This window comes from Pseudothauera nasutitermitis, assembly GCF_004801295.1.
Taxonomy (GTDB): domain Bacteria; phylum Pseudomonadota; class Gammaproteobacteria; order Burkholderiales; family Rhodocyclaceae; genus Pseudothauera; species Pseudothauera nasutitermitis.
Genome location: NZ_SSOC01000002.1, coordinates 402,039 through 458,703 on the forward strand (window position 1 = coordinate 402,039; position 56,665 = coordinate 458,703).

The following is a 56,665-nucleotide window of genomic DNA, read 5'->3' on the forward strand; positions in this document are numbered from 1 at the left end:
GAAATCGTCCGGCATGTCGCGCCACAGGGCTGACCAGAGGTGAAGTTCGGTCCTGGTTATCTCTTTCATGTCGTCCTTTCCCACCTCTGTCACCGTCTTGAGGGCGGATGATCCGGCAACGATCACGCTTCGGTAGTCACGGATGCGCTCGTTGTGCCACAGGAAGGAAAACACGACATCGACAATTTCAGAAACCGTATTATCGCCCACATTTTCAAAGTCCAGCACAAGATCAACGTCCTGTGCTCGAAGTCCCATCTGGGCGGTACGTTCAAGAATTGTTCCCCAGGTTTCATCAATGAGGTAATCCGCCAGATCGTCGCGTCGCAGGCGGAATGCGAATCCCTTCCCAAAGGTCGCGGCAAGTTTGCCGAATTCATCCCACAGATCATCATTCCGTTCCAAGCCATAGACCGGGGTAACGGTGCGCCCCAGAGACTTCAGAAGGCGATATCCGTAAATGGTTGCGTTAGTCCCATCCTCAAGGATTTCGTCGGGAAGCAGTCCGAAGAAGTCAACAAAAACTTCTCCAAGCGGTACATGCTTCATGACGTAATTGCAGAACTTGAAAACGTGCTCCTCAGTCCTGTTCTTCCGGGGATTAGCTGGCATTGCCTCTATGAGAGGCTTGACAATGTCCCGCACGCTTGAGCTGAGCGCCCCTACCGCGCGAAGATCATTGAGTTTTCCTTTGATGATAGGCACATACACGGGAACTGAGGTCATTCTTCCTTCCCCTCGTCTTGCAGAAGATCGTCGAACTGTTTGCGGACTTCGCCTTGTCCAAGAAACTCGCGGAATTGATTGTATTTCCCGCTTTCGAACTGAATACGACCGGCGACAATCGCCGGGTGAATATGGAGTTGGTCAGCGAGTTCCTGAATCGACTCGCGCGAAGGCGCAAGCCGTGCTGGGCTGCGTTCCCATACGGCCCTCTTGATGAGGGCGTCACGCGCTACTCGGTTTGCTTCGTTCTCTTTTGCGTCTGGAGTGCGTTCGGATGTCGCGATGCGTTCGATCCTGTCAACGAAGGCACTCCCCGATTCGTTCAAGTGTCTCCACACATGCGCCACTTCATGCAGTAGCGTAAACCAAAAATAGTCGATGCGGTCGATGCGGAGCGTGAGACCGATCACCGGTCGCCCGTTTGTGGAAAGGAGTGCCGCGCCATCAAAGATCGCATTGCGGAGTCGTTGTTCAATGACCACTACGATGCCAAGCTTTGCGAGAAACTCAACGGCGAGGCGAGGGCCATTGTCGAGCCAACTGAGCCGGGCAAGATCGCGGAGCGTCTCAGCGGTGATCTTGGCCGGATCGAACTTGGGCAGCGAGGCGCCAGCTTCACGCGCCCGCATGAGGATCCGGGCCGTCCAGGCCAACGTCGGGTAGTATGACTTCTCGTCGATCGCAATGCCTTGGAATCTGCGCCGGAATAGTACTGCTTCCGGCTCTTTGGGAAGGACCTGGGCTAGGAAAGACTGAAGCCGCTCCTGCACTGTTGCACCGGTGACGCGAACGCTCTGAAACCATCCTCTGCGCTCCATCTCCCTCACGGGAAATTGTTTCCAGTCGATTGTTTCCCGATCCGTAACGGCAATAGGCACTTGGTTTTTCGGAAGTTCCGATCCGATGAGCACATCCGCCGGGATACCAAGGCCGACGGAGAGGGCGCGGATCATCTGCACGGTGAGCGGGCGTTTACCGGCGAGTACTTCGGAAACGCGGCTTCGGCTGCCGATCATGGATACGAGGTCGCGCTGACGAAGCCCTTGTTCGGCCATCCTAAACTCAATTACCTCAAGCGGATCAAGCTCATCAAACGTGAACGCACGCTTCTCGTAGTCCTCAATGAGGACAGCAAGCAGTTCCAGGCGTTCAGCTTCAGCCGTACCCGAACACGGGTCCAGTGCGACGAGAGACTCAGCCTCCTGGAGTGCTCGGGTGTGTTCCGCTTTCGTCCGTAAGACCTTATATTCCATTCTAAAACTCTCGTTTGCTGTATTCGGCGTGTGTTCCGATCCACTTTACGGCCACCACCCCAACGTTGAATGCCATCTGGGCCACCAGTCGGTACTCATTTCCCCGCACATTGAAAATCACGACGTTCTCCGGGAGGAAACTAGCCGACACGTATCGCGCCTTGATGTCGTGCGTCGTCGCCCACTGGCTCTGCTTCGCATCGCTGAGCCAGTTAGCGATCCACTTCCGGCAGTCAGGATGTTCCCTGCAAAACTCGTTCAACAAACCAAGGCCCATCACTCTCATGAAGGAATTGCTCCATAGACATCCGCCCCTCAGATGTGTTCCAGATATGGAACGTCGATCATTGTTCCCAAATGTGTAACACCTGTCAACAAACACATTATCAACGTCGAACTCCTCTGCTGCCTCCCTGATAGTCCGCCCCAATGGCCCGCCTCTTGGCAAACGTCCAGCTCTGATCAACACATGGTTCCCGGTCTGAATCAAACGGCGGGGCGCTGGCGCCACGGGCGTCGGCAGTGTGGAGGCCGAAGTGTGAGCTCGCAGGAGAGGCGCGGCCACGCGCAGTCGAAGCACCAACGACGGCAAATCCCACTACACCGGGCGGCCAGTCAAATCCCGACCATCGGCCGCTTCGGCCGATCAGCAGACTCTCTTTCTTCTCAGTTCCGCCCCCCATCAACTCCTGACCCCATTACACTCCGGAAACGGTAAGTTGGGGAGCGCACTTGCACGCAGCAAGCTATGCCGCCTTCTTCAGTTCTGCATCCAGCGTCGCGAGCGGCGAGCCCCAGCGACGGGATCGGCGCCTACCGTTCCCGCAGGGCATCCAGCACGGCCTCGGCGTAAGCCACATCGTGGGCTTGCCGTAGGCCAGCAGGCCGGCACACTGCTACCGAGTTGTCGAGCACGAAGCTCATGCCCGGCCTTCGCTGATCAACGCCTTGATATCTACTCCCTTGACGGGCTGCGCAGCACACATGAACTGGCGCATCGCTTCGACGGCCGCCACAGCATCCGCTTGCTTGCCGCCTTCGGCCGGTACCAGATCGGCAACCGGCCGCCACGCAGGGTAATCGTGTAGCGCTTGCCTGCCTGCACGCCGCGGAGCAATTCCGGCAACTTGGTCTTGGCCTCATACGAGCCGATTTCAAGACTCATGGCGCTCTCCGGTTGGTATAGACCAGTCCGAAGAAACCAAGGACGGTTTTCCCGGAGGCAGGCCGCGCAGCACCGGCCAGTAGGGTTCAGTGGTAATCCTGCTCGCGTTGATGGCGAATGGCCAACACGATGGCAAGGTCGGCTTGTTCGTCGTAGCTGTAGAGCGCCAGATAGCCGGTATGGCCGCGCGAGATCACGAGTTCGCGCAGACCTTGGGGCAAGGGGCGGCCCATGCGCGGATGGCGGGCCAGGACGGAGAGTGCATCGAGAATCAGGTCGGTCGTCTCCACCGCATGCGGGGGGTCGGTTTCCAGCAGGAAATCGACGAGGCGTTCCAGATCGTCGGCCGCTTCCGGTGCGAGCAGCCAGCGGGTCATGTGCTGGATTCCCCATCTCCCAGCGTTTGTGCGGTAGGCCGGGGCGCTGCCGTGCCACGCACCCGGGCGCGCAGATAGTCCGCGAAGGCAGGGCCGTCAAAGACCTGGCCACTGCGGATCACTTCTTCGCGCGCGCGCAATGCACGGGCGACGAATTGATTCTGCGCCTCGGCCCTTTCCAGTTCCGCACCGATGGCCTTGACCATGAAGGCGTGCGGCGTCATGTCCTGACTTGCGGCGGCCTCTTGCAGACGCTGGCGGGTGGCTTCGTCGAGCTTGACTGACAGGTTGGGCATGGCGAACGCTCTCCGTTTAGGTATTGAAATCCTACTACCTCGACTACCCTGCAACAAGGCAGTACAGCGCTGTCCGGCTTCTCCCGGCTCATTCCTCTCGCGATACCGATTCGCCCCTCACCGCGCCCGCAACCACCTCGTTGGCAGCGTGGCGAGCAGCATGCCCAGCACGGCCACGCCCAAGGCGAGCAGTTGGGTGCCGTTGAGCGTTTCATCCAGCACCAGCACGCCGACCAAAGCGGCAGAAATCGGCAGCATCACGGTGAATACCCCGCCCTGCGCGGCGGGGATGGTTTTCAGGCCGGTCATCCATAGCCATACCGTCCACATGCAGGCGGCCAGCGCGTAGAACAGCAGCAGCACCCACACGCCGGGGGTGACCGCACCGAAATCGAAACGCAGCGCGAAGTAGAGGCCGAACGGGGTGGATAGCGCGAAGCCCCACAGGTTGATCAGCGCGGTGATGCGCTTGGCGCTCAGCTTGCCGGTGAGTTTCTTGCCGATCACCGAATAGGCGGCTTCGCAGACCACGGCCGCCAGCAGCAGGGCCTTGCCCAGCAGGGCGCGGCCGCCGCTTCCGTCATCGGCGCCGCCGGCTTCGCCGCCGTAGCCGGCCATCGCCAGCAAGGCGATACCGAGCACCGCGCAGCCGATGGCGATCCAGGTGCGCGGGCTGATGCGTTCGTGCAGGAAGCCCCAGCTCATCAGCGCGATCACGGCGGGGATGGAGGCCATCACCACCCCGGCGGTCAGGGCGTTGGTGAGGCTGACGCCGGTGATCATGCAGATGGTGAACAGGAAGTTGCCGAGAAAGGATTCCAGGAACAGCAGGCGGCGGGTCTGCCCGCTCATCGCCTCCTCTTCCGCCGGGCGCTTCAGCCAGCCCAGCATGGCGACCCCGCCGATGCCAAAGCGCAGCCAGGCCAGCAGCAGTACCGGAAAGGTGGCCGCCAGCGGCTTGCTCAGCGCGACGTAGCTACCGACGAGCGCCATGCTGGATGCCAGGCAGAGCATGGCGATGGGGCGGGAGGTGGTGATCGAGGACATGGGGAGGACACCAGCTGCACCGCCACGGCGTGCACCGGAATGGCGCACACCGGGCAGGCAAAGGCTGCATTCTGCCATCGCCGCCGGACTCCATGAGAGTCGCCGCAACAGCACCGCCCCCTGCCCCGCTCGCCTTTCGTCTGCCGGCCGTTGTGGCGCATCATGGCGGACGGCAAGTCTTGGCGGGAGCGTTTTTTCGATGGCAGGTAGACAGGATGTGGCGCGCTTCATCGCCAATTATCGCGACGAAACCGACAGCGCGGCCTTGTACCGGGCGATGGCGGAAGCGGAACCCCAGGGGGAGATCGCCGAGGTCTATCGGCGGCTGGCGCGGGTCGAGGAAACCCATGCGGAATTCTGGCGGCGGCGCATCGAGCAGGCTGGCGGCCGCGCACCGCAGGGCATCGGCTGGCGCACCCGGGTGCTGATCTGGGCCAGCCGGCGTTTCGGCGCGCAGAGCGTGCTGCCGCTGGTGGCCGACGACGAGGCGCGCAACCGTACGATGTACGACGGGCAGCAGGAAGCCGCCGGCACCGCGCTGCCGGAGCAGGAACGCTCCCACGCGCGCATGTTGTCGCTGCTGGCCAGCCGCTCCAGCCGGGGCTGGAACGGTGCGGCCTACTCGCGCCTGGAAGGCCGCCACGGCGCGGGCGCCGCCAACAACCTGCGCGCCATGGTGCTCGGTGCCAACGACGGGCTGGTGTCGACCTTCTGCCTGATCATGGGGGTGGCCGGTTCGGCCGCCAGCGCGCAGACCCTGCTCGCCGCCGCGCTGGCCGGCATGCTGGCGGGCGCCTGCTCGATGGCGATGGGCGAATGGATCTCGGTGCAGAGCGCGCGCGAACTGCAGGAAAGGCAGATCGCCAGCGAGGCCGAGGAACTGGCCGAAGTGCCCGCCGAGGAGCAGGAAGAGCTGACGCTGATCTATCAGGCCAAGGGCTTCAGCGCCGAAGAGGCGCGCCAGATCGCCGCGCGGGTGATCGGCGACAAGGATTCGGCGCTGGAAACCCTGGTGCGCGAGGAGCTGGGCATCAACCCGGACGACCTCGGCGGCTCGCCGATGGCCGCTGCGGCCTCGTCCTTTCTGGTGTTCATCGTCGGCGCCTTGATTCCGGCGCTGCCGATGTTCCTGGTGGCCGACGACCAGCTCGTGCTCGCCAGCCTGCTGGCCTCGGCCACCGGCCTGTTCGCGCTGGGCGCGGCCATCGCGGTGTTCACCGGCAAGCACCCGCTGTTCTCCGGCCTGCGCCAACTGGCGATCGGCCTGGGCGCGGCCGGCGTCACCTACGGCATCGGGCACCTGTTCGGCGTCGCGGTGGGCGGCTGAGCGCAGGACGGGCGGAGGCGCCACCGCGCCTCCCGCCATGAATGGCGGGGCTTGCGCTCGAACCGTGGTCAAGCATCGCGCCATGCGACGCGCAGCGGTCTGTCCATCCAGCAATAGTGGATCGGGCCGAGGCGCCAGGGCAGCCTGTCGAGCAGCACATCATACGCACGCGCTTCCACCCGCAGATGCCAGCACTCCTCTTGCTGCGACAACCCGCCCTGGCGCTGCAGGAAGGACTGACGCAGCCCCTCCAGGGAGGTGGCCCCCACTGCCGTCCAATTCTGGCGCATGCCGTGGAGCATCTGCTCGACGGTATTGCATTCATGCCCGCTCAGTTCGCCAGTGCTGCCCAATTGCCAGCCGGGGTCGATTCCGCAAAGCACCTTGCCGAGCACCAGGCCGGAATCGTCTGCCTGGTTTTCTCCATACACCATGAACTGCAGCAAGCGCACCGCGCGCGCCGCTGCCGTGGAATCCACGAATCCGCTCTCGGTGGACAGATTGAGCATGGAGAACAGGCACGGCAGAAAAGGCCCCGCCAGCACCTGGCCCGCATCGCCGATTGACCAGCCGTTTTCTTCGGACATGTTCCCGCCTTTTTCCGGCCGATTACCCGGAACGCTCGAATGGTTCGCCGGGGCGGCCCGCCGGTGCCTCCACACAAGCCGCCGTCATGAGCTCTCCATCTGCTGCTGGAGGGCGATCTCGATGAATTCGGCCGGCCACCTCAGGGCAACCAGCACGGAGACCCGCAGGGTGCCTTCCAGGATGTCTTCCGGCGTCATGGTCTCGCCAAGACCGACGCGCACCGAGAACGCATCGCTGGGCACGGCGCCGGCAAGCCCTCCCGCCTTCCAGATGCCGATCAGAAAATTCGACACCATGGACCTGACCGTCACCCAGGTACTCGCGGTGTTGGGCTCGAAGACGTAAGCCTTGCAGGCGAGCCGGATCGATTCTTCCAGCATGATCGCCGTGCGCCGGACGTTGACGTAGCGCCAGTCGAGGCTGTTGCCGTCCAGCGTGCGAGCGCCCCAGACCAGGGTGCCCACCCCATCGAAGAAGCGGATGGCATTGATCGATTTGCCATCCAGGCTCACGCTCATGCCGTCCTGCTCCTGGCTGGAAAGCATGACGGCAGGAATTCTTGCCATGGAAACCGGGACGTTGGCGGGCGCTTTCCAGACGCCCTCGGTGCAATCGACCTGCGCGTAGATGCCCGCCATGGCACCACTGGGCGGAAGCAGGTTGAGGCGTTCCACGATGTCCTCCACCACCGTCCGGAAGACCCGGCTCATTGCGCGCATCTGCCGCTCGTCAAGCTGCTCCCTCGGGATGCCAAGCTCTTCCTCGACCCTCGTCAGCAGCAGCTCCGCGTTTTCGATGTTATGCAGGCCGAAGTCCTTCGATTCCACGGCGGAGGTGTGCAGCCAGGGATAGTAGGCCGCGCCGTGGCCGAGGTGTTCGGTACCGATGGCATCGCGAAAATTCCGGATCGCATCCCGCTCCGGGTCGAAGCCGTTTTCATGTTCGGCGGGGACGTCGAGGATGGCGAAACGCTTGGGGGCGTGCCCCCCGCAGAACGCCAGAACCGCCCGCTGCAGGGCCGCGCACTCCTGGTCGTTCAACAGCACGGCGTCGGGCACGGCCACCAGCATCGGCTCCCCTTCCTGGCGCAACGGCGCAAGGCCGCCTTCGAGCGCCTGCAGCTCGACGCCTTCCCGATAATCGCCGACGGAGACCACGTAGCATGGCCCGCCGCCATTGGCGAAGAACAGGCACATGCTGTAGTACAACAGATGGCCCACGGAAACCCGGTGCAGGCAGTAGTCCTCGCCGAGATGGGAAAAGACCGTTCTGCCGGCGGAATCCGCCGCCTTCCGGCGGATTTCGAATCTGGGCAGCGGGGCCCCGCCAAAGCATTCCCGGTATTCGGCCAGGCTGGAAATCCGATACGGGCGGTTTCTCAGCGATTTCCCTTGGGAATCGGCTTTTTCGGTGTACCCGATGAAAGCCGGAACCGCCGTATCCACCGCGGCGGCGCTGGTTGGAAAGTCATCCTTTTCCAGGATGTATACACCGGGGGTTTTGCAAGCACCGGGCGGCGTCATGGGAGGCCCTCATTTCGACTGGAATCGAATTGTAGACAGCATAGCGCTGCCACACGCGCCGGGCGCCGCCGGCCGGGAGGGCCCGATGGAACGCCCGGCTCCGGCCGGATCAGCCACGCAGCGCCTTGCGCCGACGGCCCTCGGCATCGGCCACCTTGAGCGCGGCGAGCACGCGCTGCGGGGTGATTTCCGTGGGTTCGTTGTGGATGGTCTCGCCCGGCACGCAGGCCGCCGCGGCGGCGATCAGCAATTGCTCCCCGGTGACCTTGCCCAGGCCGATGTCGGCCAGCGTGGTGGGCAGGCCCACGGCTTCGCTGAAGTCGAACACGGTTTCGATGAGTTCGGGCTTCTGGTCGGCCAGGAACATCATGGCCTGGATGCCGATGGCGACTTTCTCGCCGTGCCAGGCGTGATGGCTTTCCGGCAGCGCGGTGAGGCCGTTGTGGATGGCGTGCGCTGCCGCCAGGCCGCCGCTTTCGAAGCCCAGGCCGGAGAGCAGCGTGTTGGCCTCGACGATGTGCTCCAGCGCCGGGGTGACCACGCCCTGCTCCGCGCTCAGTTTGGCGAGCGGGCCGTACTCCAGCAGGGTTTCATGGCACAGCCGGGCCAGCGCGTAGGCGGTGAGCGGGCCCTGCCGGCCGGTCATGTTGCTGCCGCGCGTGGCACGGCAGTGGTCGGCTTCGAACCAGGTGGCGAAGGCATCGCCCATGCCGGCGACCAGCAGGCGCACCGGCGCGCGCACGATGACGCCGGTGTCCACCAGCACCACGTCCGGGTTGTGCGGCAGCACCAGATAGCGCTTGAAGCTGCCGTCCGGCTGGTAGATGACCGACAGCGCGCTGCACGGCGCATCGGTGGACGCCAGCGTGGGCACGATGACGGTGCGTGCGCCCAGCGCGTAGGCCACCGCCTTGGCGGTATCCAGCGTCTTGCCACCGCCAATGCCGACGATGACGTCGGCGCCGTCCTTTTCCGCCTGCGTTTTCAGGCGGGCCACTTCCTCATCGGAGCATTCGCCGCCGAAGCGTACCGGCACCCAGGGCAGGTGCTGGCCCAGGCCGGTTTCGATTTCCGGCATCAGATGTTCGAGCACGAAGGGGTCGCAGATCAGCAGGGCCTTGCGGCCCTGGCGGGCGGTTTCCTCACCGAGCACGGCCAGCGCGCCCGCGCCTTGTACGTAGCGGCCAGGGAAGATCGCGGTGGTGATCATGATGGATTCTCCTGTTGCGGCTTAGGGAATAATTCCAGTTTGCGCCTCCCATACGGAGGCGTATTGACACGTATCAACCCACCCCCTCCCCTGCGCCTCAAAAACCTCCGCTTTGTGCCGTTAATACGGTTAGGCCGGCTTCTTGTCCGGCATAGCCAACCAAGCACCACGGGGCACACGCCATGACTTCTCCACTGATCCCCCAGGGTATCTGGGCCAAGGCGGCTTCCACCCGCGAGGCTGCCGCGGGCAACGCCTCAACAACGGGCCGGCGCGCGGCCGAAGCGAATCGCACAGAAAGCGTCGCCCTGCCTTCCGTGCGCGTCACGCTCAGCAATACCGCGCAAAAGCAGATGAAGGCCTACCAAAGCCTGTCGGCAGCGTTCAACAAGGCCTTCGACGACATCCGCGAGGCGCGCAAGGCCAGCGCGCGCCAGCGCATCGAACAGATCAAGCAGCGCATCGAAGTCCTGAAGAAGCTGGTCGCCGCGATGGGCGCGGCGGCCTCCAAGGCCGTGCTGCGCGAGATCAAGCAACTGGCCAGCGATCTGAAGCAGGCCGCCAGCACCCTGAAGGAAAGCAGCGGAAGCGCGGGCGGCTCGGCGGTGAGCGTCGGCAACGTGGCAGCCGCTGCCACGGAAGAAACCACCGGCTCCACCGCAGCCTCGGGCGCCGCCGGCGACACGGGCCAGGCGGAAGCCGCCGCAGCGACGGTGGCGGCGCAAGCAGCCGCCAGCGCGCCGCCGCCAGAGGCCGACCCCGACGCGGATCGAGGCGGCCAGGAAGCGGAAAAGCTCGCCGCTGCCGCCACGGAAGAAACGGAACAGCCCCCCGCAGACCAGGCCGTGGACGGCGAGGAAGCTGCGCAGGATGCCGAGCAGCAGGCGCGCAGCGCCGCCGAGGAAAGCCGTACCGAGCGCCAGCGCGAGGCCAAACAGCGCGCGGAAGACGCCAAGCTGATCCGCGATGCGATCCGCGAGTTGAAGGCCCTGCTGGCCATGGTCCGCCACGCGGCGCAGAACGACAAGGAAGCACGCAAGGACGTCGAAGCCATCGAAGCGATGATCCGCGACAGTGAGGAGGCCGCCCGCGACCTGGACGGGGGACTGCCTTCGATCGACGTCGCGGGCATCGACGCGGCGGCAGCCGACGCGGGTGCCGGCATCGATGCGGCGGTCAGCGTGCCGGCCGCGCTGTGAGCCGGCGGCGGCCCGCCCTCATTCGTAGGTCAGTGCGCGCGTCTTGCCCCAGAACACCCGGTAGACGAACACCGTGTACGCCAGGATGGCCGGCACCACCAGCAGCGCGCCGATCAGGATGACCCACAGCCCCTGCGGATGCCCGGCGGCCTGCCAGATGTCCATGCGACCGATGACCATCTCCGGGAAGATGCTGTAGGCCAGCCCCTGGAAGGCCAGCAGGAAGATGCCCACCGTGCCGACGAACGGCGCCCAGCACCACGCATCGTTGCCGGCCGCCTGGCGGCTGGCCAGGCGCGGCAGGCCGACCCACAGGGCCAGCAGCAAGGCGGCGGTGACCACGGGCAGCGGCAGCACCAGCAGAAACTCCGGCAGCGTGAACCACTTGGCGGCGATGCGTTGGCTGACCAGCGGGGTGATCAGCGATACCGCCGCCACGCCCAGCGCCGCGCCCACCAGCGCGCGGCGGGCCCAGGCGCAGGCGCGCGCCTGCAAACGTCCTTCCCCCTTCATGATCAGCCAGGTAGCGCCGAGCAGCGCGTAGGCCGCCGCCAGCCCCACGCCGGCCAGCAGCGCGAAGATCCAGGCCAGCGCGCCGGGCGCGAAGCCGGTGAGGAAGCGCCCCAGCATCACCCCCTGCGCCAGCGCCGTGACCAGCGAACCGGCGGCGAACGCGGCATTCCACCAGCGCTTGTGGTCGGCATGCGCCTTGACGCGGAAATCGAAGGCCACGCCGCGCAGGATCAGGCCGATCAGCATGATCGCCACCGGCAGGTAGAGCGCGCCCAGGATCACTCCGTTGGCGGTCGGGAAGGCCACCAGCAGCAGGCCGATGCCGAGCACCAGCCAGGTTTCGTTGGCATCCCAGAACGGCCCGATGGAGGCGATCATCCAGTCCTTTTCCTCTTCGCCGGCAAAGGGCAGCAGCAGGCCCACGCCCAGGTCGTAGCCGTCCAGCACCACGTAGAGCAGGATCGCCAGGGCCATCAGGGCGGCGAAGATCACCGGCAGCCAGTATGCTTCGTCCATCACACCGCCTCCTGTAGCGTTGTCGCGGCCACTTCCCCGCCGCCCTTGGCTGTCTTGCGCGCCAGGTGGAAGACCACCGAGACGTAGGCGATCAGCAGCACCACATAGACCGCCAGATACATCAACAGCGAGGTGAGCACCATGCCGGCGGATACGCTGGAAGCCGCATCGGCGGTCTTCAGCACGCCATGCACCAGCCAGGGCTGGCGGCCGATCTCGGTGACGTACCAGCCGGCCACCGTGGCGACCCAGCCGGAGAAGGTCATGCCCACCAGCACGCGCGCCAGCCACGGCCGCAGCTCGCCGCCCCGGCGCAGCTGCCAGGCGGCGGCCCAGGCGCTGGCGAGCATCAGCAGGCCCACGCCGACCATGATGCGGAAGCTCCAGAACACCTTGGCCACCGGCGGATGCTCGTCGCCGAATTCGGACAGCCCGCGCAGTTCGCCGTCCCACTCGTGGGTGAGGATCAGGCTCGCCAGCCCGGGTACACCCAGCGCGTAGTCGTTGCTGCGCGTGGCCTCGTTGGGCAGGGCGAACAGCAGCAGCGGCGCGGCGCGCTCGGTGTGCCAGATGCCCTCGATGGCGGCAATCTTCTCCGGCTGGTGCTTCAGGGTGTTCAGGCCGTGCAGGTCGCCGACGAAGATCTGCAGCGGGATCAGACAGGCCGCCAGCACCACCCCGGTGCGCAGCGCTTTCTCCAGCCCGGCCGAACGCTCGCCGCGCAGCCAGCGGTAGGCCGAGATGCCGGCGATCAGGAAGGCGGTGGTCAGCCCGGAGGCGATCAGCATGTGGGTCAGCCGGTAGGGCATCGACGGATTGAAGATGGCCGCCCACCAGTCGGTGATGATCGCCTGCCCATCGACCATCTCGAAGCCGGCCGGGGTCTGCATCCAGGAATTCAGCACCAGAATCCAGAATGCCGAGGCACTGGTGCCCAGCGCCACCAGCACAGTGGCCAGCGTGTGCACGCGGTTGGACACGCGCTGGCGGCCGAACAGCATCACGCCCAGGAAGGTCGCTTCCAGGAAGAAGGCGGTCATGATCTCGTAGGCCAGCAGCGGCCCGGCGATGTTGCCGACGGTTTCCATGTAGCCCGGCCAGTTGGTGCCGAACTGGAAGCTCATGGTCACGCCGCTGACCACGCCCATCGCGAAGGTCAGCGCGAACACCTTCACCCAGAAGCCGTAGGCCTGCATCCAGGCCTCGTCTCCGCTGGCGTCGAAGCGCCGCTTGAAGTACAGCAGCACCCAGGCCAGCGCGATGCTGATGGTGGGAAACAGGATGTGGAAGGTGATGTTGGCGGCGAACTGGATGCGCGCCAGCACCAGGGAGTCGAGTTCCATCGGCACCTCCTGCGGAACCGCTGCGCAGCGCGAAGCGTTCCTTCATTCTGAAAGCCGGGCCGACCCCTGGCTACCCAGGAGCGCCCTGCTCCGTCAGCCTTGTCCCACCCTAGCCCAGCGCGCGCAGGCTCGCCAGCGGCGGGCGGGCGAGCAGCCCGCGCACGCCCAGCCAGCCGCCCGCCAGCACGCCCAGGGCGCCCAGCACAGCGCCGCCGAACAGCGGCAGCAAGCCCGGCAGGTACGCCATGCGGAACACCTGCTCGGCCAGCACCCAGCCGATGGCACTGGCGCCGATCCCGGCCAGCGCGCCGGCCACCGCGCCGAGCACGGCGAATTCCGCCACCAGCGCGTGGCGCACCTGGCGGTCGCGCGCGCCCAGGGTGCGCAGCATGGCCAGTTCGTACTCGCGCTCGTCATGGGTGGATTGCAGCGCGGCGTAGAGCACCACCACGCCGGCGGCCAGCGCGAAGCCGAAGACGAACTGCACCACCAGGATCAGCTTGTCCATGATCTCGCGGACCTGGGCGAGCACCGCGCCGATGTCGATCACCGTGAGATTGGGGTAGGCATGCACCAGCCGGGAGATGAAGCCGTTCTGCTCGGGCGGCAGGTGGAAGCTGGTGATCATGCTCGCCGGGTGCTCTTCCAGCACGCCCGGCGAGGCGATGAAGAAGAAGTTCACCCGCATGGAATCCCAGTCCAGCTTGCGCACGCTGGTGATCGGCGCGCTCACCGCGCGCCCGGCGATCTCGAAGCTCACTTCGTCGCCGATCTTCAGCCCGAAGGTCTGCGCCAGCCCTTCCTCGATGGAGAACTGCGGCGTCGCCGCGTCGCCGTGCCACTGCCCGCCGACCAGCTCGTTGCCGGACGGCAGACGGGTGCCGTAGGACAGGTTGAATTCGCGCTCCACCAGCCGGCGGGCGCGGTCGTCCTCATAGCCGTCCGGGTCGATCGGCGCGCCGTTGATCGCCGTGAGGCGCCCGCGGATCATCGGCTGCAGTTCGGCTTCTGCCAGGCCAGCCTCGCGGAACTGGGCGAGGATGCCGTCGCGCTGGTCGGGCTGGATGTTGATGATGAAGCGGTTGGGCGCGTCCGCCGAGGTGGCCTGCCGCCAGTTGTCGAGCAGATCCGCGCGGATCAGCGTGAGCAGCAGCAAGGCGGTCAGCCCCACGCCCAGCGCGGTGGCCTGGATCACGCTGCCGCCCATGCGCCGGCCCAGGGCCGCCAGCCCGTAGCGCCAGCCGCCCGCCGGGCCGCCGGCGCGCAGGCGCGCGGCCAGCCCCAGCGCGCCGCGCGCGGCCAGGGCGAACACCCCCAGTGCCGCGCCGAAGCCGCCGGCCACCATCGCGCCCAGGCGCAGATCGGCGGCGATCCACAGCACGATGGCGATCAGCGCCACCACGCCGGCCACCCAGGCCGCGCCGGAAACCGGCTCCACGCCGCCCAGTTCGCGGCGCAGCACGCGCAGCGTGGGCACCGCGCCCAGGCGCAGCAGTTGCGGCAGCGCGAAGCCCACCAGCAGCACCAGCCCGACGGCCACGCCATGCGCCAGCGGCAGCAGCGAGGGCGCCGGCAGGCTGGTGGCCACCACCCCGGCGATCACCGTGGCCAAGCCGAACTGGATCAGCCAGCCGAGCGCCGAGCCGGCAGCCGCTGCGGCCAACCCGAGCAGCAGGAATTCGCCGACGAACAGGCGCAGCACCTGCCCCTGCCCGGCGCCCAGGCAGCGCATCACCGCGCAGCCGTCCAGATGGCGGCGCATGAAGCGGCGCGACGACAGGCCCACCGCCACCGCCGCGAGAATCACCGCGAGCAGCGCCGCCAGGCGCAGGAAACGCTGCGCGCGGTCCAGCGCGGCGCGCACTTCGGGGCGCGCGTTCTCAATGGTTTCCACCGCCTCGCCGCGTCCGAGATTGGCACGCGCCCAGCTTTCGAAACCGGCCACCGCCTCCGCCGTGCCGGCCAGATGCAGACGCCAGGTGGCGCGGCTGCCTTCGACCAGCAGCCCGGTGGCGGGCAGGTCGGCGGCGTTGAAGATGGCGCGCGGCAGCAGGCTGAAGAAGTTGGCGCCACGATCCGATTCGAAGGTGATCATGCCGCCGACGCGGAACTCCACCAGACCAAGGCCGACCAGATCGCCCACCCGCACGCCCAGATCGGCGAACAGGCGTTCGTCCAGCCACACCTCGCCGCGCTCCGGCACGCGGCCGGCATCCACGCCGGGCTCGTTGGGCGCGAGGGCGATGCGCACCGCGCCGCGCAGCGGGTAGCCCTCTTCCACCGCCTTCACGCCGGCCAGCACGGCGCGCTCCTCGGTGCTCGCCATGCTGGTGAACAGCGTGGTGCCGGTGGTTTCCAGCCCCAGGCGGCGCGCTTCGTCGGTGAAGGAGGTCGACCACGGATGATCGGCGCGCAGCAGCAGATCGCCGCCGAGCAGTTGGTTGGCCTCGCGGTCCAGCCCGCGCCCGACGCGGTCGGCGAGGAAGCCCACGCTGGTCAGGCTGGCCACCGCGATCAGGATGGCGAGCCCGAGCAGGTGGAGTTCACCGGCGCGCAGGTCGCGCAGCATCATGCGGTAGGCGAGGCGGAGGGTGTTCATCGGGCGGGCGCGGGAAGGTTCAGGTGTTCGACGGACCCAGCGCGCGGCGCACAAGTTCCGTCCAGTAGGCCACGCCCACCGGCAGCACGTCGTCGTTGAAGTCGTAGCGCGGGTTGTGCAGCGTGCAGCCGCCCTCTCCCGATCCGTTGCCGATCCACACGTAGCAGCCCGGTTTCTTCTGCAGGAAGAAGGCGAAATCCTCCGCGCCCATGCTGGGCCGTGCGGCGGTGTTCACCGCCTCCCCGCCGGCCACGGTGCGCGCCACGGCGGCGCACAGCGCGGCTTCCGGCGCGCTGTTGACCGTCGGCGGATAGCCGTGCCGGTAGGCGAAGTCGATGCGCGTGCCGGTGGCCGCCGCGACGCCCTCGCACAGCCGGGCGAGCTGGCGCTCCACGTGGTCCTGCACGCTTTCCGAGAAGGCGCGCACGGTGCCGGCGAGCTCGGCCTTTTCGGGGATCACGTTGTAGGCTTCGCCGGCGTGGAACTGGGTGATGGACACCACCGCCGCGTCGATCGGGTCGAGCGTGCGCGCCACGATGGTCTGCGCGGCCTGCACCAGCGCGGCGCCGGCGGTGACCGGGTCGGTGCCCAGGTGTGGCATGGCGGCGTGCGCGCCGTGGCCGGCCACTTCGATGTCGAAGCGGTCCGCGCTGGCCATCACCGGGCCGCTGTGCACGGCGAAATGCCCGGCGGGCAGGCCCGGCCAGTTGTGCATGCCGTAGATGGCGTCCATCGGGAAGCGTTCGAACAGGCCGTCCTCGATCATCGCGCGGGCGCCGCCCTCGCCTTCCTCGGCGGGCTGGAAGACCAGATACACGGTGCCGTCGAAGTCCGGCGCGGCAACCAGCGCCTCGGCCGCGCCGAGCAGCATGGCGGTGTGGCCGTCGTGCCCGCAGGCGTGCATGCGCCCGGGGTGGCGCGACTTGTGTTCGAATTCGTTGTGTTCCTGCATGGGCAGCGCGTCCATGTCGGCGCGCAGGCCGATGGCGCGCGGGGAAGCGCCATTGCGGATCACCCCGACCACACCGGTGCCGCCGAGGCCGCGATGCGTCTCGATGCCCAATCCTTGCAGATGGGCCGCCACCAGCTCGGCGGTACGGTGCTCGGCGAAGGCCAGTTCCGGGTGGGCGTGCAGATCGCGGCGGATTTCCGCCAGGCGCGCGAAATCCGCGCCGGTCTGTTTCGGGGTGCTCATGGCGTCACCTGGGATCGGTAAGCTGTCTCTGCTGGAACGGTCTATTACACCACGATGCGTGCCGCCGGCACATGCCGGAATGGTGCGCACCGAAAGCGGGCATGCACATACACGGTGCGCCCGTTGCGGCATACCGCCCGTGAACACCTGCACACGGCGCGGCGGAACATGGCGCAAGAATTGCTGTACGCCTGCAAGCCCTTCGTCGAGGAAGTCTTCATGTCGATCCATGTAGCGCTCCACCACGTCACCCGCTACCGCTACGACCGGCCGATCAACCTCGGCCCGCAGATCGTCCGCCTGCGCCCGGCGCCGCACAGCCGCACGCGCATCCTGTCCTACTCGCTGAAGGTGTCGCCGGTGCAACACTTCATCAACTGGCAGCAGGACCCGCAATCCAACTACCTGGCCCGCCTGGTGTTCCCGGAGAAGACCACGCATTTCGACATCGAGGTCGATCTGGTGGCCGAGATGTCGGTCATCAACCCCTTCGACTTCTTCCTCGAACCCTACGCCGAGGAATTCCCCTTCCAGTACGAGGACTGGCAGCGCAACGAACTGGCGCCCTACATCAGCAAGCTGCCGCTCACGCCCCGGCTCCAGACCTATCTGGACAGCGTGCCGCGCGAACCCAGGCAGAGCGTGAACTTCCTGGTGGAGCTCAACCAGAAGCTCTACGAGCACATCCGCTACCTGATCCGCATGGAACCGGGCGTACAGACGCCCGAGGAAACCCTGGAAAAGCAGTCCGGCTCGTGCCGCGACTCGGCCTGGCTGCTGGTACAGCTGGCCCGCCACCTGGGGCTGGCGGCGCGCTTCGTGTCCGGCTACCTGATCCAGCTCACCCCGGACGTCAAATCGCTGGACGGCCCCAGCGGCCCGGACGCCGACTTCACCGACCTGCACGCCTGGTGCGAGGTCTATCTGCCCGGCGCGGGCTGGATCGGCCTGGACCCGACCTCCGGCCTGTTCGCCGGCGAGGGCCACATCCCGCTGTCGTGCACGCCGGAGCCCGGCTCCGCCGCGCCGGTCACCGGCGTGCTTGACGAGTGCGAGGTGGATTTCGAACACGAGATGAAGGTCACCCGCATCTGGGAGGCACCGCGCGTCACCAAGCCCTACACCGAGGAACAATGGCGCGAGATCGAGGCGCTGGGCCACGCCATCGATGCCGACCTGCAAGCCCATGACGTACGCCTGACCCAGGGCGGCGAGCCCACCTTCGTCTCGGTGGACGACCCCGACGGCGCAGAATGGAACACCGCCGCGCTGGGCCCGGACAAGAAGCGCCTGTCCACCGAGCTGTACCACCGCATGCGGCAGAGATACGCACCGCGCGGGCTGGTGCATTTCGGCCAGGGCAAGTGGTACCCCGGCGAGCAGTTGCCGCGCTGGTCGCTGAACTGCTTCTGGCGCAAGGACGGCGAGCCGATCTGGGAAGACAGCCTGCTGATCGCCGACGAGCACGCCCACGGCAACGCCGACGAACACGCCGCCGGCGATTTCCTGCACGCGCTGGCCGAACGCCTGGGGCTGGACCCGAAATACGCCTTCCCGGCCTATGAAGACGCCTTCTACTTCCTGTGGCGCGAACGCCGCCTGCCCACCAACGTCGATCCCCTGGATTCGCGTCTCGACGACCCGCTGGAACGCGCCCGCCTGGCGCGCGTGTTCAGCCGCGGGCTGGACCGCGTGACCGGCCACGTGCTGCCCATCGCGCGCAATGCCGCCGGCACCGGCTGGCAGACCGGCCAGTGGTTCCTGCGCAGCGAGCGCTGCTATCTGGTGCCCGGCGATTCCGCGCTGGGCTATCGCCTGCCGCTGGATTCGCAGCCCTGGGTGGCCGAGGGCGACTACCCCTGGATCCACCAGCCCGACCCGTTCGACCACTATCCGCCGCTCGCCCCGCACGCCGCGCTGCGCCGCCAGTTCGGTCCCGGCGAGGTCGGCCCCGCCGGTTTCCGTGCAGCGCCCGCCAACGGACGCGGACGCGCCGCCGCGCGGGCGCCGGAAAACACCGTGCAACGCCCGGCGGCCGGCGAATCCGCCGCCGAGGTCACCCGCACCGCGCTGTGCGCGGAAGCGCGCGACGGCACGCTGTACCTCTTCATGCCGCCGCTGGCCCAGTTGGACGATTACCTGGAACTGGTCGCCGCCATCGAGGCCACCGCCGCCGAACTGGCCCAGCCGGTGCTGCTGGAAGGCTACGAGCCGCCGCGCGATCCGCGCCTGGCGCAGTTCCGCATCACCCCGGACCCCGGCGTGGTGGAGGTCAACATCCACCCGGCGGAAAACTGGGACGAACTGGTCGAGCAGACCACCCACCTGTACGACGCCGCCCACCACTCGCGCCTGACCACCGAGAAATTCATGCTCGACGGCCGCCACACCGGCACCGGCGGCGGCAACCACTTCGTCCTGGGCGGCGCCACCCCGGCGGATTCGCCCTTCCTGCGCCGTCCGGACCTGCTGAAGAGCCTGATCGCCTACTGGCACAACCACCCCTCGCTGTCCTATCTGTTCTCGGGCATGTTCATCGGCCCCACCTCGCAGGCCCCACGCATCGACGAGGCGCGCAACGACTCGGTGTACGAGATCGAACTGGCCTTCCGCGAGATGCAGCGCGTCTGCACCCAGCACGCCAACGGCTGCCCGCCGTGGATGGTGGACCGCCTGTTGCGCAACCTGCTCATCGACGTCACCGGCAACACCCATCGCGCCGAGTTCTGCATCGACAAGCTGTACTCCCCCGACGGCCCCACCGGCCGCCTCGGCCTGCTGGAACTGCGCGCCTTCGAGATGCCGCCGCACGCACGCATGAGCCTGACCCAGCAACTGCTGCTGCGCGCGCTGGTGGCGCGCTTCTGGAAGCAGCCCTATGAACCCGCCAATCTGGCGCGCTGGGGCACCGAACTGCACGACCGCTTCCTGCTGCCGCACTTCGTCTGGCAGGACTTCAGCGACGTGATCGACGAACTGCGCGCCGACGGCTATCCATTGAGCGCCGACTGGTTCGCCCCGCACCAGGAATTCCGCTTCCCCAAGTACGGCGACCTCGACGTGCGCGGCATGACCCTGGAACTGCGCGCCGCGCTGGAGCCCTGGCACGTGATGGGCGAGGAAGGTGCCATCGGCGGCACGGTGCGCTACGTCGATTCCTCGGTGGAGCGCCTGCAGGTCAAGCTCAGTGGCGCCGCGCCGCAACGTTACCGGGTGACCTGCAACGGCCGCACGGTGCCGCTGGTACCCACCGGCACGGTGGGCGAATTCGTCGCCGGGGTGCGCTACCGCGCCTGGCAGCCGGCCTCCTGCCTGCACCCGACCATCGGCGCGCACGGCCCGCTGGTGTTCGACGTGGTCGACACCTGGAACGAGCGCAGCCTGGGCGGCTGCCAGTATCACGTAGCACATCCGGGCGGACGCAATTTCGACACCTTCCCGGTGAACGCCTTCGAGGCCGAAAGCCGCCGCCTGGCGCGCTACTTCCGCATGGGCCACACTCCTGGCAAGTTGCACGCCGACGACGCGCGGATCAACCCTGAATTCCCGTTCACGCTAGACTTGCGCCAGTAATCAACCGATGCGCCGCTCCCCCGAGCGGCGCATCTCGTTTTGTCCGCCACCATGCCCGCCGGCCTGATCGAAACCTATCCGTTCGCCGCCGACCGCTACGACGAGATGCTCGCCGCCGCGGGTCAGCCACGCGCCCACTGGCGGGCGTTCGCCGAACGCCTGGGCGGCTTCCCCGAGGAAGCCCTGCTCCAGCGCGCCGATTTCGTGCGCAACGCCATTGAATCGGACGGCGTCACCTACAACGTCTACACCGACCCCAAGGGCACCAAGCGCCCCTGGGAGCTGGACATGCTGCCGCTGATCGTCGGCGCGGACGAATGGGCCGCGCTGAGCGACGCGGTGGCCCAGCGCGCCCGCCTGCTCAACGCCATCCTCGCCGACCTGTACGGCCCGCGCGCGCTGCTTGCCGAGGGCCTGCTGCCGCCCGCGCTGGTGTTCGGCCAGCACGGCTACAAGTGGCCCTGCCAGGGCGTGCAGCCGCCTGCGGGCATCTGGCTGCACAGCTACGGGCTCGATCTGGCGCGCGCGCCGGACGGCAAGTGGTGGGCGATCGCCGACCGCACCCAGGGACCCTCCGGGGCCGGCTACGCGCTGCAGAACCGCATCATCGTCTCGCGCACCTTTCCCGACGCCTTCCGCGAACTGCACGTGCAGCCGCTGGCAGCCTATTTCCGCGCCATGCAGGACAGCCTGGCGCGCCTGGCGCCCAGCGACGACGAGGCGCCGCTGTCCGTGCTGCTGACCCCCGGACCGTACAACGAAACCTATTTCGAACACGCCTTCCTGGCGCGCTACCTGGGCTTCCCGCTGGTCGAGGGGCAGGATCTCACCGTGCGCGACGACACGGTATACCTGAAGACCCTGCGCGGCCTGCGCCGCGTGCATGCGATCCTGCGCCGCCTGGACGACGATTTCTGCGACCCGCTGGAACTGCGCGCCGACTCCGCGCTGGGCATCCCCGGCCTGCTCGGCGCCATCCGCGCCGGCCGCGTGCTGATGGCCAACCAGATCGGCAGCGGCGTGCTCGAATCGGCCGCCCTGCTCGGCTTCCTACCGGCGATCTGCGAGCGTCTGCTCGGCGAGGCGCTGAAGATGCCCTCGGTGGCCACCTGGTGGTGCGGCGAGGAACCGGCGCTGGAATACGTGCTGGAGCACCTCGACGAACTGGTCATCAAGCCGGCCTTCTCCTCCATGCACATGGAAGCGGTGTTCGGCCACGAACTCAAGGGCGAGGCGCGCCGCCGCATGATCGAGCGCATCGTCGCCCAGCCGCACGCCTACGTCGGCCAGGAATGGGTGCGCCTGTCGCAGGCGCCGGTGTGGAACCGCCGGCTGATGCCGCGCTCGGTGGGCATGCGGGTATTCGCCGCGGCCACCCCGGACGGCTACACGGTGATGCCCGGCGCGCTGGGCCGCGTGGCGCCGCGCGCCGGCATGGAAGTCATCTCCATGCAGCGCGGCGGCCTCTCCAAGGACACCTGGATCCGCGCCGACGCGCCGGTGGTGCGCACCAGCCTGCTGAAGCGCCGCCTGGGGGTCATCGACCTGGTGTGCGGCGGCGCCGACATTCCCTCGCGCGTGGGCGAGAACCTGTTCTGGATGGGGCGCTACGCCGAGCGCTGCGAAGCCGGCGCGCGCCTGCTGCGCGCCGCGCTGGTGCGCGTATCGAGCTCCGAGCCGGACAGCGAACTCAAGCTCTCCGGCCTGTTCAGCGCCGCACGCCGCGCCGGCGTGCTGCCCACCCCGGACGAGGACAGCCAGCCGACCACCGCCGAGGAAGCCCTGCTCGGCGCGCTCACCGATCTCGACCATCCCGGCTCGGTGGCCGCCAACCTGCGCGCCCTGGCGTTCTCCGCCGGGCATGTCAAGGAACGCCTGTCCTCCGACAACTGGCACGCGCTGAACCGCCTGGAGCAGTTGCTCTCGCACCCCATCGCCAGCGTGGACCAGGCGCTCCCGGCCATCGACCAAGTGATGCTGTCGTGCATCTCCATGGCCGGCTTCGCCATGGACGACATGACCCGCGACGAGGGCTGGCGCTTTCTCATCCTCGGCCGCCGCATCGAGCGCCTGGCCGGCCTCGCCACGCTGCTCTCCGAGCCGCTCGAACACGGCGTGCAGGAACGCGAGCGCATGTACGAATGGCTGCTGGAAGCGGCCAACTCCATCGTCACCTACCGCGCGCGCTACCGCCGCGTGCCGGAACTGCTGCCGCTGGTGCATCTGCTGGTGTTCGACAACACCAACCCGCATTCCATCGGCTTCCAGGTGGATGCGCTGCAGCGCTACCTGAGCCGCACCGCGCGCGAACTGGGGCATCCCTACCCCTCGCTGCTGATCGATCCGCTGGCGCGCCGGCTGGCCGATTTCGACCTCACCCGCTTCGAGGCGGACGACTGCGAACTGGCGGTGGGCACGCTGCGCACCCTGCTCGGCGAAGCCGAGGAAGCCGCCAACGACCTGTCCGAGGAAGTGCACCGGCGCTTCTTCATCCACACCGTGCGGCCGATGCACCTGCGGAGGGTGGCATGAACAAGCCCGCCAAGGCCCCGCTGCGCTACCACGTGCGTCACGACACGCGCTACGACTACGACCAGCCGGTGGGCGAATCGCGCCAGTTGCTGCGCCTCGCGCCGCGCGAACTGCCTTGGCAGCACGTGCGCGACCATCGCCTGGAAATCGACCCGGAACCGGCGCGCCGGCGGTGCTTCGTCGATGGGCTGGGCAATCTCGCCGAGATGCTCAATTTCGAGCGCGACCACGACGCGCTGTTCATCCGCGCGGAGAGCTGGGTGGAACTGCGCCCGCGCACCCTGCCCGCGCTGGACCGCACGCCGCCCTGGGAAACGGTGCGCGACGGGCTCGAATACCGCGCCGGCCGCCGGCTGGACGCCGAGCGCCTGGAGGCCTGCGCCTACCTGTTCGAATCGCGCCACGTGCGCGTCAAGCGCGAATTCGCCGAATACGCCGCACAGGACTTCCCTGCCGGCACCCCGCTGCTGGCTGGCGTGGACCGGCTGATGCGGCGCATCTTCGCCGAATTCACCTTCGACCCCGAGGCCACCGACGTGTCCACGCCGGTCACCGAGGTGTTCGAGAAGCGCCGCGGCGTGTGCCAGGACTTCGCCCATTTCATGCTCTCCTGCCTGCGCTCGCTGGGCCTGCCGGCGCGCTACGTCAGCGGCTACCTGCTCACCCGCCCGCCGCCCGGCAAGCCGCGCCTGATCGGCGCGGACGCCACGCACGCCTGGGTGTCGGTGTATTGCCCCGGCCACGGCTGGGTGGATTTCGACCCCACCAACGCGCTGATGCCCGACCTGGAGCACATCACCCTGGGCTGGGGGCACGATTTCGCCGACGTCTCGCCGCTGCGCGGGGTGATCCTCGGCGGCGGCGAACACGAACCGGAAATCGCCGTCACCGTGGTGCCCGAGGACGAATTCGCCACCCTCTACGGCACCGCCCAGCTCCCCGGCCTGGCCTCGGCCTGATGAACAGGCTGACGCTCGAACGCCGACAGGTCTGGATCTATCTCGCCGCCATCGCCACCGGACTCGCGCTGGGCAACGCCGCACCCGGACTGCGCGGCACGCTGGAAGCGGCGCTATGGCCCGTGCTGGCCCTGCTGCTCTACGCCACCTTCGTGCAGATTCCCCTGCTGCACGTGCGCAGGGCCTTGCGCGACCGGCGCTTCATCCTCGCCATCGTGCTCGGCAACTTCGTCGCCATTCCGCTGCTGGTATGGGCCTTGTTGCAGGCCCTGCCGGACGAGCCGGCCCTGCGCCTGGGCGTCGCCCTGGTTCTGCTGACCCCCTGCACCGACTGGTTCATCACCTTCACCCAGCTGGGGCGCGGCGACACCGCGCGGGCCATCGCGGTCACCCCGCTCAATCTGCTGGCGCAGGTACTGTTGCTGCCGGTCTATCTGTGGTGGTTGATGCCCGCCGGCAGCGTGCAGGCCGCCTTCGATCCGCGCGAACTGCTGCCGGTGGTCGCCGCGCTGATCGGCCTGCCGCTGGCCGCCGCCGCGCTCAGCGAACGCTGGATCGAGGCACGCCCGCAGCGCGCCGTGTGGCGCGCGCGCCTGGGCTGGTGGTCGGTGCCGCTGCTGGCGCTGACCTTGCTGCTGATCGCCGCCGCCCAGGTGGACGCAATGCGCAGCGCGGCACCGTGGATTGCCGCGACCCTGCCGGTGTTCGTCGTGTTCCTCGCCGCGGTGCTGTGGATTGCCCTGGGGCTGGCCAGGCTGCTGGAACTGCCCGCGACCAGCGGGCGCACGCTGGCCTTCAGCCTGGGCACGCGCAACTCCTTCGTCGTGCTGCCCATCGCCCTGGCCCTGCCGCCCGGCTGGGAGGCCGCCATCGTGGTGATCGTGCTGCAATCGCTGGTCGAGCTGTTCGGCATGGTCGCCTGCCTGTGGTTGGTACCCGGACGCCTGTTCCCCGCGCCGCGCTGAGCGGCCCCCGCTCCCCATGAAGCTGTTCTACGCCGACCACTTCGTCCTGCCGCTGCCGGCCGGCCACCGCTTCCCGATGGAAAAGTACGCCGGCCTGCGCGCCCGCCTGCAAGCCGGCGGACGATTCGCCGCCGCAGATTTCCACGTCCCCGAGGCCGCCGGCGACGTCGCCCTGCTGCGCGCCCACGACGCGGCCTACCTGCGCCGCGTGGCGGATGGCACGCTGGACGCCGCCGAAATCCGCCGCATCGGCTTTCCCTGGTCGGCCGCCATGGTGGAACGCTCGCGGCGTTCGGCCGGCGCCACGCTGGCCGCCTGCCGCGCCGCGCTGGAGGACGGCTGCGCGGCCAATCTGGCAGGCGGCACGCATCACGCCCACCGCGATTTCGGCTCGGGCTTCTGCGTGTTCAACGACGCGGCGGTGGCCGCGCTGGCGATGCTGGCCGAAGGACGCGCCACGCGCGTGGCGGTGATCGACTGCGACGTGCATCAGGGCGACGGCACGGCGGCCATCCTGGCCGGCAACCCGGCCGCCTTCACGCTGAGCCTGCACGGCGAAAAGAACTTCCCCTTCCGCAAGGCGGTCAGCGATCTGGACATCGAACTGCCGGACGGCACACGCGACACGGAGTACCTCGCCGCGCTGGCACGCGGGCTGGACGCGGTGTTCGGCGGCTTCCGCCCCGACCTGGCGATCTACCTGGCCGGCGCCGACCCCTACGAGGACGACCGCCTCGGCCGCCTGGCGCTGAGCCGCGCCGGGCTGCTCGAACGCGACCGCCGGGTGTTCGCCGCCTGCCGTGCGGCCAGCGTGCCGGTAGCCATCGCCATGGCTGGCGGTTATGCTCGGCACATCGACGACACGGTGGCCATCCATGCCGCCACCGTGGAATGCGCCGCGAGCCTGTGGCGCGACGACCCCGAGGAGGCCCCCGCATGACCGAAGAATCCCGCATCGCCCTGCTGATCGACGCCGACAACTGCCCGGCGGCGAAGATCGAGGTGATCCTCGACGAACTGGCCAAGTACGGCGTCACCAACGTGCGCCGCGCCTACGGCAACTGGAAGAGCAGCGGACTGAAGGGCTGGGAGGAAGTGCTGCACGAATACGCCATCCAGCCCATCCAGCAGTTCGCCTACACCAAGGGCAAGAACGCCACCGACAGCGCGATGATCATCGACGCCATGGACCTGCTGTACACCCAGAAGCTCGACGCCTTCTGCATCGCCTCCTCGGATTCCGACTTCACCCCGCTGGTCATGCGCATCCGCGCCAACGGCCTGAAGGTGTACGGCTTCGGCGAGAAGAAGACGCCGATGCCCTTCGTCAACGCCTGCTCGCGCTTCCTCTACCTGGAGACCCTGGGCGTGGCGGCCCCCGCCGAGGAAGACCCGGCCGCCGCCGTGCAGAAGAAGAGCGCCAAGGAACTCAAGGGCGACGCCCGCCTGGTGACGCTGCTGCGCAACGCCGTGGACGCCTGCCTGGACGAGGACGGCTGGGCCGCGCTGTCGGCGGTGGGTTCGCACATCTCCAATCAGACCTCGTTCGACCAGCGCAACTACGGCTACAAGAAGCTCAGCGACCTGATCGAGGCCACCGGCCTGTTCGAAGCCCAGCGGCGCAATACCCACCTCTACCTGCGCGACAAGCGCACGGTGAAAAAAGCCCCGGCCTGAAGGCCCCGCGCGCGGCGTCTGGCAACCCATTATGGGTGGCCCTTGATTCGCCCGGAACGCCCACGGGCTAAGACTTTGGTACAGGTCGAGAACAAAAATCCACACATTTTGCACGGTTATTATCAAGACTGCCCGGCCGGCTGTTGGCGACGGCGCACGACTTCCGTAATATCGGGCTCTGCCCGTTTTCCCGGGTGTGTCCGGGTGTGCCCGCACACACCGTTTTCAACCGCGTTTCCATCCACCGAGCCACCGTGTTCCGTTTTTCCGCCCATCGCCGTGGCTCCCCGATCCATCGAGGCCCACGCGGCCTCCCCCCGCGCGCCGGCGGACATTCCCGCCATACAGGCAGCACACAGGAGCCCGGCCACCCATGAGCGGGCGCCGGCTTTCGCTGCGCGTGGCCCTGCCGCTGCTCCTGGGCGCGGCACTGGTCATCCTGCTGGGCAGTTCATTCGCCGGTTCGCTGTGGCAGGCCGGCGACCCGCAGCAGGCCGGCGCCGCTGCCGGAAACACGGCGCTGACCGCCCATATCCCGGGACTGCTCGCCGGCACGCTGCTGATCCTGCTGCTCGGGCTGTGGCTGTTCCGCTATCTGGTACGCCCGCTGGTCCGCCTGGAGGAAGCCGCCCGCCGGCTCGCCGTGGGCGTGGACGGTCCGCCGCTGCCGGAATCCGGGCCGCGCGAGGTCGCCCGCCTGGCGCATACCCTGAACACCCTGGAAGCGTGCATCGACACCAGCCTCGCCGCGCTGCGCGAAAGCGAGGCGCGCTACCGCCAGCTGTTCGACGCCCACCCGCTGCCGCAGTGGATCCAGGACCCGCGAACCCAGCGCATCCTGGCCGTCAATGACGCCGCCGTGGCGCAGTACGGCTACAGCCGCGAGCGCTTCCTCGCCCTGTCTCCGCAATCCCTGCTGGCCACCGCCGACCGGGCGGGCGCACTGGCCGGCGGTGGCGAGGCATGGCTGCACCGCCGCGCGGACGGCAGCCTGATCGCAGTGGAACTGAGCACGCATCCGGTGGACTGGCTGGGCACCCGGGCCGAACTGGTGAGCGCGCACGACGTCACCGCGCGGCGGGTCGCCGAGGACACCCTGCGCCTGGCCGAGGCCGCCTTCGAGACCTCCGAGGCCATCGTCATCACCGACCCGGAAGGCGTGATCCTGCGCGTCAACCAGGCCTTCACCCGCATCACCGGCTACCCGCCGGAGGAAGTCGCCGGGCAGACCCCACGCGTGCTCAAGTCCGGCTACCAGGACGCCGCGTTCTACGAGCACTTCTGGCAGCAGATCAAGGGCGTCGGGCACTGGGAGGGCGAAATCTGGAACCGCCACCGCGACGGCCACATCTACCCCGAATGGCTGCGTGTGCGTGCGGTGCGCGACGAGCGCGGCGGCATCACCCACTTCATCTCCAACTTCTTCGACCTGTCCGAGCGCAAGGCCGCCGAAGAAGCCATCCTGCGCCTGACCCGCCACGACCCGCTCACCGATCTGCCCAACCGCGCGCTGTTCCACGACCGGGTGGCGCGCGCGCTGGCCGCCGCGCGGCGTGGCGGCTCGTGCGGCGCGGTGCTGCAGCTGAATCTGGATCGCTTCAAGGCGATCAACGACGCGCGCGGCCACGCGCTGGGCGACGAACTGCTGCGCCTGGTCGGCGGCCGGCTGGCCGAGGCGCTGCACGCCGAGGACACTCTGGCCCGCCTGGGTGCGGACGAATTCGCCGTGCTGCTCAACGACCTGCATCCGCCCGCCGAGGCGGCCGCGAGCCAGGCCCACCACGTGGCGGAAAAACTGCGCACCACGCTGGAAGAGCCCTTCGAGATCCACGGCACGCGCTATCACCTGGCCGCCAGCGTCGGCGTCGCCGTATTCCCGCAGGGCCAGAACGATGCCGACGACCTGCTGCGCGAGGCCGATACCGCGCTCAACCAGGCCAAGGCCGCCGGCCGCGACGCGGTGTGCTTCTTCAAATCCGCCATGGGTGCCCAGGCCCGCGCGCGCTTCACGCTGGAATCCGAACTGCGCCATGCCATCGACGCGGGCGAACTGGCGCTGTTCCTGCAGCCCCAGGTCGATGGCGAACGCCGTCTGGTGGCCGCCGAGGCGCTGGTGCGCTGGCACCACCCGCGGCGCGGCACCATGCCGCCCGGCGTGTTCATTCCGCTGGCCGAGGAAAGCGGGCTGATCGTCGCGCTGGGCGACTGGGTGCTGCGCCGCGCCTGTGGCCTGCTGGCGCGCGAGGACGTCGCCCGCGCCGGGCTGCGCATCGCGGTGAACATGAGCCCGCGACAGTTCGCCCAGGAGGATTTCGTCGCCCGCGTGCGCCGCATCCTCGCCGACACCGGCGCGGACCCCACCCGGCTGCTCATGGAAGTCACCGAGGGCGTGATGCTCGACCGCCTGGCCGACACCATCGCCAAGATGAGCGAACTGGCCGCGCTGGGCATCCACTTCTCCATCGACGACTTCGGCACCGGCTACTCGTCGCTGGCCTATCTGAAGCGCCTGCCGATCCATGAACTGAAGATCGACAAGGCCTTCATCCAGGATGCGCCCGGCGACCCCAACGACGCCGCGCTGGTCGATGCCATCCTTGCCGTGGCCCGCCACCTCAACCTGCGCGTGGTCGCTGAAGGCGTGGAAACCGAGGAGCAGGCCGCTTTCCTGCGCGCACGCGGCCACCTGCTCTACCAGGGCTATCTGTTCGGCAGCCCGCTCGAAGCCGAGGGGCAGATCGAACGCTGGCTGGCCGAGGGCGCGCTGCGCCCGGCCGGTTGAGAAACGCGGCGATGAATGCCCTGCACGCCCTCCGCCCGATCCGCTCCCATGCCGGGACGTGGCTGCGCGCGCGCTGCGCACGGCTGCTCGCCGCCGTGCTGCTCGGGCCGGGCGCCCTCGCCGGGGCGCAGGCCTCCGCGCCGCCCAACCTGCTGTCCACGGTGCTCAGGCAGCATACCGCGGTGATGCTGTTCGTCGAACCGGACAGCGGCCGCATCGTCGACGCCAACGCCGCCGCCGAGCGCTTCTACGGCTTCGGCCCGCGCGGGCTGATCGGCCGCGGCATCGACGAGATCAACACCCTGGGCGCCGACGAAGTGGCCGCCGAGCGCAGCCGCGCGCAGGCCGAACAGCGCAACTATTTCGTCTTTCCGCACCGCCTGGCGAGCGGCGAAATCCGCACGGTGGAAGTGCATTCCTCGCCGATCCGCCTGTACGACGGCAAGAACGTGCTGTTTTCCATCGTCCACGACATCACCGGCAAGGAAGTCGCCGCCGACGAGTTGCTGGCCTACAAGAGCCGCCTGGAAGAACTGGTCACCCAGCGCACGCGCGAGGCGGTGGACGCACAGCAGCGCACCGGATACATCCTCGCCGGCGCCCTGCTCGCCCAGCTCGCGGTGATCATCGCGCTGGCCGCCAGCGCCATCCGCCACCGGCGCACCGCGCGCGAGCTGAAGCGCCGCGAGCAGCAACTCAGCACGCTGATCGACAACCTGCCCGACGTCGTGCAGTTGAAGGACGACAAGGGTCGCTGGCAGCGCGCCAACCGCTACGCGCTGGAACTGTTCGGCCTCGAGAACGTGGATTACCACGGCCTCACCGACACCGAGCTGTGCGCCCGCCAGGACGGCAGCCGGCGTGCCCTGCTCGGCCACGGGCGTTCCGACGAGGCGGCCTGGGCCGCCGGCGGCGCGCAGCGCAGCGAGGAAAGCGTGCCCACGCCGGACGGCCAGACGCTGCTGTTCGACGTCATCAAGGTACCGCTGTTCCACGCCGACGGCCGGCGCAACGGCCTGCTCAGCATCGGCCGCGACATCACCGAGCGGCGCCGCGCGGAATCCGAGGTCGCACGCCTGGCCTACTACGACCCGCTCACCAACCTGCCCAACCGCCGCCTGGTACTCGACCGCCTGGGCCACGCCCTGGCGGTGGCGCGGCGCTCCGGCCACTACGGCGCGCTGCTGCTGATCGACCTCGACTACTTCAAGACGCTCAACGACGCGCGCGGCCACGAAATGGGCGACCGCCTGCTCAAGGCCGCCGGCGAGCGCCTGGCCGAGGGCTTGCGCGAAAGCGACACGCTGGCGCGCTTCGGCGGCGACGAATTCGTCCTGCTGCTGCCGGAAATCTCCCCGCACCAGCAACTGGCCGCCGACATGGCACGCGGCGCGGCGGAGAAGACGCGCAACCTGCTCGGCAAGCCCTTCGATCTGGGCGGCGAACAGATCACCATCGGCGCCAGCATCGGCGTGAGCATCTTCCCCGCCACGCAGAGCGGAGACGTCTCCGAACTGGTCAAGCAGGCCGACACCGCGCTCTACCAGGCCAAGGCCGCCGGGCGCAACGCGGTGCGCTTCTTCGAACCGGAGATGCAGGCGCGCGCCGAGATGCGCTTCACGCTGGAGGCCGAACTGCGCCAGGCCATCGACAACAACGAACTGCGCCTGTACGTGCAGCCCCAGTTCGACGGCCAGCAGCGCATGCGCGGCGCCGAGGTGTTGCTGCGCTGGCACCACCCGCGCCGCGGGCTGATCTGGCCAGGCAGCTTCGTGCCCATCGCCGAGGAAACCGGGCTGATCGTCGAGCTGGGCGACTGGGTGCTGCGCCGTGCCTGCGGCATGCTGACCCGCCCGGAACTGGCCGAGGGCACGCTGCGCATCTCGGTGAACGTGAGCCCGCGCCAGTTCCACCACGCCGGCTTCGTCGCGCGCGTGCGCGACATCCTCGCGGAAACCGGCGCCGATCCGGCCCGCCTGACCTTCGAAGTCACCGAGGGGCTGGTCATCGACAAGGTGCACCAGACCGTCGCCACCATGTCGGAACTCAACGCGCTGGGCATCCACTTCTCGGTGGACGACTTCGGCACCGGCTACTCCTCACTGGCCTACCTGAAGCGCCTGCCGATCCAGGAATTGAAGATCGACCGCAGCTTCATCCAGGACGCGCCCAGCGATCCCAACGACGCTGCGCTGGTCGACACCATCCTGTCCATCGCCGCCCACCTGCACCTCGACGTGGTCGCCGAAGGCGTGGAAACCGAGGCCCAGGCCGCCTTCCTGGCCACCCGCGCGCCCATGCTCTACCAGGGCTATCTGTACGCCCGGCCGGAGCCGGAAGAAAGCTTCCTGGCCCGCCTGCGCGACGCCTCCCGGCGTTGAAAGGCATAAAAAAGCCGCCGGACATGCCGGCGGCCTTTCCATCCGCGCCGCAGCGCGACCGCTCAGATCACGCCCTGCGCCAGCATCGCATCGGCCACCTTGGCGAAGCCGGCCACGTTGGCACCATCCACGTAGCTCACCGAGCCGTCGGCACGCTGGCCATGGCGCAGGCAGGCGGCGTGGATGCCACACATGATCTCGCGCAGGCGGCCATCGACCTCGTCGCGCGTCCACGACATGCGCATGGCGTTCTGGCTCATTTCCAGTCCGGAAGTCGCCACCCCGCCGGCGTTGCTGGCCTTGCCCGGCGCGTACAGCACGCCGGCGTGTTCGAAGACCTTCACGGCCTCGGCGGTGGACGGCATGTTGGCGCCCTCGGCCACGCAGCGCACACCGTTGTTCACCAGCAGTTCGGCATCGCGCCCGTCCAGTTCGTTCTGCGTGGCGCACGGCAGCGCCACATCCACCGGCACGTGCCACGGCCGCACACCGGCCTCGAAGCGCGCGCCCACGCGCTCGGCGTACTCGCTGACGCGGCCGTAGCGGTGGTTCTTCACTTCCATCAGCTCGGCAAGCTTCTCGGCGGTGAAGCCGTCCTCGTCGATCACCGTGCCGGCAGAGTCCGACACCGTGACCACCTTGGCGCCGAAGGCCATGGCCTTCTCCACCGCGTACTGCGCCACGTTGCCCGAGCCGGACACCGCCACGCGCAGGCCTTCCATGCCGCTGCCAGCGTGGCGCAGCATTTCCTCGGCGAAATACACGGTGCCGTAGCCGGTGGCCTCGGGACGGATCAGCGAACCGCCGAACGACAGGCCCTTGCCGGTGAACACGCAGTCGGCGCGGTTGGAGAGCTTCTTCATCATGCCGGCCATGAAGCCGACCTCGCGTCCGCCCACGCCGATGTCGCCGGCCGGCACGTCGGTATCCGAACCCACATGGCGGAACAGTTCGCTGACGAAGGCCTGACAGAAACGCATCACCTCGCCGGGGCTCTTGCCCTTCGGATCGAAGTCGGAACCGCCCTTGCCGCCGCCCATGGGCAGCGTGGTCAGCGCGTTCTTGAAGGTCTGCTCGAAGGCGAGGAATTTCAGGATCGACAGGTTCACCGAGGGATGGAAGCGCAGGCCGCCCTTGAACGGGCCGATCGCCGAACTGTGCTGGATGCGGTAGCCGCGATTAACCCGCACCTCGCCATGGTCGTCCACCCAGGAGACGCGGAACATGATGACGCGCTCGGGCTCGACCAGGCGGTCGAGCAGGCCGTGCTCGGCATAGCGCGGATTTTCGGCGATGTAGGGCCAGATGCTCTCCATCACCTCGACCACCGCCTGCAGGAATTCCGGCTGCCCCGGATTGCGCTCCTGCACGCTGGCGAGAAATTCTTCCAGATTCGCATACTTCATCGTTTCGCTTCCTTCCCTGCCCGTTCGGACTCTCTGCACCAAAAGCATGCATTTTGGCGGAAACGACACCGCAGCGCACCAATTTTGCGCAAGAAAACGCCCTGTCTCGGTGCAAAAACCCGGACAGGGCGCGATTCGGCGCCGATGCGCCAGCGGTGGGCGGGGCAGTCAGCGCGTAGCGTGCTGGCGGGCGATCAGATCGGCAATGTCGGTATTGCCGTTGGACAGCGCCCATTCCGCCGCCGTCAGCCCCCGGTCGTTGCGCAGCGTGCTGTCGGCGCCCTGTTCGAGCAGGCGGCGCACCACGGCGATATGGCCGTTGCGCGCGGCGAGCATCAGCGCGGTGGCCTGCGCCGGGTTGCGCGCATCCACCCTGGCGCCGCGCGCGAGCAGCTTGTCGACCAGCGCCGTGTGCCCCTCGAAGGCGGCGTAGTGCAGCGGTGTCCAGCCGTCGTGGTCCACCGCCGCGCCGGCCTTGAGCAGTTGGTCGACCACGCGTCCGTGGTCGCGCAGCACGGCCAGCATCAGCGCGGATTCGCCGTTCAGGTTACGCGCATCCACCCCCGCACGATGGCTCAGCAGGGTTTCCACGGTCTGCGCGTGGCCGTCGCGCGCAGCGAGGATCAGCAGCGTGTTGCCCTGCGCATCCACGGTGTTCGGATCGATGCCACGCTGCAGCAGCGTGGCCAGTGCGCGCGTGTCGCCCAGGCGCGCCGCGCTCAGCGAGGCTTCGTAGCTGCCGCCCTGCGCGGCTGCGGCGGAAGTGATCAGCAGCGCGCCGGTGGCGGCCAGGACCTTACGCAGGATCGGGGAGACGTTCGGCATGGCGGAATAACCTGAAAAAATTGTCGGTGGTGGCCCGGGCGATCTGCTCGACGGGGACACCGCGCAGGCGCGCGATCTCTTCCGCCACATGCACCACATAGGCCGGCTGGTTGGTCTTGCCGCGGTACGGCACCGGGGCGAGGTAGGGCGCGTCCGTCTCGATCAGCAGGCGGTCGAGCGGCACCTTCGCGGCCACTTCCTTGAGCGCCGTGGCGCTCTTGAAGGTGACGATGCCGGAGAACGAGACGTGGAAGCCCTGGTCGAGCGCATCTTCGGCCACTTCCCAGGATTCGGTGAAGCAATGCATCACGCCGCCGGCCTCGCCGGCGTTTTCCTCGCGCATCACGCGCAGGGTGTCGGCGGCAGCCTCGCGGGTGTGGATGATCAGCGGCTTGCCGCAACTGCGCGCCGCGCGGATGTGCGTGCGGAAACGCGTGCGCTGCCATTCCGGCGCGTCCTTCTGCCAGTAGTAGTCCAGCCCGGTCTCGCCGATGGCCACCACACGCGGGTGGTCGGCGAGCGCCAGCAGGCGGTCCACATCCGGCTCCTCGCACCCGGCGTTGTCCGGATGCACGCCCACCGAGGCGAACAGCCCGGCATGGCGCTCGGCCAGTGCGCGCACCGCCGGAAAGGCTTCCAGGGTGACCGACACGCACAGCGCGTGGCGCACGCCGGCGGCGCGCATGGCGGCGAGCACCTCGTCCTCGCGCGCGATGAGGTCCGGCAGATCGAGATGGCAGTGGGAATCGACGTACATGAACGAATCGTGGCAATACAAAGAAAAATGCCCCGCACCCGGCTCCGACCACGAGCGCGGCCGCCGGTTCGCGGGTGGCGGATCAGAGGGTGTGGGTGGGACGGTTGGAACCCAGATGGCCGGCGAGGATCTGCTCGATGCGATGCCTGACCGACTTGCCCGATTCCTCGCTGCTGAAATGCACGCCCACGCCCTGCGTCTTGCCGCCCTGGGCACCCTGCGGGGTCACCCACACCACGGTGCCGGCCACCGGATGCTTGGTGGGGTCGTCCATCAGCTGCAGCAGCATGAAGACCTCATCACCCAGCGCATAGGACTTCGGCGTGGGCACGAAAATGCCGCCGTTGGCCAGGAAAGGCATGTAGGCGGCGTACAGCGCGGACTTGGAGTTGATGTTCAGCGACAGCACGCTCGGGCGTGCGACGTGCGGCCGGTTCTGCTCACTCATGGTCGGGGTCCGGTCAGGGCGCGGGCATAGCGCATCAGCATGTCTTCCAGCATCAGCCTGGCATTGAGCGGGTGCTGCGCAACCCGGCGGATCTGGGCGAACTCATTGTAGCAGTTGCACGCCGCGGCGACGCCGCAGCGCGCTGCCAGCGCGCTCAGCACCTCGTGCTGGGCAGGAAAGAAACGCACCCGCCCGCCCAGGCGCAGCGCGGCCAGATCGGCCACCCAGCGCTGCATCCAGTCCACCAGCTGCACCATGCCGAAGCCGGCGGCCAGCGCCTCCTTGGACTTCAGCCAGCTTTCCCACTGCCCGGCCAGGCGCAGCGGATCGGCCTCCGGCAACTGGGCGATCTCGCGGGTGAAGCGCGCCAGCAGGCCGTCCGCGCCCTGCTCCGCCAGACGCTGCGCTGCCAGCGGCAGGCCGCCGCTGAGGGCGAGCAGCCCGGGCGTGGCAGCGTTGCCGTGCGCGGCCAGCCAGGGCGCCACCTCGGCATCCGCCGGGCGGCCGAAGCTCCATTGCTGGCAGCGGCTGCGGATGGTCGGCAGCAGGCGGCGCGGCGCCGAGGACACCAGCAGGAACACGCAGCCGGCCGGGGGTTCTTCCAGCAGCTTGAGCAGGGCATTGGCGGTGAACACGTTCATCGCCTCGGCCGGGTCGAGGATGACCACCCGGCGGCTGCCATGATGCCCGGTGACCGACAGCGCCTCCTGCACCGCGCGCACCTGCTCGATGACGATCTGCGCGGACTTGGCCTTGCCCGCGGCCGGTTCGGCGGACGCGGCGCCTTCGCCCTCGCCGCTCTCCGCCGCCGCGGCATCGGCCGCCGGCACCACGCGCAGCAGATCGGGGTGGTTGCCCGACAGGCGCCACTGGCAGGCCGGGCAGGCGCCGCAGGCATGGCCGTCCGCGCCCGGCGCGTCGCACAGCAGGCGGGCGGCCAGCGCCTCGGCCAGATCGCGCTTGCCGACGCCCGGCGGGCCGACGAACAGCAGGGCGTGTGGCAGGCGCTCGCCCAGGTCGAGCAGGCGCCGCCAGGTGGCTTCCAGCCAGGGATGCAGGCGGGTGGACGCGCTCATGCGAACCAGCGCTCGCGCACGACGGCCTCGATCTCGGCGCGGATCGCCTCCGGGGGGCGCGTCGCGTCAATCACCCGGAAGCGTTCGGGCGCCCGCGCCGCGCGGGCCAGGTAACCGGCGCGCACGCGCTCGAAGAAATCCTGGCGCTCGCGCTCGAAGCGGTCCGGCGCGTTGCCGGTGCCGGCCACGCGCGCGGCGGCCACGGCCGGAGCCAGATCGAAGAGCAGCGTGAGATCGGGCTGGAAGCCGGGATGCACCCAGCGTTCCAGTGCATCGAACTTGTCCTCGGCCAGCCCGCGCCCGCTCACCTGATAGGCGTAGGTAGCGTCCGAAAAGCGATCGGAGACCACCCAGCGGCCGGCCTCCAGCGCCGGGAGGATGCGCGCGGCGAGGTGTTCGCGGCGCGCGGCGAACATCAGCATGGCTTCGGTTTCCAGATGCATGGGCTCGTGCAGCAGCACGTCGCGCAGGCGTTCGCCCAGCGGCGTGCCACCCGGCTCGCGGGTCTGCTCCACGGCGATGCCCCGTGCTTCCAGCAGGGCCACCAGGGCGGCGATCTGGCTGCTCTTGCCGGCGCCGTCGATGCCCTCGAAGGTGATGAAACGCGGTGCGTGCGCGGTCTGCGTCAACTGCCTCTCCCTGCGCGCTGATACCTGTTCACCGCCCGGTTGTGGTCGTTGAGGTTGCGCGAGAATTCACTGGTGCCGTCGCCACGGGCGACGAAGTAGAAGAAATCGGATTGCGCCGGGCGCAGCGCGGCCAGCAGCGAATCGCGCCCCGGCAGGGCAATCGGCGTGGGCGGCAGGCCGACGCGGGTATAGGTGTTCCACGGATGGTCGGTATCCAGATGGCGGCGGCGCAGGCGGCCTTCGAATTCCGCGCCGTAGCCGTAGATCACCGTGGGGTCGGTCTGCAGGCGCATGCCGATGCGCAGCCGGTTGACGAACACCGAGGCGACCAGCCCGCGCTCCTCGGCACGCCCGGTCTCCTTCTCAATGATGGAGGCGAGGATCAGCGCCTCGTAGGGCGAGGCCAGCGGCAGCCCCGGCTCGCGCGCCTCCCAGGCGCTCGCCAGTTGCGCCTGCATGGCCAGATAGGCGCGGCGGTACAGCGCCAGCGCGCTGGAATGCTTGTCGAACAGATAGGTGTCGGGGAAGAACAGGCCTTCCGGATGCGTCTCCCCGGCACCGATGCGCTGCAGGATCTCCGCGTCCGACAATCCTGCGGCGTCCTGCGAGAGGAAGGCGTGCGCCTCCACCGCCGCGCGCAGCTGGCGGAAGTTCCAGCCCTCCACCACGGTCAGCCCGGCCTGCGACACGTCGCCGCTGGACAGCTTGAGGATCAGCTGCCACAGGGTCAGCCCATCATGCACCTCGTAGCTGCCCGCCAGGATGCGTTCCGCCTTGCCGGCGGCGCGGGCGATCCAGTACAGCTCCTCCGGGTGCACCGGCACGCCGGCGGCGGCGATCGTATTGGCCGCCTGGCGCATGTTCTGGCCGCGCTGCACGGTGAAATCGACCACCGGCCCGGGCAGCGGCAGCGGGCGCAGCGCGACCCACCAGTAGGCCCCGGCGAGCGCCGCGCAGACCAGCACGACCAGAAGGAATAGACGCAACAGCAGGAATTTCATGGGCAAGCGGTCGGACGAAACGAGCGCCGGCCGGGCGCCGCCAGCCTTGCGGCGGCGGCCGCGCGGGCCGGCGGGACCCTATAATACTTCATCCCCCGCCCCCACCCGACAACCTGGACCAAACCTACATGAACAACGCCTGGACCGACTTCCTGGCTCGCCAGGGCACCTTGCCGGCCCGTACCGCCGAAGGCGCCACGGTGGCCGTACCGCTCACCCAGCTCGGGCTGATCCGCAGCCGTGGAGAGGACTCCGCCCCCTTCCTGCACAACCTGCTGTCCAACGACATCAACAAGCTCGCGGCGGACGCCGCAGAGCTCAACAGCTTCAACACGCCCAAGGGCCGCATGCTGGCCAGCCTGCTGATCTGGCGCGAGGCCGACGGCCATCTGCTCGCGCTGTCGGCGGACATCCTGCCCGCCCTGCTGAAGAAGCTGTCGATGTACGTGCTGCGCAGCAAGGTGAAGCTCTCCGACGCCAGCGCGGAACTCGCCCTGGCCGGCGTGGCCGGCCCGCGCACCGCCGAACTGCTCGCCGCCGCCGGCCTGCCGGTGCCGGCCGCGCCGCGCCGCCACGCACCTGCCGGCGAGGGCCGGGTGATCCGCCTGGGCGACGAAACCTTCATCGTCGCCCTGCCGCCGGACGCCCTGCCGGCCGCCTTCGAGGCGCTGGCCGCCGCCGGCGCCCAACCGGCCGGCACCGACGCCTGGATGCTGGCCACCATCCGCGCCGGCCTGCCGCTGGTCACCGCCGCCACGCAGGAAGCCTTCGTCGCGCAGATGCTCAACTATGAGCTGATCGGCGGGGTGAGCTTCCAGAAGGGCTGCTACCCCGGCCAGGAAATCGTCGCGCGCACGCAATATCTCGGCAAGGTCAAGAAGCGCATGTTCCGCGTGCACATCGATGCCGCCGAGGCGCCCGCGCCCGGCGCCGACCTGTACGCGCCGGCTTTCGAAGAGCAGTCGGTCGGCCAGTTGGTCAACGTAGCGGCCGCCCCGCAAGGCGGTTTCGAGGCGCTCGCCGTGCTGCGCACCAGCAGCCGCGAAGCCGGCAAAGTGCATGTGGGCGCGCCGGACGGCCCCGCGCTGCGCTTCCTCGACCTGCCCTATGCCCTGCCCTGAGTCCAGCGGCTGCGCAACGGCAGGCCGGCGTTCACGCATGGAGCGCGCACGGTGTGCCTGATCGTCTTCGCCTGGCGGGTCCATCCGCGCTACCCGCTGGTGGTCGCCGCCAACCGCGATGAATTCCTCGTCCGCCCGGCGCAGGCCGCGCACTGGTGGCCGGACCGCCCCGGCCTGCTCGCCGGGCGCGACCTGGAAGGCGGCGGCACCTGGCTGGGCCTGAGCCGCGGCGGACGCTTCGCGGCGCTGACCAACTACCGCGACCCCAGCCGGCACAAGCCCGGTGCGCCGTCGCGCGGGCTGCTGGTGCGCGACGCGCTGGAAGCCGGCACGGATGCGGCCGCCACCCTGGAGGATCTGGCTGCGCGGGCCGCACCCTACGCCCCCTTCAACCTGCTGGTCGGCGACGGCGATGCGCTGGGCGTACTGGAAAGCATCACCGGCCGCGTGCGCATGCTGGAGGCCGGGGTGTACGGCCTGTCCAACGGCGTGCTGGACACGCCCTGGCCCAAACTGCTCGCCGCGCGCGAACGCCTGGCCGCCACGCTGCGCGGCGGACTGGACGAAAACGCCTTGCTGGCGCTGCTGCGCGACGACACCCCGGCCGCCGACGAGCATCTGCCGGATACCGGCGTTTCACCCGAATGGGAGCGCTGGCTGTCGCCCGCCTTCATCCGCGCGCCCGGCTACGGCACGCGCTGTTCCACGCTGGTGCGCTTCGGCCGCGACGGCCAGGTGCGCCTGCGCGAATGGAGCTGGAACGAACGCGGGGAAGCCGCCGGGGAAATCGTCCACGACTTCCGGGTCGAGCCGCGAGGCTGAATCAGGCCCCCAGACGCAACCGCATGGCGCGGTGCTCGATGCCCGCGTCGAGAAACACCCCGCCCTCGGCGACGAAACCGTGGCGCGCGTAGAAGCCCAGCGCATGCACCTGGGCATTGAGCATCACCTCGGCCATGCCGCGTTCGCGCGCGCGTTCGATCAGGGCGCGCAGCAGCACGCCGCCCACGCCGCGCCCGCGCCATTCGGCATCCACCGCCATGCGGCCGATGTGCCCGTCGGGCAGCAGGCGCCCGGTGCCCACCACGCGGCCGTCCGGCAACTCGGCGAGCGCGTGTTCGCACACCGCGTCGGACTCGTCGCGCTCCAGTTCCGCCGGCACGCCCTGCTCGACGATGAACACCCGCTCGCGCACCGCCATGGCGCGTGCCTCGGCCTCGTTCCAGCCGAACACACGCACGGCGATCTGTTCAGTCTTCGACAATGTCGACCTCCGTGCCGGCGGGCAGCAGATCGAACAGTTCGATGACCTCGCGGTTGCGCATGCGGATGCAGCCATGCGAGCGCGGCACGCCCATCGGCTGATCGTCGCCGGTGCCGTGGATGTAGATGTAGCGGCGCATGCTGTCCACCCCGCCCAGACGGTTGCGCCCCGGTTCCCGCCCGGACAGCCACAGGATGCGCGACAGGATGTAGTCCCGCCCGGGCTGGGCGGCGGCCAGTTCCGCCGACCAGCACTCGCCGGTCGGCCGCCTGCCGCGGAAGATGGCGCCCGCCGGTGCGCCGGCGCCGATGCGCGCGCGCACCACGTGGCGGCCGCGCGGCGTGCATTCACTGCCGCTTTGCTCGCCCGCGCCGTTGCGCGCGGTGGATACCGTGTAGCGCCGGATGCAGGCGCCATCATCGCCGTACAGCGCAAGTTCCTGCCTGCCCAGATGGACGACGGCGCGCATGGCAGCCTCAGGCGGTCAGCGTGCGCGCACGGCGCGCGGCGAAGAAGCTGGAGAGCAGCTCGCCACATTCCTCGGCGAGCACGCCGCCGTGGATTTCCGCGTGGTGATTCAGGCGCTGCTCGGCGAACAGGTCGATCACGCTGCCGGCCACGCCGGTCTTGGGGTCGCGCGCGCCGAACACCACGCGGCGGATGCGCGCGTGCATGATCGCGCCGGAGCACATCGCGCAGGGTTCCAGGGTGACGTACAGGTCGCAGCCCGGCAGGCGGTAGTTGCCCAGGCGCTCGCCGGCATCGCGCAGCGCCATCACCTCGGCGTGTGCGCTGGGGTCGTGGCGGCGAATGGGCTGGTTGAAGCCGCGCCCGACGATCTCGTCGTCGCACACCACCACCGCGCCCACCGGCACTTCGCCGCAGGAGCCCGCCAGGCGGGCCTGCTCGAGCGCCGCGCGCATGAAATCCTCGTCCGTCATCGATCGCACCGTCGCGCACAAAGGCTGCTAGTTTACCCGAGCCGGCCAGGCCCATCGAAGATGCCTGTCCACGATCTTTTCCCCCTCGCAGAGGAAGGGGTTTCCCGCACTCCCGCGCCATACGACCATCGTATTATCATCGCGCCCATGAGCCCGCCCCTGACCGAACACGGGCAGGCGCAATCCACGGGCTTCGCCCCGCGCTTTCGCGGCCTGCTGATCTATGTTGCCACGGCGATCGTGTGGACCATGCTGTCCACGCCGCTCGCCCCGCTGGTGTCCCCGAGCGTGGGCGAAGGTGTCTTCCAGCTGTGGGGCTTCGTGCTGCTCGCCCCGCTGGCGCTCTATCTGGGTGGCTGCCTGGGGCCGCGCCGCATCGGCATTCCCGGCATCGACCTGCAGAGCCTGCGCCAGCAGGAAGCGCGCTACCTCACCCTGCTGGAAAGCCTGCCGGTGGGCATATTCCACTACGACCGCAAGCTGCGCATCACCGAGTTCAACGGCCGTTTCGCGGAAATCCTCCACGTGCCGATGAACACCCTGCGCCGGCTGGACATCGGCACGCTGCGCGACCAGCGCATCCTGGAACCGCTGCGCGCGGCGCTGGACGGCAAGCCGGCACGCTACGACGGCGAGTACCTGGGCACCTACACGATGCGCAAGATCCGCGTCACGCTGCGCACCGCGCCGGTGTTCGACGAGGAAGGCCAGGTCAGCGGCGGCGTGGGCATCGTCGAGGACGTCTCGGCGCAGTACGAGGCCGAGAGCATGCTGCGCGAAAGCGAGACGCGCTACGCGCTGGCCATGCGCGGCACCCACGAAGGGTTGTGGGACTGGAACCCGGAGAGCCACTCGCTGTTTCTCTCCAACCGCCTGCTGCTGGTGCTCGGCATCGAGGGCGATCACCTGCGCACCACCAGCGACGAGTGGCTGAAACTGATCCACCCGGACGACCGCAAGCTGTTCCAGAACATGCTGATCGACCACCTCAAGGGCCGCACGCCGCATTTCGAATGCGAGTACCGCGTGCGCCATCAGGGCGGCGACTACCGCTGGGTGCTCGCGCGCGGGCTGGCGCTGCGCAACGAGCGCGGGCTGGCCTACCGCATGGTCGGCTCGATCGGCGACATCACCGGACGCAAGCGCGCCGAGGTACGCCTGAAGAACGAACTGGCGTTCACCCGCACGCTGATCGACAGCCTGCCCATCGCCCTGCTGGTGGTGCGCCCGGACGGCTCGATCTCCCTGTGGAACCGCTTCTTCGCGCAGATCCTGGGCTACAGCGACGACGACATCAACGGCATGCTGGCACTGCGCCTGGTCGCGCCGGAAGACAAGGCGCTGCTGGAACAGCGCCTGGAAGCCACGCTGCACGACGGCGAGGCCAGCGTGCGCGCCGCGCTGATCGCCCGCGACGGACGGCGCATTCCCTTCGATTTCTTCGCGCGCATCATCGAACTGGATGGCGAGCGTCGCGTGCTGTGCATCGCATCCGACATCTCCGAGCGGCTGGCCACCGAGGCACGCATGCGCGAGTTGAACCGCACGCTGGAATCGCGCGTGGCCGAGCGCACCGCCCAGCTGGCCTCCGCGCTGAAGGAACTGGAATCCTTCAGCTACTCGGTATCGCACGATCTGCGCGCGCCGCTGCGCGCCATCGACGGCTACAGCGTGATCCTCACCTCGGAATACGGCAGCGCGCTCGACGACGAGGCGCGCATGCTGCTCCAGCGCATGCGTGCGGCCGTGCAGCGCATGGGCATGCTGATCGACGATCTGCTCAATCTGGCGCGCGTCTCGCGCCAGCCACTGGAACGCCAGACGGTCCGACTGAACCCGCTGATCGAGGAAATCGTCGCCGAACTGCGCCAGCGCGAACCGGAGCGCCGGGTGCGCATCGAGGTGGCGCCGGATCTGCAGGTGCGTGCGGACCCCAATCTGATGCGCATCGCGCTGGAGAACCTGCTGGGCAACGCCTGGAAATTCACCGCCAGACACGAGGACGCGCTGATCCGTGTCACCCAGACGCACGATCCCGAGGGCCAGGAGGTGTTCTGCGTGGAAGACAACGGCGCCGGCTTCGACATGCGCTACGTGGACAAACTGTTCGGCGCCTTCCAGCGCCTGCACCACGAACGCGACTTCCAGGGCACCGGCATCGGCCTGGCCACCGTGGCGCGCATCGTGCAGCGCCACGGCGGGGAAATCTGGGCGCATGGCGAACCCGACCAGGGTGCGCGTTTCTGCTTCACCCTGGGCTCCCCCTTGTCGGACGGCGGCACGACGGCGGCGGACCACCCCGCCGCATAGGCCGCCGCGCCTTCGCGGCCGTTCCCGGACGGACCCGCGCCCCGGGGAGTGCCTTCACGCTCCTGTCCGGCACCGCTTCCCGCTCTCCCTTCCCGGTGAATCACATCGGGGACATGGCGTTCGCCCATCCGCCGCGTCGCGTCAATAGACGAAAGCATCTACCCTCCTAGCCCAACGTACCGATTTCTGGGGTTCCGGCCGGTTTCTAGACTATGCCCACTGCGCTGGAGTGGTTATCGACGCTGGGCGCAGCCCCTGCAGCGGCCAGCGTCCGCCGATCCTCGGCAGGCCGGCCGCTCAAACCACAAGGGAAATCGGACCCGAAGATGAACACACTGAAAAAGATCCTGCTGGCTGGCGCGGCGGCCTTCGCCGCGGCCTTCCTGATCGCCTGGTCCACGCCGTACTGGTACGTGCCCAGGCTGGAGGCCGAGGTCGACTTCGCCGACCGCGAATTGATCGCCAGGGGGCGCTACCTGGCCCATGCCGGCGACTGTGCGGCCTGCCACACGGCGCCCGGCGGCAAACCGTTCGCCGGCGGGCTGGGCATGCAGACCCCGCTCGGCACCATCTACTCCACCAACATCACCCCGGACAAGGACTCGGGTATCGGCCACTACAGCTATGCTGATTTCGAACGGGCCGTGCGCCGCGGGCTGCGGCCGGACGGCGTGCATCTGTACCCCGCGATGCCCTACCCGTCCTACGTGATCGTCGAGGACGAGGACATCCAGGCGCTGTACGCCTACTTCATGTCCGAGGTCGCCGCCGTCAGCAAGGCCAACCAGCCCTCGACCATCCCCTGGCCGCTGAACATGCGCTGGCCGCTCGGCTGGTGGCAGCTCGCCTACGCCCGGCCGCGCAGCTTCGAACCGGATCCCGAGCATGATGCCAGCGTGCGGCGCGGCGCCTATCTGGTGGAGGGGCTCGCCCATTGCGGCGCGTGCCACACGCCGCGCGGCATCGGCTTCCAGGAAACCGCCCTGCGCGACGATGCCTCCGGCCGCTTCCTGTCCGGCTCGGTGCTCGAAGGCTGGTATGCGAAGAACCTGCGAGGGGAGGACCGCGGCCTGTCCACCTGGAGCGCGGACGAGATCGTCAACTTCCTGAAGACCGGCCGCACGGCGCGCTCGGCGGCATTCGGCAGCATGGCCGACGTCATCGCCCACAGTACCCGGCATCTGCACGACGGCGACCTGCGGGCCATCGCCGATTACCTGAAGCAGTTGCCACCGCGCAAGGGACGCGAGGCGCGCTGGACGCCCCGCGAGGACACCACGACCGCCGCCCTGCGCGCCGGCGACTACGCGGCGCGTGGCGCCCTGCAGTACGTCGAGCACTGCGCCCTGTGCCACCGTCTGGACGGCCGCGGGGCGCCGCGCATCTTCCCCGCGCTGGCCGACAACTCCATCGTATTCGCCGAGGATCCGAGCTCGCTGATCCAGGTCACCCTGGCCGGCGGTTCGATGCCGCGCACGCCGCACGACCGCATGGCCTTCACCATGCCGGGCTTCGCGCACCTGGCTGACCGCGAACTGGCCGACCTCCTCACCTTCATCCGCAACGGCTGGGGCAACCACGCCAGCGGTGTCAGCGTTCGGGACATCCATCAGATGCGCAGGGAAATCGCCCACAAGCCCACCCACTATGCACCGGAGGCGCAACAATGAAAACGCTCCCATCCGTTCTCATCGCCGCGGGCGCCCTGCTCGGCCTGTCCATGCTGGCCTGGAGCCAGAGCGGCGCGCCGGCCGATCCCGCCGCGGGCACGCCGCAGAGCTTCGCCCTGCTGGACCCGGACAACCAGGTCGTCGGCCGCTACAGCATTCCGCCGGACAGCGACATCCTCAGGCACGCCAACGCGGAGGAAATCCTCTACGGCAAGCGCCTGCTCAACGAAACCGCGCGTCTGCTGCCGGACAACGTCGGCGGCGGGCTGAACTGCAACAGCTGTCACCTTTCCCAGGGCAAGACCGACCACGGCGCCAACTACTTCAACACCATCAACAGCTATCCCAAGGTGATGCCGCGCGCGGCCGCGATGGTGGATATGGCCGGGCGCGTCAACGGCTGCTTCATGCGCTCGATGAACGGCAAGCCGCTGCCGGTCGATTCGGCAGAAATGCGCGCGATCATCGCCTACTTCACCTGGCTGCGCGAGGACGTGCCCAAGGCGCTGCGCGTGGATACGCCCAGCGAAGGCAAGATCGACACCTCCCTGGTGCCCGATCCGGTACGCGGCAAGGCCCTCTACGCCGCGCAATGCGCCACCTGCCACGGCGACGACGGCGAAGGCATGAAGGACCAGTTCGGCGACTACATCTTCCCGCCGCTGTGGGGCGACGAATCGTTCAACATCGGCGCCGGCATGGCGCGCACCTACAAGGCCGCCGCGTTCGTGTTCTACAACATGCCGATGGGCGTGAACCACAAGCTGCCGATCGGCCAGGGCGGCGCGCTGACCCAGCAGGAAGCGGTCGACGTGGCGGAGTACTTCACCCACATGCCCCGCCCGGACTTCGCCCCCAAGGGCAACGACTGGCCCAAGGGCAACAAGCCCAAGGACGCCCGCTACTGAGGCGATGCCGGCGCATGGGCGGATACCCCCCGTGCGCCGGCTGAAATTGCGGTTCCCCATTCAGGAGCGGCGCATGCCGCTCCTTTTTCATTCCGGCGGGAACCCCTCCGCCCCGCCATCCGCCGGCGATCCTTGCCCGGCGTGTCTCTGCCCGTTCAAGCCGCCGCGTCGAACCGCCGGCGCGCGGCGCGGATGTAGTCGTGGTGCGCCTCCGCCCAGCGCAGTAGCGGCCCCAGCGCCTCCAGCAGGGCGAAGCCCTGCGGCGTCAGCGCGTACTCCACGCTGGGCGGGCGCGTGGGATGCACCGTGCGCGTGGCCAGGCCGTTGCGTGTCAGATCGCGCAGGGTCTGGGTGAGCATGCGCTGGGAGATGTCCGGCAGTTCGCGGCGCAGTTCGCCGAAGCGCCTGGCGCCGCTGGCGAGCAGGAAGATCAGCAGCATGCTCCATTTGTCGCCGAGCTGGTCGAGCACGTCGCGGATCGGACAGGCGCCCTCCTCCACGCGCCCGCCGTCCTCGCGCATACGCGCCACCACGGTGTCGATATCGCCCATTCAAGTTCCCGAAAAGTAACCACGTATGGAAAAGGTGCCGCCTTACATGTTTTCCATTATAACCCTACAATGCACGAGCTCTCTTTTTGAGAGTTTGATTCAAATAAATCCTTATATCCAGTTCTGCTTTAGACAAGACATCCCGCCCCCGGGCGGAAAGGATCGCCTCCCATGAGCCATCTCACCGCCCCCTCACCACGCCCGCTGGGCCTTTCCGGCCTGAACATCGCCCCGCTGGTGTTCGGCGGCAACGTCTTCGGCTGGACCGTGGACCAGCCCACCTCCTTCGCCCTGCTGGACCGCTTCGTGGACGCCGGCCTCAACGCCATCGACACCGCCGACGTCTACTCGGCCTGGGTGCCAGGCAACCAGGGCGGTGAATCGGAAACCATCATCGGCCAATGGCTCAAGGCCCGCCCTTCGCGCCGCGACCAGGTGGTGCTGATCACCAAGGTCGGCGCGGCCATCGGCCCCATCACCGGCGGCCTGAAAGCGAAGTACATCGCCGAGAGCGTGGAAGGATCGCTGCGCCGCCTGCACACCGACCACATCGACCTGTACCTGAGCCACTACCCAGACCCCGCCACCCCGGCCGAGGAAACCCTGCGCGCCTATGACGGCCTGATCCGCCAGGGCAAGGTGCGCGCCATCGGCGCCTCCAACCACAATGCCGCACAACTGCGCGCCGCACTGGACGCCGCCGGGCGCGACGGCCTGCCGCGCTATACCGTCATCCAGCCCGAATACAACCTCTATGACCGCGCCAGCTACGAAGGCCCGTTGCGCGACCTTGCCATCGCCGAAGGGCTGGGCGTGATCACCTACTACAGCCTCGCCTCCGGCTTCCTGAGCGGCAAGTACCGCAGCGCCGCCGACCTGGGCAAGAGCGTGCGCGGCGAAGGCATCGCCAAGTACCTGGACGCACGCGGGCTGCGCATCCTCGACGCCCTCGACGGCGTGGCGCGCAAGCACCAGGCCCGGCCGGCGGAAGTCGCCCTGGCCTGGCTGATCGCGCGCGCGGGGGTGAGCGCGCCGATCGCTAGCGCCACCTCGCTGGACCAGCTCGACAGCCTGATCCGCGCCACCCGCCTCACCCTGGACGCCGACGACCTCGCCGCGCTGGAACAGGCCAGCGCCCCGGCCTGATCCCCGCCGTTTTCACCCCCCCCCCCGCTCCCAACCCGGAAACAGAAAGGAAAACAAGCATGTCCGACATCGCCATCGTCTATCACAGCGGCTACGGCCACAACGAAGTCATCGCCCAGGCCGTGGCGCGCGGCGCCGAAAAGGTGCCGGGCACGCGGGTCAAGCTGCTCCCCGTGGCCGAGGTGGACGGCCAGTGGGATTACCTCAACGGCCAGGCCGACGCCATCGTGTTCGGCGCGCCCACCTACATGGGCAGCGCGTCCGCGCAGTTCAAGGCCTTCATGGACGCCTCGTCCAAGCAGTGGGGCAAGTGGCGCGACAAACTGGCGGCGGGCTTCACCACCTCCGCCTCGCGCAGCGGCGACAAGCTGAACACCCTGCAGCAACTGGCCGTCTTCGCCGCCCAGCACCAGATGCTGTGGGTCAGCCTGGGGCTGATGCCCGGCAACAACAGCAGCACCGGCACGGAAGACGACCTCAACCGCCTGGGCTCCTTCCTGGGCGCCATGGCGCAGGCCAATGCCGACCAGGGCGCGGAGGGCGTGCGGGCCAGCGACCAGCGCACCGCCGAATACCTCGGCGAGCGCGTGGCCCAGGCCGCGGCGCGCTGGAAGAAAGGCGCCTGAGCCGGCCTGATCTACCCGCCCCGGCGGGGCCTCGTTCAATCGTTCGACCTCTACGGAAACCACTCATGACACACATCACCATCACCATCACCGCCGCCAGCGGCAAGCTCGGCCAGGCCGTGGCCGCCGAACTGGCCGCACGCGGACTGGCCGCGCACACTCGCCTGGCCGCGCGCACCCCGGACAAGCTCGCCGCGCAGCGCGCCCAGGGCTTCGCCACCGTGGCCGCCGACTACGACGACCCCGCCAGCCTGCGCGCCGCCTTCGCCGGCACCGACGCGCTGCTGCTGATCTCCGGCATGGGCACCAACGCGCAGCGCGCCGCCCAGCACAAGGCCGCCATCGACGCCGCCAAGGCGGCCGGCGTGCGCCACATCGTCTACACCAGCACCACCAACCCCTCGCACGGCAGCCGCTTCGAATGGTCCGGCGCGCACGCGGATACCGAGGCTTATCTGCAGGCCGCCGGCGTGCCTTACACCATCCTGCGGGACAACGCCTACTTCTCCAACAACGACGCGCTGTTCGCCCAGGCCGTGGCCAGCGGCACGCTGGCCTTCCCGGACATCGACGCCAAGGTCGGCTACGTCGCGCACGAGGATGTCGCGGCCGCGGCCGCCGGCGTGCTCACCGGCCCGGCCACCAACGCGGTGTTCGAGATTTCCGGCGCGCAGGCCTACAGCGCCCGCGAACTGGCTGCCGAACTGAGCCACCTCGCCGGCCGCCCCGTCGAAGCGGTCCAGGTGCCGCTGCAGGCCTTCACCGACCAGTTCCGCGCGCTCGGTCTGCCGGAATTCGTCGTCAGCGGCGTGACCAGCTTCTACGCCGCGCTGGCCGCGGGCGAATTCGCCCTGATCTCGCAGGACGTCGAACGCCTGGGCGGACGCACGACCACCAGCGCGCGCGAATACCTGCGCCGCTTCACGTCGGCCGACACGGCAACGCTGGAACGCGTGTTCCTCAACGCGCGCAGCTTCAACGCCTTCACCGAGCGCCCGGTGCCGGACGAACTGCTGCAGCGTCTCTACGACCTCGCCAAGTGGGGGCCGACCTCGATGAACTCGCAGCCGGCGCGCTTCGTCTTCATCCGCACGCCGGAAGCCAAGGCCCGCCTGCTGCCCGCGCTGTCACCGGGCAACGTGGAGAAGACGCGCAAGGCCCCGGTGACCGTCATCGTGGCGCAGGACACGCGCTTCTTCGAACACCTGCCCACGCAGTTCCCAGCCTACGACGCCCGCCCGCTGTTCGAGAACAACGCGGCGCTGGCCCAGGCCACCGCGCTGCGCAACAGCAGCCTGCAGGGCGCCTACCTGATCGTCGCCGCCCGCCTGCTGGGCCTGGACGCCGGCCCGATGAGCGGCTTCGATCCCGCCGCGCTCAACGCCGAGTTCTTCCCGGACGGCCGCTGGCAGGCCAACTTCATCATCAACCTGGGCTACGGCGACCCGGCCGGCAACCATCCGCGCGGCCCGCGCCTGGACACGGACGAGGCCGTACGCTTCCTCTGATCGCCCGCCTCCGCCCCGCCGCCCATCACACCACGGGTGGCGGGCACGCGGCGTCCGCCGTCTCCAGCAGATGCGCGAGCAGTTCGCGCATGGGGGCGGACAAGCCCTCCCAGTCGCGATAGCAAAGGCACAGCCGGCGGCGCGTCCACGCATCGGCAAGGCGCAGCACGCGCAGCGGATGGCGCCTGCGCAGGCGGCACGCGGCGCGCTCCGGCACGATGCCGACGCCCACGCCGTGGGCGACCAGCTCGCACAGGCCTTCCATGGTCTGCATACGCGCGCGGTAGGCCGGCACACGCCCGATGCGCCGGGCCTGTTCCTCCACCAGTTCCTGCAAGGCGCTGCCGGCGGCCAGCCCGACGAAGGCTTCGCCCAGCACCTCGGCAAAGCCCGCCCTGCGCTGCGCCGCGCGCGCATGGCCGGGCGGCACCACCAGCACCAGGCGGTCCTCCACCAGCGGGCGCACCACCAGACTACCCGCGTCCACCGCGTCGGAAACGATACCCGCTTCGATCAGCCCGGCGGATACCGCCTGGACGATCTCCGCGCTGCTGCGTTCGCGCAGATCCACATCGACACGCGGCCGGGCGGCCAGCCACGGCGCCAGCCGCGCGGGCAGGAAATCGCTCAGCGCGGCGGTGTTGGCGTGCAGGCACACGGTGCCGCGCAGGCCGCTGGCGAACTCGCGCAGTTCGCCCTGCATGCGTTCGCGCTGGCGCAGGATCAGGCGGGCGTGATGGGCCAGCGCCTCGCCCGCTGGCGTCAGCGCCACCCCGCGCGGCAGGCGTTCCAGCAGGCGCACGCCGGCGTCGGCCTCGATGGCGCGCAGGCGCTCGCTGGCCGAGGCCAGCGCCAGATGGGCGCGTGCCGCGCCCTGGGTGATGCTGCCGGCGTCGACGACGCTGAGGAACAGCCGGAGGTCGGCCAGATCGAGTCGCATGGAAGCTCCCGCATGCAGTGCCTTCGGAAAAACCGAAGGCCATGAGGATGGTTCCGCATTGTGCCAGCGCGCCGCCCGAGGCCCAATCGGCGCATGGAAAACATCATCTCCGGTACAACCTTATTCGCGCTCATCGGCGCGGTGTTCATCGCTGCCGGGCTGGTCAAGGGCATCAGCGGCATGGGCCTGCCCACCGTGGCCATGGGCCTGCTCGGCGGCCTGCTGACGCCGGTCGCGGCCGCCGCGCTGCTGGTCGTGCCCTCCTTCGTCACCAACGTCTGGCAACTGCTGGACGGCGCCCGTACCGCCGCCCTGCTGCGTCGCCTGGCGCCGATGATGGCGGGCGTGCTGCTCGGCACGGTGCCGGGCACGCTGCTGCTAACGCGCGTCGACGCGCGCTGGTCCGCCTGCGCGCTCGGGCTGGCGCTGGCCGCCTACGCCCTGTATGCGCTGTGCGCGCCGCCGCTGTCGATTCCAGCGCGCGCGGAGCGCTGGCTGTCGCCCGTCGTCGGCCTGGCGACGGGGATCGTCACCGGTGCCACCGGGGTGTTCGTCATCCCCGCCGTGCCCTACCTGCAGGCGCTCGGGCTGGAGAAGGACGAACTGGTGCAGGCGCTGGGGCTGTCCTTCACCATCTCGACCGTCGCCCTCGCCTTCGGGCTGGCCCTGCACGGCGCATTCCGCGTCGACCAGCTCGGCCTGTCCACGCTGGCCGTGCTGCCGGCCCTGGCCGGCATGTGGCTGGGGCAGAAGATCCGCCGGCGCATCGGCGCGCAGACTTTCCGCCGCGCCTTCCTGGCGCTCCTGCTGCTGCTCGGCCTGGAACTGATGTCCCGCCCCTTCGTCTAGGCGCGCGCTGGCCTCCGCGGCACCGATCGGGTAGGATGGCCTGCACTGAGGACGACCTCACCCACCGCGGGAACCACGTCCGGGACGGCCCGGCTCTTGCATCGCAAGGAGAGCCACATGGCTTGGATTCTGTTGACCTTGGCCGGCCTGCTCGAAGTCATCTGGGCGTTTTCCATGAAGCTGTCGCAGGGCTTCACCCGGCTCGGCCCCTCCCTCATCACCCTCGTCACCATGGCCGCCAGCTTCGCGCTGCTGTCCATCTCGATGAAGACCCTGCCGCTGGGCACCGCCTACACGATCTGGACCGGCATCGGCGCGGTTGGCGCCTTCGTGGTCGGCATCCTGTTCCTGCACGAACCGGCCAGCGCCATGCGGATCACCGCCGCCGTGCTGATCGTCTCCGGCATCGTGCTGATGAAGCTGTCGTCCTGAACGAAAAGCCCTGCCCGGTATCGGACAGGGCTTTTTCATTGCGCCATGATTCCCGTGCCGCATTTCAGCGGCCACCGCACGATGTGCAGGCACTCGGCGGCGCGGGCGAAACCGGCTATGCCAGACTGGCGCTGTCGATGACGAAGCGGTACTTCACATCGCCCTTCAGCATGCGCTCGTAGGCGCCATTGATTTCATCGGCACGGATCAGTTCGATGTCGGCCACAATGTCGAGCACGCGGGTGTCGATGCCCTCCATCGGCGTGGCCTGGATGCCCAGCGATCCGGCACCGACCACCCGGCGGGGGTCACTCCCACTCGATCGTCGCCGGCGGCTTGCCCGAGATGTCGTACACCACCCGGTTGATGCCGCGCACTTCGTTGATGATGCGATTGCTGACCTTGCCCAGCAGGCTGTGCGGCAGTTCGGCCCAGTGGGCGGTCATGAAGTCCTGGGTCTGCACGGCGCGCAGCGCCACCACGTATTCGTAGGTGCGCCCGTCGCCCATCACGCCCACGCTCTTCACCGGCAGAAACACGGCGAAGGCCTGGCTGGTCTTGTCGTACCAGTCGGCGGCGCGCAATTCGTCGATGAAGATGGCGTCAGCGCGGCGCAGCAGGTCGGCGTATTCCTGTTTCACTTCGCCGAGGATACGCACGCCCAGGCCCGGCCCCGGGAAGGGGTGGCGGTACACCATGTCGTGCGGCAGGCCGAGGGCCACGCCCAGTTCGCGCACTTCGTCCTTGAACAGGTCGCGCAGCGGTTCGAGCAGCTTCAGGCCCAGGGTTTCCGGCAGGCCGCCAACGTTGTGATGGCTCTTGATGGTGTGCGCCTTCTTGCTCTTGGCGCCGCCGGACTCGATCACGTCCGGGTAGATGGTGCCTTGCGCCAGCCACTTCGCGTTCGGAAGCTTCTTCGCCTCGGCCTGGAACACCTCGACGAACTCGCGGCCGATGATCTTGCGTTTCTGTTCGGGGTCGGTGACCCCTTTCAGATGCCCCATGAACTGTTCGGTGGCATCCACATGCACGACCTTGGCGTGCAGGCGGCCGGCGAACATTTCCATGACCAGCTTGCCTTCGTTGAGGCGCAGCAGGCCGTGGTCGACGAACACGCAGGTGAGCTGGTCGCCAATGGCGCGGTGGATCAGCGCGGCAGCCACGGAGGAATCCACACCGCCGGACAGGCCGAGGATGACCTCCTCGTCGCCGACCTGCTCGCGGATCTTCTGCACGGCCTCCTCGATGTAGCCCGGCATGTTCCAGTCGTTGCCGCAGCCGCAGATCTCATGCACGAAGCGTGCGATGATCTCCTTGCCCTTGATGGTGTGGGTGACCTCGGGGTGGAACTGCACGCCGTAGAAGCCGCGCGCCTCGTCGGCCATCGCGGCGATGGGAGTGGATTCGTTGCTGCCGATTACCTTGAAGCCCGGCGGCAGGCCGGTGACCTTGTCGCCGTGGCTCATCCACACGTCGAGCAGGCCGTGGCCCTCGGCGTTGGTCCGATCCTCGATGCCCTCGAACAGTTTCGAATGGCCGCGTGCGCGCATCTCGGCGTAGCCGAACTCGCGCTTGGTGGAGCCTTCCACCTTGCCGCCGAGCTGGCTAGCCATGGTCTGCATGCCGTAGCAGATGCCCAGCACCGGCACGCCGAGTTCGAACACGGCCTGCGGGGCACGCCAGTCCTGCGCCTCGTACACCGAGTTCGGCCCGCCCGAGAGGATCACGCCCTGCGCGCCGAATTCACGCACGAAGTCGTCGGACACGTCGAAGGGGTGCAGTTCGCAATACACCTGCTGCTCGCGCACGCGGCGGGCGATGAGCTGCGAGACCTGGGAACCGAAATCGAGGATGAGGATTTTCTGGTGGGACATGGGAATCGTCCTGTGGAAAAGAAGAAAGGCGGCCGCAGCCGCCTCGAATGCAGGCAGGGCCGATCAATCGACGTGGTAGTTCGGCGCTTCCTTGGTGATCTGCACGTCGTGCACGTGCGACTCGCGCACGCCCGCCGAGGTGATTTCGACGAACTGCGCGCGCTGGTGCATGGCCTCGACGCTTTCGCAGCCCAGGTAGCCCATCGACGCGCGCAGGCCGCCGATCAATTGATGGATCACCGCGTTGACCGGCCCCTTGTAGGGCACGCGGCCTTCGATGCCTTCCGGCACCAGTTTCTCGACGTTGGCGGTGCTGTCCTGGAAATAGCGGTCCGCCGCGCCCTGCTGCATGGCGCCCAGCGAGCCCATGCCGCGATAGGACTTGTACGAGCGCCCCTGGAACAGCACGGTCTCGCCCGGCGCTTCCTCGGTGCCGGCGAACAGGCCGCCGAGCATCACGCAGTTGGCGCCGGCAGCGATCGCCTTGGCGATGTCGCCGGAGAAGCGGATGCCGCCATCGGCGATCAGCGGAACGTCCGGGCTGGCCAGCGCGCCGGCGACGTTGTCGATGGCGGTGATCTGCGGCACGCCCACGCCGGCGATGATGCGCGTGGTGCAGATCGAGCCGGGACCGATGCCGACCTTGACGGCGTCCGCGCCGGCATCGGCCAGCGCACGCGCGGCGTCACCGGTGGCGATGTTGCCGCCGATGACTTCGATGCGCGGAAAACGCTTCTTGACCCAGTTGACGCGCTCGAGCACGCCCTGCGAATGGCCGTGCGCGGTATCCACCACGATCACGTCCACCCCGGCCTCGGCGAGCAGTTCAGCCCGTTCCTCGGTGCCCTCGCCCACGCCGATCGCCGCGCCCACGCGCAGGCGGCCCTGCTCGTCCTTGGCGGCCTCGGGGTGCTCGGTGGCCTTCATCATGTCCTTGACGGTGATCAGGCCGCGCAGGTCGCCGGCCTCATTGACCACCAGCACGCGCTCGAGGCGATGCACGCGGAGCAGTTCGCGGGCCTCGTCCAGGCTGGCGCCCTCGCGCACGGTCACCAGGCGCTCCTGCGGGGTCATGATGGCGGAAACCGGCTGGTCCAGATTGGTCTCGAAACGCAGGTCGCGGTTGGTGACGATGCCCACCACCTTGCTGCCTTCGACCACCGGCACGCCGGAGAACTTGTTCTGCCGGGTGAGCGCGACCACTTCACGCACGCTCATGGTCGGCGGAATGGTCAGCGGATCCTTCAGCACACCGGACTCGAAACGCTTCACCTTGAGCACTTCGGCGGCCTGCTGCTTGGCGGTGAGATTCTTGTGAACGATGCCGATCCCGCCTTCCTGCGCCAGCGCAATGGCCAGACGCGCCTCGGTGACCGTATCCATGGCCGCGGAGACGAGCGGAAGATTGATGCGGATGTTGCGGGTGAGGCGGGTTTGCAGGCGAACGTCCCGGGGCAGGACGTTGGAATGGGCGGGGATGAGAAGGACGTCATCGAACGTCAGCGCCTTCTGGATCACTCGCATGGCTTCTATCCTTTCGACCAAATCCGTATTATACAGACCGCCCTGTGTCTTGTAAGCAGGGCGCCATCCGGGAAATCCGCAGCCATGACGCAGAAACGCCCCGCTCCGTTCGCCGTGCCCGCCCTGCTGGGCGCGCTGCTCGCCCTCGTGTTCGCCACCGCCGCGCAGGCGCAGATCTACACCTGGAAGGACCGCGACGGGCGCGTGCATTACTCCGACACTCCGCCGCCCGCCGGCGAGGTGAAGACCATGGGCCCGGCCCGCCGCACGGCCCCGCCCCCCGCCGCCGAAGCGGAAGGCAGCGCAGCCGGTAACGGCGGCGCCGAAGGCGAAGGCGGCGAAGCACCCGTGGTGGCCACGCCCCCGCCCGCCAATGCGCAGGACGACGAACCCACGCTGGCCGAGCGCGAACTGGAGTTCCGCCAGCGCCGCGCGGCGGAAGAAGAGGCCCGCGCCAAGGCGGAAGAGGAAAGCCGACGCCAGGCCGAGCGTTCACGCGCCTGCGAGCAGGCGCGCAACCAGCTTGCCGCCCTGCAGTCGGGCCAGCGCGTGGCGCGCTTCAATGCCAAGGGCGAACGCGAGTTCATGGACGACGCCACGCGCGCCGCGGAAATCCAGCGCGCGCAGGAATTCGTCAGCGCCCAGTGCAATTGAGCCGACGGATGGTCGTGGCGCGTGCATGGGCACGCCCGCGGACGATCAGCCCTCGGCCTCTCCGCCGCCCTTCTTCATCGCCTTGCCTTCATCGGCGCGCTTCTTGCGTACCGCCTTGGGATCGGCGATGAGCGGGCGGTAGATCTCTACCCGGTCGCAGTCGCGCAGCACGGCATCGCCTTTCACCAGCCTGGCGAAGATGCCCAGTTTGCTGGGGCCATCCACATCGATTTCCGGATATCTGCCCAGCAGGCCGGAAGCCTCCACCGCCTCGCGCACCGTCGCGCCGGCGGGCAGGCTCAGCCGCACCAGCTCCTGGCGCCGGGGCAAGGCGTAGACCACTTCCACATGGATGAGTCCGGCGGCCACGTTCAGACCTTCGGGTACACCAGCGCGGCGCGCTTGACGAAGGAATCCACGAAGGTGTTGGCGATGTGGCTGAACACCGGCCCCAGCGCC

52 protein-coding genes (2 of these 52 only partly in view) are annotated in these 56,665 nt (G+C 68.6%); 21 read left to right on the plus strand and 31 right to left on the minus strand.

The genetic code is table 11. From position 1 onward, the window contains the following. The 7 genes from E6C76_RS05990 to E6C76_RS06020 all read right to left on the minus strand — a co-directional run. Positions 1–726, minus strand: partial view of a beta family protein gene (locus E6C76_RS05990; protein WP_136347332.1) — the 5' portion only. 402 nt of this gene lie to the left of the window's left edge; the window shows 726 of its 1,128 coding nt (coding positions 1–726); its start codon is at positions 724–726; its stop codon lies off the left edge, out of view. Next, entirely contained in the window at positions 723–1,979 is a 1,257-nt protein-coding gene (locus E6C76_RS05995) for a helix-turn-helix domain-containing protein (RefSeq protein WP_136347333.1), read from the minus strand. Before E6C76_RS05995 ends, E6C76_RS05990 begins: the two co-directional genes overlap by 4 nt. A 1-nt stretch (position 1,980) precedes the next feature. Next, positions 1,981–2,265, minus strand: coding sequence for a type II toxin-antitoxin system HigB family toxin (locus tag E6C76_RS06000; protein ID WP_136347334.1), 285 nt, complete (start codon positions 2,263–2,265; stop codon positions 1,981–1,983). Positions 2,266–2,934: 669 nt separating this feature from the next. Then, complete coding sequence (locus E6C76_RS06005; protein ID WP_230976167.1) at positions 2,935–3,144, minus strand: type II toxin-antitoxin system Phd/YefM family antitoxin; 210 nt, start codon at positions 3,142–3,144, stop codon at positions 2,935–2,937. Between the two features lie 86 nt (positions 3,145–3,230). After that, positions 3,231–3,521 (minus strand): type II toxin-antitoxin system RelE/ParE family toxin, encoded by a 291-nt coding sequence (locus E6C76_RS06010; protein ID WP_136347335.1) that lies wholly within the window; start codon positions 3,519–3,521, stop codon positions 3,231–3,233. Beyond that, positions 3,518–3,817 carry a CopG family ribbon-helix-helix protein gene (locus tag E6C76_RS06015; RefSeq protein WP_136347336.1) on the minus strand — a complete coding sequence of 100 codons (300 nt, stop codon included), beginning with the start codon at positions 3,815–3,817 and terminating at the stop codon, positions 3,518–3,520. The genes E6C76_RS06010 and E6C76_RS06015 overlap by 4 nt, the downstream gene beginning before the upstream one ends. Positions 3,818–3,934: 117 nt before the next feature. Further along, positions 3,935–4,864 (minus strand): DMT family transporter, encoded by a 930-nt coding sequence (locus E6C76_RS06020; RefSeq protein WP_136347337.1) that lies wholly within the window; start codon positions 4,862–4,864, stop codon positions 3,935–3,937. Positions 4,865–5,063: 199 nt separating this feature from the next. Here E6C76_RS06020 and E6C76_RS06025 point away from each other — a divergent pair, with 199 nt between their 5' ends. Next, entirely contained in the window at positions 5,064–6,191 is a 1,128-nt protein-coding gene (locus E6C76_RS06025; RefSeq protein WP_136347338.1) for a VIT1/CCC1 transporter family protein, read from the plus strand. Between the two features lie 68 nt (positions 6,192–6,259). Here E6C76_RS06025 and E6C76_RS06030 read toward each other — a convergent pair whose 3' ends face one another. The 3 genes from E6C76_RS06030 to E6C76_RS06040 all read right to left on the minus strand — a co-directional run bounded on the left by E6C76_RS06030 (position 6,260) and on the right by E6C76_RS06040 (position 9,512). After that, entirely contained in the window at positions 6,260–6,853 is a 594-nt protein-coding gene (locus E6C76_RS06030; protein WP_331000003.1) for a contractile injection system tape measure protein, read from the minus strand. A 9-nt stretch (positions 6,854–6,862) separates the two neighbouring features. Continuing rightward, positions 6,863–8,302, minus strand: a complete 1,440-nt coding sequence (locus E6C76_RS06035; RefSeq protein ID WP_136347340.1) for a phage tail sheath family protein — start codon at positions 8,300–8,302, stop codon at positions 6,863–6,865. 109 nt (positions 8,303–8,411) lie between these two features. After that, a complete protein-coding gene (locus E6C76_RS06040; RefSeq protein ID WP_136347341.1) occupies positions 8,412–9,512 on the minus strand; it encodes a glycerol dehydrogenase in 1,101 nt (366 codons plus the stop codon). A gap of 182 nt (positions 9,513–9,694) precedes the next feature. On the opposite strand from E6C76_RS06040, the gene E6C76_RS06045 reads away from it, so the two are divergent. After that, positions 9,695–10,711 (plus strand): hypothetical protein, encoded by a 1,017-nt coding sequence (locus E6C76_RS06045; protein ID WP_136347342.1) that lies wholly within the window; start codon positions 9,695–9,697, stop codon positions 10,709–10,711. Between the two features lie 18 nt (positions 10,712–10,729). Here E6C76_RS06045 and E6C76_RS06050 read toward each other — a convergent pair whose 3' ends face one another. The 4 genes from E6C76_RS06050 to E6C76_RS06065 form a co-directional block, all read right to left on the minus strand. Beyond that, positions 10,730–11,740 (minus strand): cytochrome d ubiquinol oxidase subunit II, encoded by a 1,011-nt coding sequence (locus E6C76_RS06050; protein WP_136347343.1) that lies wholly within the window; start codon positions 11,738–11,740, stop codon positions 10,730–10,732. Next, positions 11,740–13,083: a cytochrome ubiquinol oxidase subunit I gene (locus E6C76_RS06055; RefSeq protein ID WP_136347344.1), complete on the minus strand. Its 1,344-nt coding sequence runs from the start codon at positions 13,081–13,083 to the stop codon at positions 11,740–11,742. The genes E6C76_RS06050 and E6C76_RS06055 overlap by 1 nt, the downstream gene beginning before the upstream one ends. A gap of 109 nt (positions 13,084–13,192) precedes the next feature. Further along, entirely contained in the window at positions 13,193–15,682 is a 2,490-nt protein-coding gene (locus E6C76_RS06060; RefSeq protein ID WP_136347345.1) for an ABC transporter permease, read from the minus strand. A 19-nt stretch (positions 15,683–15,701) separates the two neighbouring features. Continuing rightward, positions 15,702–16,877, minus strand: a complete 1,176-nt coding sequence (locus E6C76_RS06065; RefSeq protein ID WP_136347346.1) for a M20 aminoacylase family protein — start codon at positions 16,875–16,877, stop codon at positions 15,702–15,704. Between the two features lie 219 nt (positions 16,878–17,096). On the opposite strand from E6C76_RS06065, the gene E6C76_RS06070 reads away from it, so the two are divergent. From E6C76_RS06070 to E6C76_RS06105, 8 genes are all read left to right on the plus strand, one after another. After that, on the plus strand, positions 17,097–20,450 hold the full coding sequence (locus E6C76_RS06070; protein ID WP_136347592.1) for a transglutaminase family protein: 3,354 nt from the start codon (positions 17,097–17,099) through the stop codon (positions 20,448–20,450). Between the two features lie 39 nt (positions 20,451–20,489). Next, positions 20,490–22,982 (plus strand): circularly permuted type 2 ATP-grasp protein, encoded by a 2,493-nt coding sequence (locus E6C76_RS06075; protein WP_230976168.1) that lies wholly within the window; start codon positions 20,490–20,492, stop codon positions 22,980–22,982. Then, positions 22,979–23,941: a transglutaminase family protein gene (locus tag E6C76_RS06080; RefSeq protein ID WP_136347347.1), complete on the plus strand. Its 963-nt coding sequence runs from the start codon at positions 22,979–22,981 to the stop codon at positions 23,939–23,941. Before E6C76_RS06075 ends, E6C76_RS06080 begins: the two co-directional genes overlap by 4 nt. Next, positions 23,941–24,906, plus strand: coding sequence for an arsenic resistance protein (locus E6C76_RS06085; protein ID WP_136347348.1), 966 nt, complete (start codon positions 23,941–23,943; stop codon positions 24,904–24,906). Before E6C76_RS06080 ends, E6C76_RS06085 begins: the two co-directional genes overlap by 1 nt. A gap of 16 nt (positions 24,907–24,922) precedes the next feature. Then, on the plus strand, positions 24,923–25,846 hold the full coding sequence (locus E6C76_RS06090; RefSeq protein ID WP_136347349.1) for a histone deacetylase family protein: 924 nt from the start codon (positions 24,923–24,925) through the stop codon (positions 25,844–25,846). Beyond that, positions 25,843–26,583 carry an NYN domain-containing protein gene (locus E6C76_RS06095; RefSeq protein ID WP_136347350.1) on the plus strand — a complete coding sequence of 247 codons (741 nt, stop codon included), beginning with the start codon at positions 25,843–25,845 and terminating at the stop codon, positions 26,581–26,583. The genes E6C76_RS06090 and E6C76_RS06095 overlap by 4 nt, the downstream gene beginning before the upstream one ends. Positions 26,584–26,956: 373 nt before the next feature. Further along, positions 26,957–29,365: a bifunctional diguanylate cyclase/phosphodiesterase gene (locus E6C76_RS06100; RefSeq protein ID WP_136347351.1), complete on the plus strand. Its 2,409-nt coding sequence runs from the start codon at positions 26,957–26,959 to the stop codon at positions 29,363–29,365. Between the two features lie 11 nt (positions 29,366–29,376). Next, on the plus strand, positions 29,377–31,746 hold the full coding sequence (locus E6C76_RS06105; protein ID WP_136347352.1) for a sensor domain-containing protein: 2,370 nt from the start codon (positions 29,377–29,379) through the stop codon (positions 31,744–31,746). A 62-nt stretch (positions 31,747–31,808) separates the two neighbouring features. Here the strand turns inward: E6C76_RS06105 and gdhA are convergent, their stop codons facing one another. From gdhA to mltG, 7 genes are all read right to left on the minus strand, one after another. Beyond that, entirely contained in the window at positions 31,809–33,152 is a 1,344-nt protein-coding gene (gdhA, locus tag E6C76_RS06110) for an NADP-specific glutamate dehydrogenase (RefSeq protein ID WP_136347353.1), read from the minus strand. A 168-nt stretch (positions 33,153–33,320) separates the two neighbouring features. Further along, the gene (locus E6C76_RS06115; RefSeq protein ID WP_136347354.1) at positions 33,321–33,977 is read right to left on the minus strand and encodes an ankyrin repeat domain-containing protein; all 657 of its coding nucleotides are present in this window, start codon (positions 33,975–33,977) and stop codon (positions 33,321–33,323) included. Next, positions 33,949–34,734, minus strand: a complete 786-nt coding sequence (locus E6C76_RS06120; RefSeq protein ID WP_136347355.1) for a TatD family hydrolase — start codon at positions 34,732–34,734, stop codon at positions 33,949–33,951. The genes E6C76_RS06115 and E6C76_RS06120 overlap by 29 nt, the downstream gene beginning before the upstream one ends. Positions 34,735–34,816: 82 nt before the next feature. Next, positions 34,817–35,182, minus strand: coding sequence for a PilZ domain-containing protein (locus E6C76_RS06125; protein ID WP_136347356.1), 366 nt, complete (start codon positions 35,180–35,182; stop codon positions 34,817–34,819). Continuing rightward, positions 35,179–36,258 carry a DNA polymerase III subunit delta' gene (gene holB / locus E6C76_RS06130; RefSeq protein ID WP_136347357.1) on the minus strand — a complete coding sequence of 360 codons (1,080 nt, stop codon included), beginning with the start codon at positions 36,256–36,258 and terminating at the stop codon, positions 35,179–35,181. The genes E6C76_RS06125 and holB overlap by 4 nt, the downstream gene beginning before the upstream one ends. Beyond that, positions 36,255–36,887 carry a dTMP kinase gene (tmk, locus tag E6C76_RS06135; RefSeq protein ID WP_136347358.1) on the minus strand — a complete coding sequence of 211 codons (633 nt, stop codon included), beginning with the start codon at positions 36,885–36,887 and terminating at the stop codon, positions 36,255–36,257. Before tmk ends, holB begins: the two co-directional genes overlap by 4 nt. Beyond that, entirely contained in the window at positions 36,884–37,888 is a 1,005-nt protein-coding gene (gene mltG / locus E6C76_RS06140; RefSeq protein WP_136347359.1) for an endolytic transglycosylase MltG, read from the minus strand. Before mltG ends, tmk begins: the two co-directional genes overlap by 4 nt. A gap of 128 nt (positions 37,889–38,016) precedes the next feature. Between mltG and ygfZ the strand changes: the two genes are divergently transcribed. Both ygfZ and E6C76_RS06150 read left to right on the plus strand, forming a co-directional pair. Next, positions 38,017–39,009 carry a CAF17-like 4Fe-4S cluster assembly/insertion protein YgfZ gene (gene ygfZ / locus E6C76_RS06145; RefSeq protein ID WP_136347360.1) on the plus strand — a complete coding sequence of 331 codons (993 nt, stop codon included), beginning with the start codon at positions 38,017–38,019 and terminating at the stop codon, positions 39,007–39,009. Positions 39,010–39,060: 51 nt separating this feature from the next. Then, positions 39,061–39,831: an NRDE family protein gene (locus E6C76_RS06150; RefSeq protein WP_136347361.1), complete on the plus strand. Its 771-nt coding sequence runs from the start codon at positions 39,061–39,063 to the stop codon at positions 39,829–39,831. Position 39,832: 1 nt separating this feature from the next. Here E6C76_RS06150 and E6C76_RS06155 read toward each other — a convergent pair whose 3' ends face one another. The 3 genes from E6C76_RS06155 to tadA are packed head-to-tail and all read right to left on the minus strand — an operon-like array spanning position 39,833 to position 41,214. After that, the gene (locus tag E6C76_RS06155; RefSeq protein ID WP_331000004.1) at positions 39,833–40,273 is read right to left on the minus strand and encodes a GNAT family N-acetyltransferase; all 441 of its coding nucleotides are present in this window, start codon (positions 40,271–40,273) and stop codon (positions 39,833–39,835) included. Next, positions 40,260–40,742, minus strand: coding sequence for a L,D-transpeptidase (locus tag E6C76_RS06160; RefSeq protein ID WP_136347363.1), 483 nt, complete (start codon positions 40,740–40,742; stop codon positions 40,260–40,262). The genes E6C76_RS06155 and E6C76_RS06160 overlap by 14 nt, the downstream gene beginning before the upstream one ends. Positions 40,743–40,749: 7 nt before the next feature. After that, on the minus strand, positions 40,750–41,214 hold the full coding sequence (gene tadA, locus E6C76_RS06165) for a tRNA adenosine(34) deaminase TadA (RefSeq protein WP_136347364.1): 465 nt from the start codon (positions 41,212–41,214) through the stop codon (positions 40,750–40,752). 147 nt (positions 41,215–41,361) lie between these two features. Between tadA and E6C76_RS06170 the strand changes: the two genes are divergently transcribed. The 3 genes from E6C76_RS06170 (at position 41,362) to E6C76_RS06180 (ending at position 46,102) form a co-directional block, all read left to right on the plus strand. Continuing rightward, positions 41,362–43,524, plus strand: coding sequence for a PAS domain S-box protein (locus tag E6C76_RS06170; protein ID WP_168734256.1), 2,163 nt, complete (start codon positions 41,362–41,364; stop codon positions 43,522–43,524). A gap of 326 nt (positions 43,525–43,850) precedes the next feature. Beyond that, on the plus strand, positions 43,851–45,194 hold the full coding sequence (locus E6C76_RS06175) for a cytochrome c (RefSeq protein WP_136347366.1): 1,344 nt from the start codon (positions 43,851–43,853) through the stop codon (positions 45,192–45,194). Next, complete coding sequence (locus E6C76_RS06180; protein WP_136347367.1) at positions 45,191–46,102, plus strand: c-type cytochrome; 912 nt, start codon at positions 45,191–45,193, stop codon at positions 46,100–46,102. Before E6C76_RS06175 ends, E6C76_RS06180 begins: the two co-directional genes overlap by 4 nt. A 155-nt stretch (positions 46,103–46,257) precedes the next feature. Here E6C76_RS06180 and E6C76_RS06185 read toward each other — a convergent pair whose 3' ends face one another. Next, positions 46,258–46,653 (minus strand): winged helix-turn-helix transcriptional regulator, encoded by a 396-nt coding sequence (locus tag E6C76_RS06185; RefSeq protein WP_136347368.1) that lies wholly within the window; start codon positions 46,651–46,653, stop codon positions 46,258–46,260. 171 nt (positions 46,654–46,824) lie between these two features. Here E6C76_RS06185 and E6C76_RS06190 point away from each other — a divergent pair, with 171 nt between their 5' ends. From E6C76_RS06190 to E6C76_RS06200, 3 genes are all read left to right on the plus strand, one after another. After that, positions 46,825–47,799: an aldo/keto reductase gene (locus E6C76_RS06190; RefSeq protein WP_136347369.1), complete on the plus strand. Its 975-nt coding sequence runs from the start codon at positions 46,825–46,827 to the stop codon at positions 47,797–47,799. A 59-nt stretch (positions 47,800–47,858) separates the two neighbouring features. After that, entirely contained in the window at positions 47,859–48,425 is a 567-nt protein-coding gene (locus E6C76_RS06195; protein WP_136347370.1) for a flavodoxin family protein, read from the plus strand. 65 nt (positions 48,426–48,490) lie between these two features. Beyond that, positions 48,491–49,933, plus strand: a complete 1,443-nt coding sequence (locus E6C76_RS06200; protein WP_136347371.1) for a malonic semialdehyde reductase — start codon at positions 48,491–48,493, stop codon at positions 49,931–49,933. A 25-nt stretch (positions 49,934–49,958) separates the two neighbouring features. Here the strand turns inward: E6C76_RS06200 and E6C76_RS06205 are convergent, their stop codons facing one another. Next, positions 49,959–50,873, minus strand: a complete 915-nt coding sequence (locus E6C76_RS06205) for a LysR family transcriptional regulator (RefSeq protein WP_136347372.1) — start codon at positions 50,871–50,873, stop codon at positions 49,959–49,961. Positions 50,874–50,966: 93 nt separating this feature from the next. Between E6C76_RS06205 and E6C76_RS06210 the strand changes: the two genes are divergently transcribed. Both E6C76_RS06210 and E6C76_RS06215 read left to right on the plus strand, forming a co-directional pair. Next, positions 50,967–51,722: a sulfite exporter TauE/SafE family protein gene (locus tag E6C76_RS06210; RefSeq protein ID WP_136347373.1), complete on the plus strand. Its 756-nt coding sequence runs from the start codon at positions 50,967–50,969 to the stop codon at positions 51,720–51,722. Positions 51,723–51,839: 117 nt separating this feature from the next. Next, a complete protein-coding gene (locus E6C76_RS06215) occupies positions 51,840–52,154 on the plus strand; it encodes a DMT family transporter (RefSeq protein WP_136347374.1) in 315 nt (104 codons plus the stop codon). A gap of 115 nt (positions 52,155–52,269) precedes the next feature. On the opposite strand, the gene E6C76_RS22615 is transcribed toward E6C76_RS06215, so the two are convergent. From E6C76_RS22615 to guaB, 3 genes are all read right to left on the minus strand, one after another. Continuing rightward, positions 52,270–52,452 carry a hypothetical protein gene (locus E6C76_RS22615; RefSeq protein ID WP_331000005.1) on the minus strand — a complete coding sequence of 61 codons (183 nt, stop codon included), beginning with the start codon at positions 52,450–52,452 and terminating at the stop codon, positions 52,270–52,272. Positions 52,453–52,462: 10 nt separating this feature from the next. Beyond that, positions 52,463–54,028 carry a glutamine-hydrolyzing GMP synthase gene (guaA, locus tag E6C76_RS06225; RefSeq protein WP_136347375.1) on the minus strand — a complete coding sequence of 522 codons (1,566 nt, stop codon included), beginning with the start codon at positions 54,026–54,028 and terminating at the stop codon, positions 52,463–52,465. A gap of 63 nt (positions 54,029–54,091) precedes the next feature. Continuing rightward, entirely contained in the window at positions 54,092–55,552 is a 1,461-nt protein-coding gene (gene guaB / locus E6C76_RS06230; RefSeq protein WP_136347376.1) for an IMP dehydrogenase, read from the minus strand. A gap of 84 nt (positions 55,553–55,636) precedes the next feature. Between guaB and E6C76_RS06235 the strand changes: the two genes are divergently transcribed. Beyond that, positions 55,637–56,206 (plus strand): DUF4124 domain-containing protein, encoded by a 570-nt coding sequence (locus tag E6C76_RS06235; RefSeq protein ID WP_136347377.1) that lies wholly within the window; start codon positions 55,637–55,639, stop codon positions 56,204–56,206. Between the two features lie 45 nt (positions 56,207–56,251). Here E6C76_RS06235 and E6C76_RS06240 read toward each other — a convergent pair whose 3' ends face one another. Then, positions 56,252–56,575: an RnfH family protein gene (locus tag E6C76_RS06240; protein ID WP_136347378.1), complete on the minus strand. Its 324-nt coding sequence runs from the start codon at positions 56,573–56,575 to the stop codon at positions 56,252–56,254. A gap of 2 nt (positions 56,576–56,577) precedes the next feature. Continuing rightward, positions 56,578–56,665, minus strand: the 3' end of a protein-coding gene (locus E6C76_RS06245) for a type II toxin-antitoxin system RatA family toxin (protein WP_136347379.1). The gene runs 350 nt beyond the window's last position; 88 of the gene's 438 nt are visible here — the last part of the coding sequence; its start codon lies off the right edge, out of view — the gene reads right to left on this strand; the stop codon is at positions 56,578–56,580.

Coding starts and splice junctions, on each gene's coding strand:
- E6C76_RS06200 (WP_136347371.1), top strand. CDS start 48,491: ATGACACACATCACCATCACCATCACCGCCGCCAGCGGCAAGCTCGGC.
- E6C76_RS06170 (WP_168734256.1), top strand. CDS start 41,362: ATGAGCCCGCCCCTGACCGAACACGGGCAGGCGCAATCCACGGGCTTC.
- E6C76_RS06105 (WP_136347352.1), top strand. CDS start 29,377: ATGAATGCCCTGCACGCCCTCCGCCCGATCCGCTCCCATGCCGGGACG.
- E6C76_RS06190 (WP_136347369.1), top strand. CDS start 46,825: ATGAGCCATCTCACCGCCCCCTCACCACGCCCGCTGGGCCTTTCCGGC.
- guaA (WP_136347375.1), bottom strand. CDS start 54,028: ATGTCCCACCAGAAAATCCTCATCCTCGATTTCGGTTCCCAGGTCTCG.
- E6C76_RS06010 (WP_136347335.1), bottom strand. CDS start 3,521: ATGACCCGCTGGCTGCTCGCACCGGAAGCGGCCGACGATCTGGAACGC.
- E6C76_RS05995 (WP_136347333.1), bottom strand. CDS start 1,979: ATGGAATATAAGGTCTTACGGACGAAAGCGGAACACACCCGAGCACTC.
- gdhA (WP_136347353.1), bottom strand. CDS start 33,152: ATGAAGTATGCGAATCTGGAAGAATTTCTCGCCAGCGTGCAGGAGCGC.
- E6C76_RS06040 (WP_136347341.1), bottom strand. CDS start 9,512: ATGATCACCACCGCGATCTTCCCTGGCCGCTACGTACAAGGCGCGGGC.
- ygfZ (WP_136347360.1), top strand. CDS start 38,017: ATGAACAACGCCTGGACCGACTTCCTGGCTCGCCAGGGCACCTTGCCG.
- E6C76_RS06125 (WP_136347356.1), bottom strand. CDS start 35,182: ATGAGTGAGCAGAACCGGCCGCACGTCGCACGCCCGAGCGTGCTGTCG.
- E6C76_RS06000 (WP_136347334.1), bottom strand. CDS start 2,265: ATGAGAGTGATGGGCCTTGGTTTGTTGAACGAGTTTTGCAGGGAACAT.
- E6C76_RS06160 (WP_136347363.1), bottom strand. CDS start 40,742: ATGCGCGCCGTCGTCCATCTGGGCAGGCAGGAACTTGCGCTGTACGGC.
- E6C76_RS06070 (WP_136347592.1), top strand. CDS start 17,097: ATGTCGATCCATGTAGCGCTCCACCACGTCACCCGCTACCGCTACGAC.
- E6C76_RS06050 (WP_136347343.1), bottom strand. CDS start 11,740: ATGGACGAAGCATACTGGCTGCCGGTGATCTTCGCCGCCCTGATGGCC.
- E6C76_RS06025 (WP_136347338.1), top strand. CDS start 5,064: ATGGCAGGTAGACAGGATGTGGCGCGCTTCATCGCCAATTATCGCGAC.
- E6C76_RS06055 (WP_136347344.1), bottom strand. CDS start 13,083: ATGGAACTCGACTCCCTGGTGCTGGCGCGCATCCAGTTCGCCGCCAAC.
- E6C76_RS06045 (WP_136347342.1), top strand. CDS start 9,695: ATGACTTCTCCACTGATCCCCCAGGGTATCTGGGCCAAGGCGGCTTCC.
- E6C76_RS06080 (WP_136347347.1), top strand. CDS start 22,979: ATGAACAAGCCCGCCAAGGCCCCGCTGCGCTACCACGTGCGTCACGAC.
- guaB (WP_136347376.1), bottom strand. CDS start 55,552: ATGCGAGTGATCCAGAAGGCGCTGACGTTCGATGACGTCCTTCTCATC.
- mltG (WP_136347359.1), bottom strand. CDS start 37,888: ATGAAATTCCTGCTGTTGCGTCTATTCCTTCTGGTCGTGCTGGTCTGC.
- E6C76_RS06235 (WP_136347377.1), top strand. CDS start 55,637: ATGACGCAGAAACGCCCCGCTCCGTTCGCCGTGCCCGCCCTGCTGGGC.
- E6C76_RS06085 (WP_136347348.1), top strand. CDS start 23,941: ATGAACAGGCTGACGCTCGAACGCCGACAGGTCTGGATCTATCTCGCC.
- E6C76_RS06060 (WP_136347345.1), bottom strand. CDS start 15,682: ATGAACACCCTCCGCCTCGCCTACCGCATGATGCTGCGCGACCTGCGC.
- E6C76_RS06095 (WP_136347350.1), top strand. CDS start 25,843: ATGACCGAAGAATCCCGCATCGCCCTGCTGATCGACGCCGACAACTGC.
- E6C76_RS06195 (WP_136347370.1), top strand. CDS start 47,859: ATGTCCGACATCGCCATCGTCTATCACAGCGGCTACGGCCACAACGAA.
- E6C76_RS06090 (WP_136347349.1), top strand. CDS start 24,923: ATGAAGCTGTTCTACGCCGACCACTTCGTCCTGCCGCTGCCGGCCGGC.
- E6C76_RS06120 (WP_136347355.1), bottom strand. CDS start 34,734: ATGTACGTCGATTCCCACTGCCATCTCGATCTGCCGGACCTCATCGCG.
- tadA (WP_136347364.1), bottom strand. CDS start 41,214: ATGACGGACGAGGATTTCATGCGCGCGGCGCTCGAGCAGGCCCGCCTG.
- E6C76_RS06005 (WP_230976167.1), bottom strand. CDS start 3,144: ATGAGTCTTGAAATCGGCTCGTATGAGGCCAAGACCAAGTTGCCGGAA.
- E6C76_RS06015 (WP_136347336.1), bottom strand. CDS start 3,817: ATGCCCAACCTGTCAGTCAAGCTCGACGAAGCCACCCGCCAGCGTCTG.
- E6C76_RS06035 (WP_136347340.1), bottom strand. CDS start 8,302: ATGACGCCGCCCGGTGCTTGCAAAACCCCCGGTGTATACATCCTGGAA.
- E6C76_RS06180 (WP_136347367.1), top strand. CDS start 45,191: ATGAAAACGCTCCCATCCGTTCTCATCGCCGCGGGCGCCCTGCTCGGC.
- E6C76_RS06020 (WP_136347337.1), bottom strand. CDS start 4,864: ATGTCCTCGATCACCACCTCCCGCCCCATCGCCATGCTCTGCCTGGCA.
- E6C76_RS06115 (WP_136347354.1), bottom strand. CDS start 33,977: ATGCCGAACGTCTCCCCGATCCTGCGTAAGGTCCTGGCCGCCACCGGC.
- E6C76_RS06175 (WP_136347366.1), top strand. CDS start 43,851: ATGAACACACTGAAAAAGATCCTGCTGGCTGGCGCGGCGGCCTTCGCC.
- E6C76_RS06210 (WP_136347373.1), top strand. CDS start 50,967: ATGGAAAACATCATCTCCGGTACAACCTTATTCGCGCTCATCGGCGCG.
- holB (WP_136347357.1), bottom strand. CDS start 36,258: ATGAGCGCGTCCACCCGCCTGCATCCCTGGCTGGAAGCCACCTGGCGG.
- E6C76_RS06185 (WP_136347368.1), bottom strand. CDS start 46,653: ATGGGCGATATCGACACCGTGGTGGCGCGTATGCGCGAGGACGGCGGG.
- E6C76_RS06100 (WP_136347351.1), top strand. CDS start 26,957: ATGAGCGGGCGCCGGCTTTCGCTGCGCGTGGCCCTGCCGCTGCTCCTG.
- E6C76_RS06215 (WP_136347374.1), top strand. CDS start 51,840: ATGGCTTGGATTCTGTTGACCTTGGCCGGCCTGCTCGAAGTCATCTGG.
- E6C76_RS06205 (WP_136347372.1), bottom strand. CDS start 50,873: ATGCGACTCGATCTGGCCGACCTCCGGCTGTTCCTCAGCGTCGTCGAC.
- E6C76_RS06065 (WP_136347346.1), bottom strand. CDS start 16,877: ATGAGCACCCCGAAACAGACCGGCGCGGATTTCGCGCGCCTGGCGGAA.